Source organism: Streptomyces sp. NBC_00223 (genome assembly GCF_036199905.1).
In the GTDB taxonomy this organism is placed as follows: Bacteria; Actinomycetota; Actinomycetes; order Streptomycetales; family Streptomycetaceae; genus Actinacidiphila.
Genome location: NZ_CP108109.1, coordinates 114,430 through 171,103, shown reverse-complemented (window position 1 = coordinate 171,103; position 56,674 = coordinate 114,430). Strand labels below are relative to the sequence as shown.

The following is a 56,674-nucleotide window of genomic DNA, read 5'->3' as shown; positions in this document are numbered from 1 at the left end:
CGCCGGCGCCGACCGGGCCGTCCTGGAGGTGCAGGGCCGGGATGCCGAGGCGGGAGTTGCCGTCCACGCAGCCGACGTAGCCGCAGGAGGCTCCGCCGTGCAGCATGGTCAGCTTCTCGGCCTGGGTCATGGCGGCGAGCAGTTCGTCGGCGCGCTGGTCGGGGGTCTGCGCGGCGTTCGCCCACGGCTGGGCGGCGGCGGGCTGGGCGGCCTGCGCGGCGGCGGCCCGGGCGGCGGCCGGTGGGGCGGCCATCGCGGGTGACTGGCTGGCGGAGAAAGCGCTTGCACCTGTGACGAGCATGAGGGCTGCCGCGTAGGGCAGCGCTTTTCGTTTCCACGGACGCATGGGGGGACTCCAGTCGGCGGATCGACGACAAGGCGGGCTGCGATGCGGCCTTGTTGAAGTGAGCGCAACAGGCCCCGGAGTGACGATGGACGGCCCGCGACGGTCTGTCAAGACTCGCAGAGAGCGCTCTCCCGCAGCGCTGCCAACGATTTCTGGACGCGCTCGTGGCTGCCTGCGGCACGTTTTGGGGTAGTCGGCGCGGGTCGCGGGAGTAACCGCTGTCATCGTGGCCAGCGCCGAAAGAAGCGGCGCTCCGCCCCGCGCGGGGCGGACACGGGGTGGCCGGAATCGGCGAGGCCGCGTCGCGTCGCTGACGCGACGGTGAGGCGGCCCGGCGCCGGCCGGTGGTGCGCCGCGAACACCCGGGCATGCCCGAGCCAGCGCGGGCCCCAGGCGCGGGACCGCTGAGCCTGAGCCCTGGAGCGGGCTGCGCGCGCTACGGCTGAGCCACGCGGAGGAGGCCGGGCCCGGCCCGGCCTCCCGCAGCGGTCAGCGGCGGGTCAGGCGTCGGCCGGCCGACCGCGGTCGGGGCGGCTTGCGCCGCGCGTGCCCCCGGGGGTGCCTGCGCGGGCGGGAGCGCGTGGTCGGGTCGGCCTGGCGGCCGGGCGCTGAAGCCGCGGAGGTCAGCGGCGGGTCGGGCGTCGGCCGGCTGCCCGCGATCGGGGCGGCTTGCGCCGCGCGGTGCCCCCGGGGGTGCCTGCGCGGTCGGGACCGCGTGCTCAGGTCGGCCTGGCGGCACCGGCGCTGAATCCGTAGAGGTCAGCGGCGGGTCAGGCGTCGGGCGGCCGACCGCGATCTGGGCGGCCCGCGCTGGCCCCGCGCCAGCCCGGCCCGCGTCGCGTCGCTGACGCGACGGTGAGGCGGCCCGGCGCCGGCCGGTGGCGCGCCCCCGGGGCGCCTGCGTGTCCCGCCGCGGGGGCGGGGCTTCGTGGGCGGGGGCGCGCTGCAAGCGGCTACGTGCCGTCGCCGTGGGGGCCGTCGTGGGACTCGCCCTCGCCGCCCGGGGAGGAGAAGTCCGGGCTGGAGAAGCCGGGGCTGGAGAAACCCCCGTCCTCCGCCTCGTAGTCCGGGCCCTCGAAGGGCGGGACCACGAAGTCCGGCGGCGTGTAGTCGTCGGGGCCGGAGAAATCGGGACTCGAGAAGTCGGGGCTGGAGAACCCGGGGCTGGAGAAGTCCGGCCCGTCCTCGTCCCGGTCGTGCCCCGGTCGCTCGTCGCTCATTAGAGGACCATCCCTTCTGCAGCCCTCTTCGGTAGGGTTGTGACCTCTCGGTCCCGGCGGGTGCATGGCCATCGTCGCGAGCCGTTCGACGGCCAGCGTGAGTTCTGCCAGCCCTGCCGGGCCGAGGCCGTCTGATCGGCTTCAGGGACACGCCCCGCAGAGGGCCGATTAATGAGCTCCCGGCAGACGACCTCACCACCGGGCAGGTGCTCCGTCAGCAGTACAGGAGTACGACGCACGTGTTCATCGGATGGGACTGGGCGAGCGAAACCCATGACGTGACGGTCATGGACGAGTCCGGCAAACGCATCGACCGGTGGGAACTGGCCCACACCGAGGAGGGCTTCGCCAAGACCCTGGCACGGCTGCGTCAGCACGGCGCCCCGCAGAATCTGCCGGTCGCGATCGAGACCACCCGCGGCCTGGCCGTCGACCGGCTGCTGGCCGCGGGCCACCCGATCGTGCCGGTGCACCCGAACGCCTTCCACGCCATGCGAGCGCGCTGGGGTGCTTCCAAGGCCAAGACCGACGCGGGCGACAGCATGAAACTCGCCGACTACCTGCGCACCGACGGCCACCTGCTGCCCCGCCTGGAACCCACCGAGCAGGCCACCCTCGACCTCCAGGCCCTCACCCGGACCCGTGCCGACCACATCGAGGCCAAGGTCGCCGCTGTCAACCAGCTCGCCGCGCTGCTGGACGAGCACTGGCCCGGCGGCAAGGCCGTCTTCGCCGAGCTGGACAGCGACATTGCCATCGCGTTCCTGGAGCGATACCCCACCCCGGCCGCAGCGGCCAACCTCACTGCCGGACGACTCGAAGCCTGGTGCAAGCGCCACCACTACTCCGGCCGCAAGCCCGGCACGGTGCTGATCGAACGGCTGCGTTCGGCCCCGAAGGCGGCCTCCCGCCTCAGCGAAGCCGTCGTCAGGCAGCTCGTGCGCGTCCAGGCCCAGCTCGTGCAGGGCATACGCATGACCATCCGTGCCCTGGACAAGGCCATCGCCGAGGCGGTCGAAACCCACCCCTACGCGCCGCTGTTCGCCACCATGCCGCGCATCGGCAAAGTCAACCTCGGCCAGATCATCGGCGAGATCGGCCCGATCCTCGAACGCGCCCAGACCTGCGAGCAGCTCATCGCCGAGGCCGGTGTCGTCCCCGTCACCCGTGCCTCGGGCAAGTCCCGCACGGTCGCCTTCCGCTTCGCGACCAACCGCAGAGCCCGCGTCGCACTCACGACCTTCGCCGACAACAGCCGGCATGGCAGCCAGTGGGCCGCCAAGATCTACACCGACGCCCGGAACCGCAAGAAGCGACACCCCCACGCCGTCCGCATCCTCGCCCGATCCTGGCTCCGGGTGATATGGGCCTGCTGGCGCACCGGCACCTGCTACGACCCCGCCACCCACCAAGCCAACTACAAGATCAACACGGCCACCGACACGCCCCTGGCGGCATAGAGGTTGACTCAGGAAACTCATGCCGTCTCCTCCGTACGCCGGTCGGCCGCCCGGAATGAACCCGGGCCCGCCACGGTTGTCGTGCGTGCGAGGAAAGACTACGAGCAGGTACGAGCAGAAAGGTGCCCCCTATGAAGGTCCGCAATTCGCTTCGCTCGCTCAAGAAGCTCCCGGGCGCCCAGGTCGTGCGCCGCCGCGGCAGGGTCTACGTGATCAACCGCAAGGACCCGCGCGCCAAGGCCCGCCAGGGCTGACCCCCGGGCCCCGGCGCGCACCCATCCCGGGCCCCGGCCCGCCTCCACCCCGGGCCCGGCGCCCCGCGCCCGCCCGGCCCCCACGCCCCACCCACCCCGTCCGTCCGGTTCCGCTCCGGACGGACGGCGCGCGCATGCCCCGGCGTATGCGAAAGTGTTCCCTGCCCACGAGCCTCGAAGGCTCGTGGAACCGGACGGACGTGCGGAACGTCCCCTACCGGTGGTGGTCTGGCGACGGGTCAGGGGGCCCGGCGGAACGGGCGCTCGGGGAGGCGTGCAATGAGTGCGGAGATCTACTTCAGCAACAACTACCGGGATCTGTGCGAGCGGCAGGGCACAGGTGCGGGATTCCAGTTCGAGTTCTCCTGCAACCGCTGTGCGGACACCTGGCGTTCGAAGTTCGAGGCGTACACCAGCGGGCGGATGGCGAGCTGGGTCGGCAAGGGCGCCAACGCGGCCTGGAGCGTGCTCGGACGCGCCACCAGCGGCGTGACCAGCGCGGCGGACGGCCTGGCGGGCGCGGGATACGGCAACGCGCGCGACGCCGCCTTCCAGCGCGCGATCACCAACGCGGAGGGCCACTTCAACCGCTGCCCGCGCTGTACGAACTATGTGTGCCAGCGCTGCTGGAACGCGGACCAGGGCATATGCCTGACCTGTGCCCCCGACACCGCCGCCGAAGCGCTCGCCGCCCAGCAGCGCGGTCTGAACGACATGGTCGCCGAGCGCGCGTACAGCGTCGGTCAGCAGGCGGGCGAGCAGTTCGACGTGAACACCCCCCGCCAGCTGGTCTGCCCGCAGTGCCGCACCGAGACCCACGGCACGGCCTTCTGTCCGGGCTGTGGCCATCAGCTCGCCCAGCAGGACACCTGCGGCTCCTGCCACGCGGACCTGCCCGCGGGTGCGGTCTTCTGCCCGGGGTGCGGCACCCGCCGCTGATCCCGCCCGGACGGGTGTCTCGTACCCGAGCCCGCGCGCTCACACGGCACCCGACTTCCGTCTGCCGAGGCACCGTACCGGCATGTGACGCCGGTACGGTGCCCTGCAGCCCCCTTCCCGCCACCGGGTCGCGCGCCGGGTGTTCGGCGTACGACGCCCGGTGACCGGGGTCTTCACGCGGTGCGGCGGCCGGAGGGCCGCTCGGGTCACCGCGCCTCGACGCGGCCCCTCGCCGTGAGCGGACCCGCGCGGCCGGGAGCACCGCCGACGGCGGCGGCGCGGGCCGGGCCGAGCGGGGTTCTCACTCGCACAGCGGGGGTCCTCTTCCGTGTCACGGGACGGCTCTGCGACCGGCCGTTGATCTTGCGCAGGGCCCACTATGCCCGCTGAACCGCATGGGGTCCAGACCAACTCTCGTGAAAGTTGGGGCTCCTGGGAATGTGGCGCTCCGTCAGGAACCCGTCGTACCGGCGGCGCCGCCCGTACCGCCCGTGCCGCGGCGCTTGTGGCCGTCGACCAGGTTGAGCTGTTCGCGGGTGACCGGCGGGTGTTCGCTGATCGGGCCCGGTGAGCGCATTCCGGCCAGGTGGATGTCCATGTGCCGCTGCCACGCCTCGGGCGCGACCTTGCCGCTGGTCTCCACCACCCCGCGCAGCCCCCAGGCGAGGGTCATGACGTCGCCGAGCGTGATGCCGGCCTTGATCCGGCCGGACTCCTGGGCCTGGACGAGCAGTTCGGCGGTCAGGTCCCGCAACTGCTCGACGCACGCGGCCTTGGACTGGCCCATCAGCTTGTCCGCGTAGCCGCGGTGCTCGCTGAGCACCCGGCCGACGACCCGCAGAAAGGCTTCAAGTCCCGTACCGCCGGGGAGGGTCAGCGCCCGGCGGGCCTCGATCACCAGCTCGGCCAGCATCTCGCCGGCGATCTCGTCGACCAGGGCCTCCTTGTTGGGGAAGCGCCGGTAGACCGTGCCGACCCCCACGCCCGCGCGCGACGCGATCAGCTCCATGCTCGCGTCGGTGCCGTACTCCGAGAGCACCTCGCGGGCGGCCTCCATCACCAGTTGGTGGTTGCGTACGGCGTCGCGCCGCAACGGCCGGTGCTGTGTGTCGCGCGCTGTCATCGTCACTCCCGGTCGGTGCGGCCGTTCGGCCCTCGTACGGTCGTCCGCGGGCGGTCGGCCCGTGCCCGGCCCGGCCGGGCGCGCGCCCGAAGGCGCGTCACCCGGAGGCCAGGCGGCGGCGGTTCGGGCGCCGGGCCGGGGCGAGGTGCCCGGCGCCCGGTGCGGTCACTCGGACTTGTCCCCGACGACCGTACCGCCCGCCACCACGGCGAGCTGCGCGTGCGCGGGCTCGTCGTCCGAGGCCGCGACCACGCTGGTGTGCCGGGTGGCCGGGATCAGGGCCGCGGCGAGCGCGGCGATGAGCAGCGCGCCGCCCAGCATCGCGAAGCCGTTGGTGTAGCCGGACTCGCGGGGCAGCCCGTCGGCGGCCGGGCTCGCGGTGACCACACTGGCCATCAGCGCGGCGCCGATCGAGCCGCCGATCGTACGGATATTGGCGTTCATACCGCTGGCCACGCCGGTCTGCTCCGGCGGCACCGCGCTCACGATGAGGGTCGACATGGCCGCGAAGGCCAGCCCGAAGCCGACGCCCATGACGGCGGTGGCCAGATACAGCTCCCAGGTCTGGGTGTGCGCGAAGGCCAGCAGCGCCGTGGAGGCGGTGCCGATCAGCGCGCCGAGCAGGACGACGGTCTTGCCGCCGACCCGGGCCGCGAAGCGGCTCGCGCCCATGCCCACCAGGAACATCGTGACGCTCATCGGCAGCAGGATCAGCCCGGAGCCGGTGATGCTCAGACCGAAGCCGTAGCCGGTGGACTTGGGCGTCTGGACGAACTCCGGCAGGAAGGCGAAGACCGCGTACATGCCGACACCGAAGAGCAGCGCCACCAGGTTGTTGGTCCACACCGCGGGACGGCGCATCATCGTCATGTCGATCAGCGGCGTCGCGGACCTGCGCTCGACCTCGACCCAGCCGACGGCCAGCACGGCCGCCGTCGCGATCAGGCCGATGACCTTGCCCGAGCCCCAGCCCCACACCGGGGCCTGGCTGAGCGCGACCAGCAGCGCCACCAGCCAGGCGGACAGCAGTACCGCGGGCAGCCAGCTGATCCGGCCCGGGGTGCGGACCGGCGAGTTGGGGATGAAGAAGTGGGCGGCCACGGCGGCGGCGATGGTGAGGATCATCGGCAGCCAGAAGAGCCAGTGGTAGTCCAGCGCGTTGACGATCGGGCCGGCCAGCACGATGCCCAGACCGCCGCCGACCGCGCTCAGCGAGGCGATCGCCCCGACGGCGCCGGACAGCTTCTCGCGCGGGAACTCGTCCCTGATGATGCCGAAGGCCAGCGGCAGCACGCCGCCGCCGATGCCCTGGATGACCCGGGCGATGATCATGACCTGGACGTTGGTGGCCAGCGCGGCCAGCAGCGAACCCGCGGCGAGGGCGCCGAGCGTCGCCACGAAGACGCGCTCCTTGCCGATCATGTCGCCGACGCGGCCCATGATCGGCGTGAATATGGACGCGGAGAGCAGATACGCCGTCAGCACCCAGGTGACGGTGTTCTGGTTGGTGTGCAGATCGGCCTGGATCGTCGGCAGTACGGGGGTGACCAGGGACTGGAGCAACGCGTAGGCGGACACGCTCGCCGCCAGCACCGCGAACGTGACCTGGTGGTGTGTGCGCCGGGTCTCGGACGCCATCGGACTCCTTCTCAACACTGATTCTCGAACGGCTGCTTCCCGGGGGAGTGTTCACCTGTCGGAAACGAACCGGAACGACCATTCCGTTACCGGTCAAGAATACGGCATCAGGAATGGCGATTCCGTTTCATTGGAGTGAGAGGTGGAGCACAAGGGACGCGACTGGAAGCTGAACCGGTTCGCAGGGGCGCCCGGCGGAACACCGCCCCCGGCGGAACCTGTCCGGCGCAGCCGCGAGCGCCGGGCCCCGTGTACGGGAGCCCGGCGCTCGGAGATGTCCGGTGTGGTCCGGTGTGGTCCGGTGTGGTCCGGTGTGGTCCGGTCAGCAGCCGCTGTCGGAGATCACGTAGTAGTTGGAGCCCGTCTCCTTGAGGGTGTGGGTGACGAACAGGTTCCACAGGCCCATGTTCTGGTTGGAGCCGTTGGCGTAGGTGTAACCGCCGCTCTGGTAGGCGCGGCCCGCCGTGACCTGGGCGTAGTTGCTGGCCGTGAAGCACTGCCCGCTGCCGCCGGTACCGCCGGTGCCTCCCGTGCCGCCCCCGGTACTGCCGCCGGTGCCGCCTCCCGTGCCGCCCCCGGTGCCGCTGCCGGCGGTGGTCGTGGCGGTCACCGCCGCGGAGGCGGGTCCCTCCTTGCCGGCGGAGTCGACGGCGGTGACGGTGTAGGTGTACGCGGTGCCCGCCGTCAGGCCGGTGTCGGTGTACGCGGCCGCGGTGGGGGAGCCGGTCTTGGCGCCGTTGCGGTAGACGTTGTAGGACGCGGCGCCACTGACGGCGGTCCAGCTCAGCGCCGCGGTGGTGTCGGTGGTGCCGGTGACCTTGAGCCCGGCGGGCGCGGGCAGCGTCACCGTACCCCCGCCGTCACCCGGGTGCGAGCCGTCCAGGCCCCAGAAGCGGGCGGTGTAGTAGCTGGAGCAGATCGTTTTGATGTAGTACGCGCCGGTCGCGCCGCACTGCTCGGTGGCCGAACCCGGGTCCACGGCGAGGCCGTGCGCCATGCCGGAGATCTGGTACAGCTCGACCGCCGGCTTGCCCGCGGAGTCGTTGTAGACGCTCAGCGTGGTGCCGCCGGGCAGCGACTGCGTGCTGGACGCGGTCTGGCCGATGCCCCACACATTCGTCCACTGGTCGCGCAGTTCGGTGGCGTTGACCGGGTAGACCGTGTAGTCCGAGGCACCCTGCCAGATCGCCACCCGCGGCCAGGGACCGCTGTAGCCGGGGTTGGACGCCCGGACCTTGTCACCCCACTGGGCGGGGGTCAGATTCATGCTGCCGTACTGGCACTGCGAGGCCGCGGCCTGGGTGGTGGCGCACTGCGCGGGCAGCCCGGAGTCCACCGATCCGCCCGCGAACACGTCCGGGTAGTCGGCGAGCAGATCCGCCGTCATGCCGCCGCCCGCCGAGAGCCCGGTGACGTACACCCGCCGGCTGTCGGCCCCGTACTGCGAGACCGCCTTGCTCACCATCGACACCACGGAGGCCGCCTCGCCCTTGCCGCGGGTGTCCTTGGACGAGTCGAACCAGCTGAAGCAGCTCAGCGAGTTGTTGGACGAGCCGGTCTGCGGCAGGACGAGCGCGAAGCCCCACAGGTCGGCGTACTTCTGCCAGCCGGAGTTGGCGAAGTAGTCGCTCGCGGTCTGCGTGCAGCCGTGCATGGCCACGACCACCGGGGCGCCGGCGGGCAGATTCGCCGGGGCGTACGCGTACATCGTGAGGTTGCCCGGGTTGGAGCCGAAGGACGTGACCTGGGTGAGGCCGGCCGCGGTCGCCGGGGTGGAGAAGGCGAGCGCGCCGAGACACGCGGCGACGAGGGTCAGGACGGACAGTACGGCCGTGTACGCGGCACGCAGCGGCCGGCGGGGGCGGGCGGCGGGAACCGGGGACCGGGGTGCGGGGGATTGGGGTGCGGGGGACAGGGACGAAGGGTGCATGGTGACTCCTGGGGGGATCCGTGTGGCGTTCGGACGGTAGAACCGCCGACGTGACCGCAGACACGTGACGGACCGCCACGTCCGCGCGCCGGAAGTGGCGGCCGCGGCCATTGCGGGCCCGGGCCCCGCGTGAAGCCCCCCCCGACGCCACCGGCCGCGCCCGGGTGCGACCGCCCCCACCGCCACGACATGGCTGCGGACGCCACCACCGGAGGGGGAAGTATGGTCACCGGCCACGTGTGCGCGCCCTCGCAACGTTCCTAGCGTGGCGGCCATGGAGAGCACTCACAGCCCCGGCCCCGGCACTCCCGCCGAGGCCCCGGCAGACGCCGCCCCGCCCGCCGCGCCCGGCACGCGTTTTCTGACCGGGCGGACCGCCCTGGTCACCGGCGCCGCCAGCGGCATCGGACGGGCCTGCGCCCTGGCCTTCGCGGAGGCCGGTGCCACCGTGTACGTGGTGGACCGGGCCGCGGCGGCCGCCGAGCGGGTGGCCGAGGAGGTCGGCGGCACCGCCCATGTCGCCGACCTGTCCGACCCCGCGGCCGTGGACGCGCTGCCCGACGACGCCGACATCGTCGTCAACAACGCGGGCCTGCAACACGTCGCCCCCCTGCACGAGTTCCCGCCGGAGCGGTTCGCCCTCATCCAGCGGGTGATGGTCGAGGCGCCCTTCCGCATCCTGCGCCGCACCCTGCCGCACATGTACGAGGGCGGCTGGGGCCGGGTGGTCAACATCTCCTCCGTGCACGGTCTGCGGGCCAGCCCCTACAAGTCCGCGTACGTCGTCGCCAAGCACGCGCTCGAAGGACTCAGCAAGGTCGTCGCCCTCGAAGGCGCCGAACACGGCGTGACCAGCAACTGCATCAACCCCGGCTATGTCCGCACCCCGCTGGTGGAGGACCAGATCGCCGCCCAGGCGCTCGCCCACGGCATCCCCGAGGAGGAGGTGGTCAGGCGGGTGATGCTGGAGCGGACCGCCATCAAGCGGCTGATCGAACCGGCCGAAGTGGCCGCCGCCGCCCTGTGGTTCTGCTCCTCGCACACCGGCTACATCACCGGCGCCTCCTTGCCCCTGGACGGCGGCTGGACCGCGCACTAGCCGCCAAAGATCCCGCGGCCCTCTCGCGCCCGGCCCGCGGGACCCGGGGCCGTACCCCGGAAACCCGCACCGCGACAGCGGACGCGGCCGGGGCGAGTCGGTAGAGTCGGCGGCCACGGAGGCCGCCGCCTCGCCCACCTGACCAGGCACGACCCCGACGACCCCGCCGTGCGGGGGCCGGCCGCCGGCCGCCGCACGCACCCGTTTCCGACACCCCGCACGGTGGCCACCATGTCAGCAAGCCCCGCCTCCATCGCCCCCTACATGCGCCGGCTCCTCGAACTCATCGCCGAGGACGCCCCCGCCGAGGAGTACGGAGCCCTCGCGGCGCGGGCCCGTACCGAGGGAGCGGGCACCGCGGAGCTGTCCGAACTGGAACAGGCCACCGGGACCGCGCTGCGCATCCGCCGGGTACTGCGCAGGCACCGCCGCCGCGAGACCGAGCTGACCGCGCTCTTCGACACCGCGAGCGACCTGGCCGCGCTGCGCGACCTGGACGCCGTGCTCCAGTCCATCGTCCGCCGCGCCCGTATGCTGCTCGGCACCGACACCGCCTACCTCACCCTGCGCGACGAGGAGGCCGGCGACACCTATATGCGGGTCACCGACGGGGCCTTCTCACCGCTCTTCCAGACCCTGCGGCTCAGCTACGGCGACGGGCTCGGCGGCCTGGTCGCGCAGACCTCCCGCCCGTACGCGACCCCCGACTACCGCACCGACCAGCGCTTCCGGCACACCGGGTCGATCGACGAGGGGGTGCTCGACGAGGGCCTGATCGGCATCCTCGGGGTGCCGCTGCTGCTGGGCGGGCGCGGCGGCCCCGGCGACAGCGGCGGCCATGTCATCGGCGTGCTCTTCGCCGCCGACCGCACCCCCCGCCCGTTCTCGCCCGACGAGGTCGCGCTGCTGTGCTCGCTGGCCGCGCACGCCGCCATCGCCATCGACACCGCGAGGGCGATCACCGACCTGGCCGAGGCCGGCGCCGTCATCCGCGAGCACGCCGCCGCCATGCAGCGCGCCGAGGAGGCCCACGACCGCCTCACCGACCTGGTGCTGCGCGGCGGCGACCTGTCCGAGGTGGCCGCGGCCGTCGCGGGCCTGCTCGACGGCGCCATCGCCATCCACGACCCCGAGGGCCGTACGCTCGCCGCCGTCGGCCGCCGGGGCGAGGAGTTCACCGGGCCCGCCCCCGAACCCGCCTCACTGGTCAAGCACGCCGCCGACTCGCACGCCGCGGCCCGCGCGGTCTTCCGCGACAGCCGGTGGACCTGCGCGGTGCTGGCCGGGCAGGAACTGCTGGGCAGCCTCGTGCTCTACGGGCGCGGCCGGCTGGACGACTCCGACCGTCGGCTGTTCGAACGCGCCGGGGTGGTCACCGCGCTGCTGCTCCTGCTCAGCCGCTCGGTCGCCGAGACCGAGAACCGGGTGCGCGGCGAGCTGATCACCGACCTGCTCACGGACCCCGACCGCGACCCGGCCGGACTGGTGGTACGCGGCCGCCGGCTCGGGGTGGACCTGACCCGGCCCTGTCTGCTGCTGGTCGCCGAGACCGCCGCCGACTTCCACGACAAGCTCGCCGGGGCCGCCGGGCAGTATCTCTTCGGCAGCGACGGCATCAGCGCCGAGCAGTCGGGCACGGTCGTGCTGCTGGTCCCGGACCGGGGCGCCCGGCCGGGCGAGGCCGCACGGGCCGCCGTGGCCCAGCTGACGCCGCTGGTCGGCGCGCCGGTCTCGGTGGCCGCCGGAGGACCGGCGTGCGGGCCGCGGGCCCTGGCGGACGCCCACGAGGAGGCGCTGCGCTGTCTGCGGGCCCTCCAGTCGCTCGGCCGGACCGGCGACGGCGCGAGCGCGGTCGAACTCGGCTTCCTCGGCGTGCTGCTGGGCAGCGACCGGGACGTCGACACCTTCGTACGCGCGACCCTCGGCCCGCTGCTGGAGTACGACGCCCGGCGCGGCACCGAACTGGTCCGCACCCTGGGCGCCTACTTCGCCTGCGGCGGCACCCTGACCCGTACCAAGGACGAACTCCATCTGCACGTCAACACCGTGGTGCAGCGGCTCGACCGGATACAGGCGCTGCTCGGCGCGGGCTGGAACGACCCGGAGCGCGCGCTGGAACTCCAGCTCGCGCTCCGGCTGCACCTGCTCTCCGACACCCGCGGCCGGCCGGCCTGAGGACGGACTGTCCTCGGCCGGGCCGCCGCGGGCTCCCGGCGGCTACTGCAGGCCGGCGTCCTTGCACGCCTGGGCGAACTCGCCGGTGCAGATCTGGTCCAGGGTGTACAGACCGTCCTTGAGCACGGTGTCCTTGACATTGGCCTTCGTCACCGACTGGGCGGTCAGCAGCTTGGACGGCACGTCCTGGCCGGAGCCGCTGGTGGACGAGCCGTCGGCGACCGACTTGACGTCCTTGCCGTTGAGCAGGGCGACCGCGATCTCGGCGGCGGCCTCGGCCTCCGGCTTGTACGCCTTGTAGACCGTGGAGGACTGAACGCCCGTCAGAATCCGCTGGACCGCGGCGAGGTCGGCGTCCTGGCCGGTCAGCGGGACATTGATGCCCGCGCCCTTGAGCGCGGTGGCGATACCGCCCGCCATGGTGTCGTTGGCGGAGTAGACGCCGGCGATGTTCTTCGCGCCGAGCTGGGTGATCGCCGCGGTCACCTTCTGGTTGGCGACGGTGTCCTTCCACAGCCCCGACTGCTCGTAGGCGATGTCGACCTTGCCGTCGAGGATCTTGTGGGCGCCGGCCTTGAACATGGCGGCGTTCGGGTCGGCCGGGTCGCCGTCGATCATGACGATCTTGGACTGCGGGGTGGCCTTGTCGCCCATCGCGTCCAGCAGCGCCTGGCCCTGGAGCTCGCCGACCTTCTCGTTGTCGTAGGAGACATACGCCGAGACCGGGCCCTGCGCGAGACGGTCGTAGGCGATGACCTTGATGCCCTTGTCGACCGCGGCCTGGACCGAGGACTGGATGCCCACCGAGTCCTGCGCGTCGAGGATGAGCACCTTCACACCCTTGGCGATCATGGTGCTGACCTGCTGGGCCTGCTTCGCCGGGTCGGCGCCCGCGTTGTCGTACTCCAGCTTGCAGTCCGCACAGAGCTCGTGGATCTTCGCATCGATCAGCGGCCTGTCGAACCGCTCGTACCGCGCGGTCACGGTGTCCGGCAGCAGCAGTCCGATGGACTGGCCCTTCTTGCCGTCCGACGCCTTGTCCTTGTCCTTGTCCCCGGCCTTGCCGCACGCGGCCATGGTGAGCGCCATCGAGACGACGGCTGTTCCTACGAGCACCCGACGTGTCATCGCGTTCATGAAACCTTGCCTCCCCGGACAGGGCCGCAACAGCGCGGCCCAGGTGTCGGCGAGTCAACTCGGCCGACACCCGGCCCGTCAATAAGTTCAACATCGGAGATTTTTGCGCGACTAACAGGGGTGAAACGGGCATTGATATGCCATATGACCGCCGAAGAGTATCGAAGATCATCGGAAAACGGGGTAAAACTCAGGGTGACACGGCGTCGGATCGCCGGGCCGCCCGCAGGCGTTCGGGGAGCCGTACGACACCGCCGGGCAGTACGTACACCACGACCACGAACAGCGTGCCGAGCAGGACGAGCGGCTGCGACAGCGGGACCCGCAGCACCGACGGCAGCCCGGCCACCGAGCCCGAGCCCGCCAGGTCGCCCAGCCGCTGATCGGCCCAGGTGTAGAGCACCCCGCCGACCAGCGGGCCCCAGCGCGAACCGGAGCCGCCCAGCACGACCATCACCAGCAGCGACAGGGTGAAGTCGGAGGTCGTGGTCTGCGGGGTCGCGCCGCCGGTCAGCAGCAGGTGCACGATGCCGCCGACCGCCGCCAGCGCGCCGGCCAGGACGAAGGCGGTCAGCTTGAAGCCGTACGGCCGCAGGCCCAGCACCTCCACCCGGCGCTCGTTCTCCTTGATGCCCTCCCAGACCCGGCCGGTGGGGGAGCGGACCGCCCACTGCACCACGAGCACGGTCACCACGAGATAGGCCAGCGCGATCCAGTACAGATTGACGGTGTTGCCGATGCCGGCCAGCGACCCGGGCAGTTTGTCCGCCGGGATCGCCCGGCCCTCCTCGCCGCCGGTCACCCCGCCGGGGTCGCGCTCCACCAGGATCGACCCGGCCTGCGCGAACGCCAGCGTCACCATCGAGAAGGCGATCCCGCTGACCCGCAGCGCCACCGAGCCGAGCAGCGCGGCCAGCGCGATCCCGGCCAGCAGCCCCAGCACCGCCGAGGCGGCGAACGGCAGTCCGGCCTCGATCATCAGGATGTTCGTGGCGTAGCTGCCCGCCGCGAAGTACAGCGCGTGCCCGAAGGAGAGCAGCCCGGTCCGGCCGAGCAGCAGGTCGTACCCCGTGGCGAGCGCGCCGAACACCAGGCACAGGGCGAGCAGTTGGAGATTGCCCGCGCTGCCGATCGGGCCGTCCAGCAGTCCCGGCAGCGGCAGCGAGCTGTACGGCGCCGCGAGCAGCGCCACCAGGGCGGCCAGCGGCCACCAGCGGGCGATACGGCGGGCCTCCGAGGGCGGCGGCGCGCTCTTGCGGGCCGTGCCGCGGATCGGTGTGGCGGTGGTCATGCGAGCCTCCCGGTGAGGCCGCTCGGCCGGAGCAGCAGCAGTGCGGCGAGCAGGACGACGACGGCGAGGTCGCCGAGTCCCGAAGTGGTGTAGTAGTTGGCGAACTGCTGGACCAGGCCGACCCCGACGGCCGCCAGCGCGGCGCCCGCGACCGAGCCCATGCCGCCCATGACGACCACGACGAAGGCGAAGATCAGCAGCGAGGTGCCCTGCGCGGGGTCGACCGAGCCGTAGTACAGCCCGCCCAGCGCCCCGCCGAGCGCGGCCGCGGCCCCGCCGATCGCGAAGACCAGGGTGAACGCCTTGCGCACGTCGATGCCCAGCGCGGTGACCATCGCCCGGTCCTCGACCCCGGCCCGTACCACCAGGCCGTGCCGGGTGCGGGCGAGGAAGAGCCGCAGCGCCACCAGCACCACGGCGGCGGCGCCGATCAGCACCAGCCGGTTGACCGGGATGCGCGCGCCCAGCAGCCCGAAGGTGCCGGACAGCGCGGCCGGCCCGGGGAACTGCCGGGCGTCGGAGCCCCAGATCGCCGAGAGCAGCGCGGGCACCGCGAGACCCACCCCGACGGTGGCGAGCACCTGCTCGCGCGGCCGCTCGTACAGCGGCCGGATCAGGGCCAGTTCGAGCACCATCGCGGCCACCGTGCCCACCGCGGTGCCGAAGACCACCGCGAGCACGAAGCCGAGGCCGCCCGGGCCCGCGCCCGGCAGATGGCCGGAGGCCGCCCACCAGGTGGCGTAGGCGCCGACCGACAGCAGGGCGCCGTGGGCGAAGTTGAGGACGTCCATCAGACCGAAGATGAGGGACAGCCCGGAGGCCACCAGGAAGTACAGGGCGCCCAGGCCCAGTCCGGTGACGGCGAGCAGCACGACCGTGGACATCAGGCGCCCGCCTCTCGGTCGGCCTGGACGCCGGGGTGCGCCGCGGGCGCGGCGTCCGCTGAACGGGGTGGCACGGTCGGTCCTTTCGTGAACGGGGTCTCGCGGCGCCCGACGCCCAGCAGCCTGCGGGTGGCCTCGGCGTCGGCGAGCAGGTCGGCCGCGGGCCCGCGGTGCGCGGTGCGGCCGTCGGCCAGCACGACGCAGTGCTCGGCGAGCCGCCGTACCATCGCGAGGTTCTGCTCGACCAGCAGCACGGGCACGGCCTGCGCGGCGCGCTCCAGCACCTGGGCGACCTCGGTGACGACCTTGGGGGCCAGGCCCTTGGTGGGCTCGTCGGCGATGATCAGCCGGTTGCCGCCCAGCAGGGTGCGGCCGATGGCCACCATCTGCTGCTGCCCGCCGGACAGGGTGCCCGCGGGCTGCCGGGCCCTGGCCTTGAGTTCGGGGAACAGTTCGTGCACCAGCGCGTACGCGGGCTCGCCCGCGCCCGGCCGTTCGGCCAGCCGCAGATTCTCCGCCACCGTCAGCGCGGCGAACACCCCGCGGTCCTCGGGCGCGTAGCCGATCCCGCGCCGGACCAGGGTGTGGGTGGCCAGCCGTACGGTCTCCTCGCCCGCGAACCGCACGCTTCCGGTGCGCGGCACCAGGCCGAGCACCCCGCGTACGGTCGTGGTCTTGCCCGCGCCGTTGCGGCCGAGCAGCGCGGTGACACCGGAGGGCGCCACGTCGAGGTCCACGCCGTGCAGGATGTGCCGGCCGCCGATGACGACGGCCAGGTCCCGGACCGCGAGCAGCGGTTCGGCCGCCGCGGGGCTCACAGCGCCTCCCCGAGGTACGCCTGCTGCACGGTGGCGTCGGAGGTGACGGCCTGCGGGGTGTCCAGGGCCAGCAGCGTGCCGTGGTGCATCACGGCCAGCCGGTCGGCCAGGCCCAGCAGGACGTCCATGTGGTGTTCGACCATGAGTACGGTGCGGCCCTCGTCGCGGTGCAGGGAGCGGATGAGTTCGGTCAGTGCGGGCACCTCCTCGGCGCTGACCCCGGCCATCGGCTCGTCGAGGAGCATCAGCCGGGGCTCGCCGACGAGCAGCACCGCCAGTTCGAGCTTGCGTTTCTCGCCGTGCGACAGCGCGCCGGCGGTGGCGTCCGCGCGCCCGGCCAGGCCGGTGCGCTCCAGCACCCGCTCGACCTGGCCGGAGAAGGAGCGGGCCCGCCGCCAGATCCGGTACGACCCGCCGGCCGCGGCCTGGGCCGCGAGCCGGACATGGTCGGCCACGGTCATCGCGGGCCACAGGCTTGAGGTCTGGAACGTGCGCCCGAGGCCGCGCCGGGCCCGGGCGGGCACGTCCTCGGCCGTGATGTCGGTGCCGTCGAGCGCGATCGACCCCCGGCTCGCCGGTACGAGGCCGCTGATCAGATTGAACAGGGAGGTCTTGCCGGCGCCGTTGGGACCGATGAAGGCCAGGAACTCGCCCTCGCGCACGTCGAAGGAGACATCCTCGACGATGGTCGCGCCGCCGACCGACCACCCCAGGTCACGCAGCCGGAGTACGGGGGTCACCGGTCAGCCCGCCATCGACTTCTGCGGCGGGACGGCGGAGGCCATCGGCAGCCGGTTGATCAGCTCCGGCTCGGCGGCCGTACCGGTCCCGTTCAGCTTGGCGGTGAACATCGGCTGGAGCAGCGCGTGGTCGGTGGCCCTGATCTGCTCGTCGCCCTTGGGGCCCTCGAACGACCAGCCGGCCAGGGCGTCGGCCATCGCGGTCGCGTCGGTGGGGCTGCCCGCCTCGATGGCGTGCACGATCATCTGCGCGGCGGTGAAGCCGTCCGGGCTGAACAGGTCGGGGGTGCCGCCGGCCTTCTTGATGCCGTCGAGCATCGCGGTCTCCACCGAGGTGTGCGCGGCGCCGGGGAAGTAGTGCGCCAGGAAGTTGATCTTCGACCCGGCGGTGCCGAACAGCGGGTAGGAGGCGGTGCCCGCCAGGCCCGTGACGACCTTCGTCGAGGTCACCACGCCCTGCTGGTCAAGCGCCGTCCACAGCGCGGGGGCGCTCGCCCCGGCCCAGGCCACGAAGACCAGGTCCGGCTTCTTCGCCTTGACCTGCTGGGCGAACGGCGTCAGGTCACCGGCGCTCGGCGGCGCGAGCACCGAGTCCACCTTCGCGCCCTGCCCGCCCAGCACCTCCTTGACCGCGGCCACGTTCGCCTGCCCGAAGGCCGAGTTCTGGGTCAGCACCGTGACCTTCTTGCCCTTGGAGTCGCCCAGCAGCGACCCCGCGGTGAGGATGTCCTGGTACGACTGCCGCCCGGAGCGGAAGGTGTACGCGTTCAGACCGGTCAGCGCGTCGGTCGCGGCGGGCCCCGCGATGTAGAGGACATGGTTCTGCGCGGCCAGGGGCGCGAGTTGCAGCGCCACACCGGAGTCCGTGGTGCCCGCGATGATCGACGTGCCCTTGCCGATCAGGGTCTTGGCCTCGGCGACCGCCTTCGCCGGGTCGCCCGTGTCGTCCTGCTCGATGACCTCGATCCGGTGCCCGGCCGCCTTGCCGGTGTTGTGGGTGGCGTAGGCGAGCCCGGCGTTGAAGCCGTCCAGGTACTGCTTGCCGTAGGCGGCCAGCGGGCCGCTGCGGGAGTAGACCAGACCGACCTTCACGGCTGCGGACTTGGCCTTGTCGCCGCCCGAGGGCGCACTGCCCGCGGTACCGGCCTTGCTGCACCCGGCCAGCATGACGCCGGCGGTCAGCAGCGCGAGCGCGGTGAGGGATCTGCTTCTTGACATGCTCGGTGTACTGCTGCTGTGGCGCATGGTGAACGGCTCCCGAAGAGGTGGACGATTGGGCAAACCGTAGAAGCGCCCCGCCCAACCTGACATGTGGGCGGCACACGCACTCCTGCGGGGAGCCATGTCGGCGGCGGACATGGCGGGGCTCATGCCCGCTTCGAAAAGGTGGCAGGACCGGGCCCCGCCGTGCGCCGGGCCCCGCGCCCGGCCGGTGAGTCGGGCCCCTCTCCCACACACGACCCCTTCGGGGAAGGCGGACGCATGGACAAGGTGGTGGCCTCGGCCGACCGCGCGGTGGCGGACATCGCGGACGGCGCGACGCTCGCCGTGGGCGGGTTCGGCCTGTGCGGCATCCCGTCGGCACTGATCGACGCGCTGGTACGGTCCGGCGCCGGCGATCTGCGCGTGGTGTCGAACAACTGCGGGGTCGACGACTGGGGACTCGGCCTGCTGCTGGGCGCGGGTCGGATCACGCGGATGACGTCCTCCTACGTCGGCGAGAACAAGGAGTTCGCCCGCCGCTATCTGTCGGGCGAGCTTGAGGTGGAGCTGACCCCGCAGGGTACCCTCGCCGAGCGACTTCGGGCAGGTGGGGCGGGCATTCCCGCGTTCTGGACCCCGGCCGGCGTCGGTACCCAGGTCGAGGAGGGCGGGCTGCCGTGGCGGTACGCGCCCGACGGCTCGGTCGCGGTGGCCTCACCGCCCAAGGAGGTAAGGGACTTCGGCGGCGTACGGCATCTCATGGAGGAGGCCATCACCGCGGACTTCGCGCTGGTGCGGGCCGCGGTCGCCGACCGGCACGGCAACTGCGCCTTCCACGCCGCCGCCCGCAACTTCAACCCGCTGTGCGCGACGGCCGGCCGGATCACCCTGGTCGAGGCCGAACGCATCGTGGAACCGGGCGAGTTGCCGCCCGACGCGGTGCATCTGCCCGGGGTGTACGTCGACCGGGTGGTGGCCGCGGGCCCGTACGACAAGCGCGTCGAGCGCCGTACGGTCCGGGCCGCCGCCGTACCCACTGTGCCCACTGCCCTTGCCGCTTCCGTCCCCGACTCCCAGGAGAAGTGACCGTGGCCCTCGACCGCGACCAGCTCGCCGCCCGCGCCGCCCGTGAACTGCGCGACGGCCAGTACGTCAACCTCGGCATCGGACTGCCGACGCTGATCCCCGGCCATCTGCCCGAGGGCGTCCATGTCGTCCTCCAGTCGGAGAACGGCGTCCTCGGCGTCGGCCCCTACCCGCTCGCGGGCGACGAGCACCCCGACCTGATCAACGCGGGCAAGGAGACGGTGACCGTCCTGCCCGGGGCCGCGTACTTCGACTCCGCGTTCTCCTTCGGCATGGTCAGGGCCGGCCGGATCGATGTGTCCGTGCTCGGCGCCATGCAGGTCTCGGCCGCCGGTGACCTGGCCAACTGGATGATCCCCGGCAAGATGGTCAAGGGCATGGGCGGCGCCATGGACCTCGTGCACGGCGCCCGGCGGATCGTCGTGGTGATGGAGCACACCGCCCGCGACGGCTCCCCGAAGATCGTCGAGGAGCTGACGCTGCCCGCCACCGGTCGCCGCGTGGTGGACCGGATCGTCACCGACCTCGCCGTCGTCGACGTCACCCCCGACGGGCTGCGGCTGGTCGAACTCGCCCCGGGCGTCGGCCTGGAGGAGGTACGGGCCGCCACCGGCGCGGCGCTGCTCGTGCCCGAGGGCGCCGGGCAGCGCTGAGCCGTGGAGTCCCCCCGGCCCGCAGTTTCAGCCCCGGGCCGGGGTACGGCGTACTGCGTCGGCCAGATGCGCGGCGACGGTACGGGCGCCGGACGCGCCCAGCAGCACCGAGTAGTGGTTGACGTCCGGGACGAAGTGCAGTGCGACGCCTTCCCGGTCGAGACCGCTCGCGGCGATCACCTCGGGCGCGTACAGGCCGACGGGCTCGTTCCCCAGCCCCCGTTCGACCCACAACAGCCGGGTGGGGACGGTCAGTTCGTGGATCGCGGCGAAGACCGCGGGGCGGCGCAGCTCGTCCTCGGCGTCCTCGCGGACCGCCGCCGCGCGGCACGCGGAGCGCAGCAGCGGCTCGTCGCCGACGAGGTCGCGGTCCAGATACGCCTCGACCACCGGTCCGCCCAGCTCGGCGAAGGCCGGGTGGTCGGCCCAGAACGCGTGGTAGGCGGCCCGGTCGGGGAACTCCATCTCCAGCTTGCGCATCGCCGGGCCGATCACCGCGTGCAGCAGCGCGTCGAGGTCGGTGTCCGCAGGGACCGGGAAGCCCAGCCCGCCGTCGACCAGGACGAGCGCGCTCCAGCGGCCGGGATCGCGGCGGGCCGCGACACAGCCGACGAAGCCGCCCATCGAGTGCCCGGCGAGCACCGCCCGCTCCAGGCCGAAGCGGTCGAGCACCGCCAGCAGGTCGTCGGCGTGCCGTTCCATGCCGCACACGCCCGCGACATCGCGGCTCAGTCCGCGGCCGCGCAGATCGGGTGCGATCAGCTCCACGTCGCCCAGTGCCTCGGCGACCTCGGCCCAGGCCAGCCCGTTGCTCGCGATGCCGTGCGCGGCGACCACCGTGCCCGCGCCCGGGGCGCCCGGCCAGCGGCGTACCGCCAGCCGGCCTCCGTCGACCTCGACGCCCACGTCCTCGTAGTCCCGCATGTGCCGCTCCCCGCGCCGCTCGGCCGCAGTACCGTACGGCGGCCTGAGCAGGATAGACACCGCGCGGACGCCCGGTCATGGAGGCGTCCCCCACAGCCGGGCGTGCGGGTATGTGCGCCGCCCACCCGGCCGGGCGGCGCCGGGCGCGCCTACGGTCGCGCACCCGGCGTCCCCTCGTGCGTACCCTCGCTCAGCGGTGCCCGTCGGAGCGCTTGCGGTGCAGCGTGAAGCGCTCGAACACCGACAGCTCGCCGTCGGGCTTGTTCACGTTGTAGTACGTGACGTGGATGCGCGTCGTGTCGCCGGGGCCGCGGCCCGGGTCGACGGTGAACGCGGCGAAGCCGTAGGGGTGTTCGGTGTCGCGGACGCCCGCCCAGACCGCCTTCTCGGTGACATAGGTGGCGGTGCGCTTGCCGCCCGCGCCTGCCGTGGCCGAGACCGCGGTGATCACCTTGCCGGTGCCGTCCTTGAAGAACGACTGGTTCGTGGTGCCCGACACCCCGCCGCCGCCGAGCACCATGTGCACGGTGCCCAGGCCCGTGTCGATGTCGTCGGTGGCCCGGGAGACCGGGTGGGGGGTGAGCGTCTCGCTGCCGGAGACGACCCCGCGCACGGCCAGCGAGCGCTCGTAGTTGTGCTCGTGGCCGCACACCACCAGATCCACTCCGTAACGGTCGAAGAGCGGGCCGTACGTCTGCCGCAGACCGAGGTCCGAGCCGTTGGCGTCGGTGGAGCTGATCATCACCTGGTGCATGGCCACGACCACCCAGTCGATGTCGCGGTCGGCCCGCGCCGCCTTCAACTCCCGTTCCAGGAAGGCGAGCTGGCGTCCGCCGGAGTAGCCGTGCACATAGACGTCGCCGCCGTCCTGGAGGCAGTTGTCGTCGTTCTGCAGCACGATCACCCGCACCGAGCCCGCGGTGAACGCGTACCACAGGCCCGCGAGTTCGGCGTCGCTCTCGGTCGACGGGAGCTGGAAGTACGTCTGGTAGGCGCCGAGTCCGATCGGGCCGTTGCCGCTCTCGATCTCGTGGTTGCCCGCGGCGGGCATCCAGGGGCGGAAGCGGGCCGAACGGTTGTTGTTGGTGAAGAAGTTGTTCCAGGTGCGCACCCGGTCGACATCCAGGTTGGCGTAGCACAGGTCGCCGTTGAGCAGGTGGAAGAGCGGCGCGACCTGCTCGACGCCGGTCACGATGTCCTGGGTGGCCGGGGTGGAGTTGGCGTCCAGGCCCACCGCGCCCGCCGCCGTCCAGGTCACCTGCGGCGCCGACTGGTCGCCGAAGCTGGTGAAGGTCAGCGGCTGCCGTCCGCGCGGCGCGGTCCTGAAGGTGCCGCTGTCGGGTGTGGCGCCGTCGTGCTGGACCAGGTAGAGGTACTCCTTGCCGGGGGAGAGCCGGGTGAGCGGCGCGTGGTGGACATGGACCGTACGGCCGGACTTGCCGTCGGTGTACGTACGGGTGCGCGCCTGCACACTGGAGCCGAGCCCGTGGCCGAGCGTGCCGTACAGCACCCGGGGGTGCTTGACCGGGCCGTCGGTGATCCAGGACACCACCATCTGGGTGGCCGGGTCCTTGCCGAAGGTCAGGTGCAGGCCCTGCACCGGGGGCGCGCCGGCCGTGTCGGGGGAGGGGTGGAAGGCGGGGGCTCCGGCCGGGGACGACGCCGAGGCGGGCGCGGCGGTCAGCAGCGGCGCCGTGACGGCGGCGGCGCCGGCCGTACCGAGCAGGCCGACGGCGGTACGGCGGTCCATGCCGCCGCTCGCGGATGCCTGCGGCAGGTCGGTGCGGGTGCCGGTCCTCGGGTCGGTGTCCGGGTCCAACTGTGCGGCCATCGTCGCTCCTTGGTACAAGGGCTGGGAACGCGTGCAGACTCCCGCCCGAGGGCGACGGCCGGTTGAACACGGCCTTGCCGCAGGCCGTCGGAACGCCCTGTGACGGCCCGACCCCGCGCCGGACACGGCCGCCGGCGCCGGTTCCGCTCAGCCCGCCGTGGCCGTGGGGGCGCTCCGGGCGGCGGCCAGCAGGACTTCCTGGAGGACCCGCGCGGCCCTCGGCGGCGCCACGTCGCTGCGGTGGGCCAGCGCGACCGTGCGCCGCAGCCCCGGGCGGGCCAGCGGGGTGACCCGCAGCTCGTGCCCGGCCCGGGCCGCGACCATCCCCGGCACCACCCCGATGCCCAGGCCCGCGCGGACGAAGCCCAGCACCGCGTCCATCTCCCCGCCCTCGACGGTGAAGTACGGCTCGAAGCCCGCCGCCCGGCACGCCCCCAGGGTGAGGTCCCGCAGGTCGTACCCGTGCCGGAACATCACCATCGGCCGCCCTTCGAGATCGGCGATCCGCACCGGCGAGCGCGGCGGCTCGGACCCGATCGACGACACCACGACCAGGTCCTCCTGGAACAGCTCGACCGTGGTCAGCGCGGGCGACGGGCTCGGCAACGGCAGGACGACCAGCGCGAGATCGAGCGTGCCCCGCGCCAACTTCCGTACCAGGTCGTGCGATCCGCCCTCCTCGATCAGCAACTGCACGCCCGGGTGCCGGTCGTGGTAGATCCGCAGCACATCGGGCAGCAGGCCGGTGCACAGGCTCGGCGTCGCGCCGAGCCTGACCCGGCCGCGGCGCAGCTGCGCCAGTTCCAGCACCTCGTGCCGGGCGGTCTCCGCGTCCGCCAGGATGCGCCGGGCCAGCGGCAGCAGCGCCTCCCCTGCGGCGGTGAGCGTGATGTTGCCGCGGGCCCGGCTGAAGAGCGCCGCGCCGAGTTCGTTCTCCAGCGCCCGGATCTGCTGGGAGAGCGACGGCTGCGAGACATGGACCGCTTCCGCCGCCCGGGTGAAGTGCCGGGCGTCGGCGACGGCCACGAAGTACGCCAGCTGCTGGAACTGCATGCCTTACACCTTAAAGACGCCGTCCCGGCTCGCACGATAGGCAGGGCCTATGGAGTCCAGCCTGATCATGTCTTGGACCACTGGTCGTCCGGGGCCTTAGCGTCGTGTCCATGGCACTGGCAACGCGGACGGACCGACGGCCGTCCCTGGCCCGGACCGTGTGGGACTCCTCCGTCGGCAAGAAGACGATCATGGCGGTGAGCGGCCTTTTCATGCTGCTCTACCTGGTCGCCCACATGCTCGGCAACCTCAAGATCTTCTTCGGCCCCGACGACTTCAACGGCTACGCGCACTGGCTGCGCACCCTCGGCGAGCCGGCCCTGCACTACGAGTGGGCGCTGTGGATCATCCGGGTGCTGCTCGCCGCCGCCGCCGTGGCGCACGGCGTGTGCGCCTACCAGCTCAGCCGCCGCGACCTGCGGGCCCGCCCGGTCGGCTACGCGCACCGCAGGGCCCGCAGCAGCTACGCCACCCGGACCATGCGCTGGGGCGGGGTGATCCTCGGCCTGTTCATCGTCTGGCACCTGCTCGACCTCACCACGCTCACCGTCAACCGCAACGCGCAGCCCGGCCACCCGTACCAGAACGTCGAGGCGACCTTCCACACCTGGTACGGCGACGTGATCTACATCGTCGCCATGCTCGCGCTGGGCCTGCACATCAGGCACGGCTTCTGGAGCGCCGCCCAGACCCTCGGCGCGGGCAGCCGCGGCCGCGACCGCGTACTCAAGACCACCGCCAACGTCCTCGCGCTGGCACTGACGGCCGGTTTCATCGCCGTGCCGGTGAGTGTCATGTGCGGAATCGTCAACTGAGCGAGCCGACATGAGCGATTACCCGCAGTACGTGACCGGAGCGCCGCTGGCCGACACCCGCGCGCCCGGCGGACCGATCGCCGAGCGCTGGGACACCCGCCGCTTCACCGCGAAACTCGTCAACCCCGCCAACCGCCGCAAGCACACCGTGATCGTCGTCGGCACCGGCCTGGCCGGCGGCTCGGCCGGCGCCACACTGGCCGAACAGGGCTACCGCGTCGTCCAGTTCTGCTACCAGGACTCGCCGCGCCGGGCGCACTCCATCGCCGCCCAGGGCGGCATCAACGCGGCCAAGAACTACCGCAACGACGGCGACTCCGTGCACCGGCTGTTCTACGACACCGTCAAGGGCGGCGACTTCCGCTCCCGCGAGTCCAACGTCCACCGACTGGCGCAGATCTCGGTCGAGATCATCGACCAGTGCGTCGCCCAGGGCGTGCCCTTCGCCCGTGAGTACGGCGGCCTGCTCGACACCCGCTCCTTCGGCGGCGTCCAGGTCTCCCGTACGTTCTACGCGCGCGGCCAGACCGGGCAGCAGCTCCTGCTCGGCGCCTACCAGGCACTGTCCCGGCAGATCGCCGCCGGGAACGTCGAGATGCGTCCGCGCACCGAGATGCTCGACCTGATCGTCGTCGACGGGCGGGCCCGCGGCATCGTCGCCCGCGACCTGGTCACCGGCGAGATCAGCAGCCACGTCGCGGACGCCGTGGTGCTGGCGACCGGCGGCTACGGCAACGTCTTCTACCTGTCGACCAACGCCATGAACTCCAACGCCACCGCGATCTGGCGGGCCCACCGCCGCGGCGCGTACTTCGCCAACCCCTGCTTCACCCAGATCCACCCCACCTGCATCCCGCGGACCGGCGAGCACCAGTCCAAACTCACCCTGATGAGCGAGTCGCTGCGCAACGACGGCCGGATCTGGGTCCCCAGGGCCAAGGGCGACACCCGTGGCCCCGCCGACATCCCCGAGGCCGAGCGCGACTACTACCTGGAGCGGATCTACCCCTCCTTCGGCAACCTCGTCCCCCGCGACATCGCCTCGCGCGCCGCGAAGAACGTCTGCGACGAGGGCCGCGGCGTCGGACCCGGCGGCCAGGGCGTCTATCTGGACTTCGCCGACGCTATCGCCCGCCTCGGCCGAGGCGCCGTCGAGGAGCGCTACGGCAACCTCTTCGAGATGTACGAGCGGATCACCGCCGAGAACCCGTACGAGGTCCCGATGCGGATCTACCCGGCCGTGCACTACACGATGGGCGGCCTGTGGGTGGACTACGACCTCCAGACCACCCTCCCGGGGCTGTTCGCGATCGGCGAGGCCAACTTCTCCGACCACGGCGCGAACCGGCTCGGCGCGTCCGCCCTCATGCAGGGGCTGGCCGACGGCTACTTCGTGCTGCCCGCCACCCTCAACGACTACCTCGCCCGCCACCCCCGCGGCGACGAGGTGGACCCCGCGCACCCGGCCGTGGCCGAGGCCGTCACCGCGACCCGCGAGCGGCTGCGGCGGCTGGTCGGCGTCGACGGCGACCGTACCGCCGACTCCTTCCACCGCGAGATCGGCGAACTGATGTGGGAGCACTGCGGCATGGCCAGGAACGAGGAGGGGCTGCGCAAGGCGCTGGCCCGGATCCCCGAGATCCGCGAGGAGTTCTGGCGCCGGATCAAGGTGCCCGGCATCGAGGCCGAGTTCAACCAGTCGCTGGAGCGGGCCAACCGCGTCGTGGACTACCTCGAACTCGCCGAGCTGGTCTGCCTCGACGCGCTGCACCGCGCGGAGTCCTGCGGCGGCCACTTCCGCGAGGAGTCGCAGAGCGCCGACGGCGAGGCCGCGCGGCGCGACGAGGAGTTCGCGTACGCCGCCGCCTGGGAGTTCACCGGCACCGGCGCCGCGCCCGTGCTGCACAAGGAAGACCTCGTCTTCGAGTACGTCCACCCCACCCAGCGGAGCTACGCATGAGGCTCACCCTGCGCATCTGGCGCCAGAAGGACACGGCCGCGCCCGGCGCCATGACGGCCTACGACGTGGACGGCGTCTCGCCCGACATGTCCTTCCTGGAAGTCCTCGACACCCTCAACGAACGGCTCACCCTGGACGGCGAGGACCCGGTCGCCTTCGACCACGACTGCCGCGAGGGCATCTGCGGGGCGTGCGGCGTGGTCATCAACGGCGAGGCGCACGGCCCCGAGCGCACGACCGCCTGCCAGCTGCACATGCGGTCCTTCCGCGACGGCGACACCGTCGACGTCGAGCCCTGGCGGGCGGGCGCCTTCCCCGTGGTGCGCGACCTCGTGGTCGACCGGTCGGCCTTCGACCGGATCATCCAGGCCGGCGGCTACGTCAGCGTCCCCACCGGCTCCGCGCCCGAGGCGCACGCCACGCCCGTGCCCAAGGGCGACGCGGACCGGGCCTTCGAGCACGCCGAGTGCATCGGCTGCGGGGCGTGCGTGGCCGCCTGCCCCAACGGCTCGGCGATGCTCTTCACCTCCGCGAAGATCAACCACCTCGGCGCCCTTCCGCAGGGCGCGCCCGAGCGCGAGACACGGGTGCTTGACATGGTGGCCCGGATGGACGAGGAGGGCTTCGGCGGCTGCACGCTGGCGGGCGAGTGCGCGACCGCCTGCCCGAAGGGGATCCCGCTGATGTCCATCACCGCGATGAACCGCGAATGGCTCCGCGCCCACCGCAAGTCCCCCCGCCGCGCCTGACCCCCCGCCGCGCCTGGCACCGCTGCACCGCGAGGAGTACCTGCTCCAGGTCCGGCGCGGGCTGTCAGGACTCGGCTGAGGGGCGGGCAGGACCGGGCGGGAGGGGTGTGCCGCGCTTGACCCGGCGGGACGGATCTGCCTACGGTCGAAGGAGGATTGGACAGATCGGTCTACTGAGGGAGATCCCATGGAACGCACCGTCAAGATCCCGGGTCCCGATCACCCCATCACCGTCAAGCCGACGGCGTCCCGGGTCGTGGTACGGGCCGGCGGCCAGGTCGTCGCTGACACCACCCGCGCGCTGACCCTGCGCGAGGCAGACTACCCGGCCGTCCAGTACATCCCGCGGGCGGACGTCACCGAGGCCGCGCTGCGGCCGACCGACACCACGACGCACTGCCCGTACAAGGGCGACGCCTCGTACTTCTCCCTCGCCACGGCCGACGGCGACGTCGCCGACGCGGTGTGGACGTACGAGGCACCGCACGACGCGGTCGCCGAGATCGCCGGGCATGTGGCGTTCTACCCGCAGCACGTCGAACTCACCGTCGAGGACGCGGAGAAGGCCGCGCACTGAGGGCGGACGGCACAGAGCGGATGACGGCGGGCGGCTCCCTGACGACGGGGGGCCGCCCGCCGGTGGCTGCCCGCGGGCCGCTGACCCCGGCCGCCCGACGATGACGTTCAGCGCGCGGCCTGGCCGTGGTGCCGCTGGTAGTGGCGGGCGACCCGGGCCCGGTTGCCGCAGCCGGGGGAGCACCACTCGCGCCGGGGGTGGGTGCGCAGGAAGTACAGCACACAGCCGGGCGCGTGGCAGGCGCGCAGCTCGACCCGGTCCGGCCCGGCGAAGAGCCGGGCGGCCTGCTCGGCGATCGTGGAGAGCGCGGTGGCGGCCGGGTCGTGCGCGGACCGGGTGGCGCGGGCCGGGGTGCCGCCCTCGGGCCAGGCCAGATACGACCAGCCGGGGGCGTACGCGCAGGCCCGGTTGACGGCCTCGATCGCGGTGGCGAAGTCGGGTGTGTCCGTGCAGGCGCTCGGCCGGTCGTCCTCGGTGGAGACGGCGGCCAGCCGCCGCAGCGCGTCCCGCAGCAGTCTGAACTCCTCGACCAGGCCCGCCACTTCGCGCTCCGCCGCGCCCTCCTCGCCGCCGAGGGGCGGACCGCCGGCGAAGGTGTCCTCGGCGAACCGCGGGGCCACCGCGCGCAGCCAGACCGCGAGGTCGCTCCCGTCGACCAGCGCGTCATGGCGGCCTTTGTGATCCGCCCAGATGGTGTTCATCAGCTCGATGGGCAGCGGCTCGCCCAGCAGCGGCGCCGCGGTCTGCGGCGGCTGCCCGGTGGCGTACGGCTCCCTGGTGTCCATTCCGGCCACTGTAACTCTCCGCCTAATGGGTGCGCAAAGTGCGAGCCATTTGACACGGGGGCGGCGTCCCGTCATGGTTACTAATGAGAAGAACGGCCTCCACTCATTAGGAAGGCTCTTTTCGGGATTCCCGGGTTCCTGGGGTTCCCGGGGCTGGAGGTCCGCCACCGTCGTGCGAAAGGGTCACCGCCATGTCCAGACTTCCGCAGATCGACCCCGCCACCGCCACCGGCAAGGCCGCCGATGTGCTCACCGACGTACAGCGGACACTGGGACTCACCCCGAACATCACCAAGGCGATGGCCAACAGCCCGACGGTGCTCAAGGCGTACCTCCAGCTGCGCGGCACGCTGGCCGGCGGGGCGCTGCCCGCCGGGGTGCGCGAACGGCTCGCGGTGGCCACCGCCGAGGCCAACGGCTGCGCGTACTGCCTGTCCGCGCACCTCCACATGGGGGCGGAGATCGCCGGGATAGACGAGGAGGAACTGCGGCTGGCCCGGGAGGGCCGCTCGGCCGACCCGTACACCGCGGCGCTGCTCGCGCTGTCCGCCGAGGTCGCCGCGCACCGCGGCGCGGTGGACGACTCCGTGCTCGCGCGGGCGCGCGCGGCGGGGGTGACCGACGCCGAGATCGCCGAGGTCGTGGCCCACCTCGCGCTCAACGTCTTCACCAACTACTTCAACAACCTGGCCGACCCCGACAACGACTGGCCGGTCGTCGTCACCCCGCACACGCACGCGCCCGCCCACTGAGGCTGCGCGGCCAGCCCGCACGGCGGCGGGCGCCCGCCCGGGGGAGCGGCGCCGGGGTGCCGAGCCGGCTCAGCGCCGGGGCGCCGGGCCGGTCGAGCCGCGCAGCACCAGATGCGTGGCCAGTTCCACATGGAGGGTGTCCACGGTGTGCCGGTCGAGCAGCCGCATCAGCAGCGAGACCGCCATCCGCCCCATCTCCTCCAGCGGCTGACGGACCGTGGTGAGCCGGGGGACCGTACTGCGGCTGAGATCGATGTCGTCGAAGCCGGTGATCGACAGGTCCTCCGGCACCCGCAACTCCCGTTCGTACGCCGCCCGCAGCGCCCCGACCGCCGCCTTGTCGTTGAACGCGACCAGCGCGGTCGGGCGTTCGGGCAGGTCCAGCAGGTGGCAGGCGGCGTCGTAACCCCAGTCGGCGGTCGGCTCGATGCTGCGCAGCAGCTCGGGGGAGGGCAGCACCCCGGCGTCGGCGAGCGCGGAGGTGTGCCCGGCCAGCCGGGACTGGCTGGCCAGCCAGTCGCTCGGGCCGCCGATGACGCCGATCCGGCGGTGGCCGAGCTCCACCAGATGCGCGCTGACATTGCGGGCCCCGGTGAGATTGGCCGCCGACACCGAGGCGATGTCGCGGGGGAGCGGGGTGCGCGGATCGACCACCACGAACGGGAAGTCCCGCTCCCGCAGCGACTCCAGCTCCTTCTCCGGCTCCGGCGGCACGATCAGCACCGCGCCCGCGATCCCCGGGTCGTTGGGCAGCCCGGCCAGCACCTGGATGTCACGGGCCGAGTCGCCCGCGCTGAGCACCAGCCGCCGGCCGTGCAGATCCAGTGTCTCCGCGATCGAGGAGACGATCACCCCGAAGTAGTCGGTCAGCACATACGGGCATCGCACATAGATCGCCCCGCCCGCCGTGCCGCGTCTGGCCGGCGCCGGGGCGCCCAGCCGGGCCACCGCCCGGCGGACCAACTCCTGCGTCTCGGGGGCGACATGGGCGTGCCCGTTCATCACGCGCGACACGGTGGCGATCGACACGCCCGCTTCGGCCGCGATGGCCCGGACGGTGGCCCGCGTGCCCTGACGCCTAGGCACGTGTTACAGCGTTTCGTTTCATTACGGCAGCCTAGCGCCCGCCCACGCCGTACGCACCAGTCCCCGCAGCGGATTTCAACCCGCCGTAGGGTCGGCCGACCGGTCGGCATTCGCTCAGCCGTTGCGGCAGGTGTTTCAGAACGTTACACGACCGGGCCCGCGTACGGTCCCGCAGCGGTGCGGGACCCACCGCGGCCCTCGCAGGACCCACCCCCCGCGCCGGGCCCACGGCGCCGGGCGTCAGCGCTCGCCGGGCTTCTCCTTCGGTGCGGGCGCCGCGGGGCGCGTCTGCCAGTGTCGTACGGCGTACAGCGCGCCGCCCGCAGCCAGGCCCCAGAAGGCGCCGCTGACGCCGAAGAACGTCACCCCCGACACCGTGACCACCAGCGTCACCACCGCGGCCTCGCGCTGACCGGCGTCCGCGACCGCCGCGGTGAGCGCGTTGCCCAGCGCGCCCAGCAGCGCCAGGCCCGCCACCGCCTCGATCACATTGGGCGGCGAGGCGTTGACGAAGGCCACGGCGGCGGCCGCGCCGAGCCCCAGCAGGATGTACACCCCGCCGGCCACCGCGGCCGCCCGGTAGCGCTTGGTGCGGTCCGGCCCGGCCTCCTCGCCCGCGCACAGCGCGGCCGTGATCGCCGCCAGGTTGACGGCGTGTCCGCCCAGCGGCGCCGACAGCAGCGAGAACACGCCCGTCCAGCCGAACAGCGGGCCCGGCTCCGGGCGGTAGCCGTTGGCGCCGAGCACCGCGATGCCCGGGATGTTCTGCGAGGCCATCGTCACCACGTACAGCGGCAGCGCGATGCCGATCGCCGCCGCGGCCGTGAAGTGCGGGGTGACCAGCACCGGGTGCGGCCACATCGGGCCCAGCGAGTCCGCGGGGATGTGCGTGGTGAGCGCGATCAGCGCGATGGCGACGACGACCGCGGCGGGCACCGCGTACAGCTTCCGTACGCTGGCGACCACGGCCCAGGTCAGGACGACCGCGAGGCCGATGCCCGGGTTGGACTTCACCGCGGCGGCGGGGGCCAGGCACAGCGGGAGCAGGATGCCGGCGAGCATCGCGTTGGCCAGCGGCGCGGGAATCGCGGACACCCACCGGCCGAGCGGCTTCCACAGCCCGGAGACCACGATCAGCACGGCGGTGAGCAGGAAGGCGCCGACGGCCACCGGGAAGCCGCCGTGCGGCGCCGCCGACCCGGCCAGCAGCGCGGCCCCGGGCGTGGACCAGGCGACGCTGATCGGCAGCCGCGAGCGCAGACTGAGGAAGATCGCGCACATGCCCATCGCGACCGACAGCGCCATCAGCCCGGACGCGGCCTCGGCCGGCGAGGCGCCGACCCGGGCGAGGCCCTGGAGCACGACCGCGAAGGAACTGGCGAAGCCCACGAAGGCGGCGACGCACCCGGCGGTCGCCGCCCGTATCAGATCACTGCGCGCGGAGGGCGGGGCCGGTATCGCGCTGCGCTCGGACGTACGGGGGCCGGTCACCGGACCGGCTCGCACGGGTGGGTGTGCGCGACCGGAAACGACTGCATGGCGAATCCCCCCTCAGGAAACCGCGGTCCGCCGACCCTGTCGTCGTACGGTCCCGCCCTGCATCAGCGCACACCCGTCCGCGGCCGATCCGACCGCGTACCCGTCCGACGTCGGCACGGTTGCGAGCCCGTCCCGCGCGGAACGGGCTCGCGGCCGTGCCCGGACGGTTCACTCCAGGCTCTTCCGCACCGACGCGATCAGCCGGGTGGCGCGGGCGTCACCGTAGCCGATCATCCGATTGGCGACATAGCCGAAGCCGACACCGAACTCGTCGTCGCCGAAGCCGAACTGACCGCCCGCGCCGTCGTTGCCGAAACTGCGGGCCCCGAGCAGGGGGCGGAAGGAGGAGTCGAGCAGGAAGCCCGACCCCCAGCGCTGGCCCGCGTCCATGCCCGACCAGGACGGGCCGGAGGACTGTTCCCGTACGGCGTCGGTCACGGCGGCGGGCGAGAGCAGCCGCGGCGAGCCGTCGATCCCGGTGACGGCGGCGGCGTAGAGCCCGGCCAGGCCGCTCGCCGAGGAGACCGCGCCCGCGCCGGGGATCTCGGCGGCCAGCAGCGCGGGGTCGTTCCAGCCGTGCGGCTCGTCCAGCCCGGGGAAGGCGAACGCGCCGTTCATCGTCACCATGCGCATGATCAGCGACTCGGCGTCGGGCAGCTTCGGCCGGCCCCCGGCCTCGACCAGCCGGGCCAGCCGGCCGGTCTCTTCCGGCGGCAGGCCGATCCAGGTGTCCAGGCCCAGTCCGTCACCGAAGGCCGCGCGGAAGTACGCGCCCGGGGTGAGGCCGGTGATCCGCCGGATCACCTCGCCGAGCAGGAAGCCGAAGACATGCGCGTGGTACTCGTACGCGGCGCCCGGCTCCCACAGCGGTTCCTGCGCCTCGATCGCGCGCACCACCGGGGTCCACTCGACGATCTCCTCGAAGCCCAGCACGGCATCCAGGACCGGCAGTCCGGCGCGGTGCCCGAGCACCATGCGCGCGGTGATCTCCTCCTTGCCGTGCCCGGCGAACTCCGGCCAGTAGCGGCCGACCGGGGCATCCAGGTCCCACTGCCCCCGCTCCGCCAGCAGTTGGGCGCAGAGACCGATCACGCCCTTGGCGCAGGAGAACACCGGCACGACCGTGTCCTGCCGCCACGGCCGGCCGTCGCGCTCGTCCGCGACCCCGCCCCACAGCTCCACGACCTTGCGTCCGCCCACGAACACGGTGACGGCGGCGCCGAGTTCACCGCTCTCCGCGAAGTTCCGGGCGAAGGTGTCCGCGACGGCACCGAACCCTTCGTCGGCCCACCCGTTGTGCTCCACCGTGCCTCTTCCCCTGCCCGTGCCCATACGCGGGGGCACCCCCGTCACCGGTCGTCGACCGGCACACGGTACGCGGCCACGGGGAGCGGCCTCCACCGAATTTGCGCGGCCGGGGGCGGGTCCGGCCCCCCGGCCGCGCGCCGCCCCCGGGTCAGGTCCGGGGGAGGTGGTGCAGCGCGCCGAAGGCCGTGACGACCGGGTCCGCCCCGACGCCCGCCCCCTCGACGCCGAAGAGCCCGGCGATCACCGCCTCCGTCACGGCGACGGCGGCCACGCTCTCCCGGTTGGAGACCCCGCGTTCCGCGACCCGGTAGCGGCCGCCCTCGGTGACCTCCATCGCCTGGCCCCACAGCGCCCCCGACGTGGCCCGGTGGGCCCGCCGCAGCACACCCGCCGCGAGGTCGGGCCGCCCCAGCCGGCACAGCCCGTACGCCGTGGCACCCGGCCAGGCCGCGAACGCGCCGGCCGCGCCGTGGTCGGGCCGGTCGGACAGGGGCGCGATCGGGTCGAGCGGATCGAGCGCCCGCATCCAGTCGCCGTCGATCAGCCGCTCGTCGGCGAACCGCACCATCGCCGCGCGCTGCTCCTGCGACAGATCCCCGGCCATGTCGGCGGCGACCAGGGCGAAGTCCAGGCAGTGGCCGATGACCTCGTCGCCCTCGGGGTGCGCGATCCGCCAGCGGCCGTCGCCCGCGTACTGCCCGAGCACCGCCCGCGCCAGCCGGTCGCCGTCCGCCTCGGCGGCCGCCGCCTCCGCCGGGTCCTCGCCGAGCGAGCGCAGCAGCCCGGCCAGCGAGCGCAGCATGCCCACGTAACCGGCGTTCAGCGACACCACCGCGTCACGGTAGTTGGGCACGCACTCCAGCAACTCCCAGGCGTCCCGGCCGAAGTCGACCAGCACCCCGTCGCCGAAGGCCGCCCGCAGCCGCCGCGGCCGGTACGCCATCGCCCGCAGATGGTCCAGCACACCGCGCCCGCCCGTGATTTCGTCGAGCAGGGACCTGTCGCCGGTCACCGCCAGATACGCCGTGACCGTACGGAACAGCGCGTGGTCGTTGGCCGCGTAGTGGTTGCCGACCGGCAGCCGGTTCCAGGTGTCGAAGGAGTGGCAGTGCTCGTACGGCTGGCCGAGCGCCGCCAGGATCCAGGCCCGCAGCCCGCGCGGCTCCAGCATCGCCGCCGAGCGCGCGAACTCCGACTGGTCCCAGAAGAAGGTCGTCGTCGGCCCGAGCCGCGGCCCGCCGGTCAGGAACACCGGACCGGTCCGCGACACCCGGGTGTTGCGCATGTACACCGCGAGCAGGGCGCCGAGATAGTACGTACGGGCCAGGTCGGCGTCCGGGGTGACCAGCGTCGGCAGATGGCCGGAGAACTCCGGGTTGCCCGGGGTGAAGGCGTGCCGCCAGGTCGTCCGCCAGCACTGCGCGACCTGTGCGAAGGCCGCCTCGAAGGACCCCGCGGCCGCGTCGGCGGCCGCCCGCGCCCCGGCCGCCGCGTCGCCGATGTCGAGCACGAAGCCCAGCGTCCGCGACTCGCCCGGCCCGAGTTCGAGGTCCCAGCGGGCCACCCCCCGGGACCCCTCGGCGGTCAGCGCGTCGGGCGCGCCGGCGAAGGCGTAGACGGAACGCGCCGGGCTGTCCGCGTCCGTCACGAGCAGCCGGCCGTCCTCGACCGAGGCCGTCCACCGCTGCCCGCCCCACCAGGGCGCGGTACGGGCGACGGTCCCGCCGTCCACCGCCAGGGTCGCGCCGCCGCCGTCCACCCGGACGGCCACCCGGTGCCAGCCGCCGGTGGGCAGCGGGTCCGGCGCGACCACGTACTCGCCGCCGATCCGCAGCGACAGCCGCCCGCCGGTGAAGGCGACCTGCGCGGAGTCGGGATGGTTGCCGTGGGTGGCGACCACTCCGTCGACCCCGGCCCGGTCGACCCGCACCTCGAATCCGAGGGTGTCCCCGGCCGCCAGCGCCACCGGGCCGATCCGCAGATCGGTGCCCGCCCGTACGGTGTGGGCCGCCGCCGGTTCGCCGACCGGCTCGGCCGAGCCGTCGGCCCGGGTCACGCCCACCGCCCGGACCAGGCAGGGCGCGCCCGGCTCGCGTATCCGGCCCGAGTCCGGCGTGGAGTGGTCGGGCAGCTCGGACTCCAGCAGCATCGGCGCCGAGTCCTCGTCACGCTGGATACCGGGGATGCGCGGGGAGCCGAGCCGTATCCAGCGCTCACCGGGCGGCAGCAGCTGGACCTGCGCGGGAGACTCGGCGAGCACCTCGGCGCGCAGCCGTTCGGTGGCGTAGAAGTCGTGGTGGTGGCCGGAGTTCCACGGGGTGCCGTAGAGCCAGCCCCAGTCCACCTCGGAGTGCGCGAACATCGCGAGCAGTTCCTGCTCGGCGGTCGCGGTGACCGGATCGGCCGAGTCGTTGCGCAGCGTGATCCGCCACAGCAGACGGCTGCGCTCGTACCCCATCCGCACCTCGGCGCGCACCGACAGCGGGCCGCGGGACGCCGTACGCTCCACGCCCCACGGCGACCAGCGCAGCCGCTCGGCGGCGAGGGGTACGCCGTCGATCCGCAGCACGCCGGTGTGGTAACCGCCGCTGTACGGCGGGAAGGCCAGCCAGGACAACGATGTCAGATCCTGGTTGACGTGCCCCTGGCCCCACTGGTTGCGCAGGGACGGCAGATGGGCGACTTCCGAGGCCGGCAGCCAGTCGCCCGCCAGCTCGTCGAGTACGGGCACACCGGGCGCCCGCTCCGCGCGGGCGGCCGGGTCCGGGACGGACGGATCCGGGGCGGCCGGGGCCGCCGCGTCGCCGGGGCGCGCCCGCAGCGCGCCGCTCACTTGGCCGATCCCGCGGTCAGGCCCGCGATGAACTGCTTCTGCATCGCGAGATAGCCGACCACCGGGATGATCCCGGCGAGGAACATGATGCCGAACAACTGGCCGTAATCCATCTGGAACTGCCCCACGGAGAGATAGAGACCGGTGGTGATGGTCTGGCCCTGCAACGGGCCGAGGATGAACTGCGGGTTGAGGAAGTCGTTCCAGATCCACAGCGAGAGGAAGATGGCCACGGTGGCGGTGGCCGGCCGGACCAGCGGCATGATGATCGTCCACCAGATCCGCAGCCCGCCCGCGCCGTCCAGCCGGGCCGCCTCGACGATCTCGTCCGGCACCGCCCGCATGAAGCCGACGTAGACGAAGACCGCGAAGGAGAAGTAGCCGCCGCCCAGGTTGGACAGGATCAGCCCGGGATAGGAGTGGTCGAGGTGCAGGAAGGTGAGGATACGGATGGTCGGCAGCAGCACCACCTGCGGCGGGATCATCAGACCGGCGGCCAGCATCGCCAGCACCGCGGCCCGCGCGCGGGTGCGGCGGCGCGAGATGTAGAAGCTGAACGCCGAGCCGAGCGGGACCAGCAGCACCACCGAACAGACCACGACGATCAGCGAGTTGCGCAGGCCCAGCTGGAGCAGATGGTCGGGACGGCTGAGCGCGGTGGACAAATTGCCCAGCGTCGGGTGGACGGGAGGCGCCGCCGGATCGGCGACGATGTCGGCCTCCTTCTTGAACGCGTTGACGATCGTCAGATAGATCGGGCTGACGAAGACCAGCACCAGGACGACCGCCAGGGTCAGCCGGGCCGGGCTCAGCAGCCGCCGTCCGCGCGCGGCCGGCCGGACCGGCCGGCCCGGGGAGCGCGCGGACCGCGCCGAGGCCGGGCGGTGGGCCGCGGGCCGGGCGGCGCTCCGGGACGAGGTGTGCTGGACGGTCACAGGTCGACCTCCCTGCGGCGCAGGACGCTGGTGACGGACAGGGCGATGACCGCGGACAGCGCCAGCAGGAACATCGCGATGGACGAGGCGTAGCCGAACCGGTCGTTGGTGAAGGCCATCTTCACGATGTACTGCGCCGTGGACTGCGTGGCGTTGGCCGGTCCGCCGGAGGTGAGCACCTGGATGACGTCGTACAGCTTGAGCACGGTGATCAGCGAGATGGTCACGCTGATGGTGGTCGCGGGGGCCACCATCCGCAGGGTGATCATCCGGAACTGCTGACGGGAGTTGGCGCCGTCGATGGCGCCCGCGTCGTACAGCTCCCGGGGGATGTTCTGCAGCGCGGCGAGATACACCACCGTGGTGAAGCCCGAGAGCACCCAGGCGACCACGACGCCCACCGAGAGCTGGGCCAGATGCGGCTTGCCCAGCCAGTCGACCGGCTGGGCGGCCAGATGGGTGCGCGCCAGCAGGTCGTTGAGCAGACCGTCCTCGGTGAAGATCGTCTTCCAGACGAAGCCGACGATCACCCCCGAGATCACCTGCGGGAGGAAGGCGATCGTGCGCAGCACCCGGTAGCTGAGTTCGGTGCGGTCGAGCAGCATCGCGAAGGCGAGGCCGACCACGTTGGCCACCACCGTCACCCCGAGGGCCAGCGCGAGGGTGAAGCCGACGCTGGACCGCAGCTGGTCGTCGTGCAGCATCTCCGAGTAGTTGGCGAAGCCGACCCAGTTGCTGCCCGACTTCAGCGGGTTCTCGTCGGTGAAGCTGCTGCGCAGGCTCATGAAGACCGGCACAACGATGAAGACCAGGTAGAGCAGCAGGCCGAGTGCGGCGATCAGCCGCAGCCCCAGATCCTGCGAGGTGTCGCGAAACCAGTGCGAGAGCGGCTTCACTGTCCCTCTCCCTTCTTGCCGGACGCCTGCTCGGGTCGGACCGTCGTACGGTGCCGGGCCGTTGAACGGTGCTGGACCGTCGAACAGTGCCGTTCCGTCGTACGGTGCCGTCCCCGGCGGGGCCGGGCGGTGGTGGTCACGGGTCGGTGCGGGGTCACTTGGTCGCGGTGTCCCATGACTTGTCGAGCTTGGCCATCTGGCCCTTGACGTCCTTGGAGTTGAACAGCGCCTGCGCCGCGGCGTAGAAATCGTTGTTGAGCGAGCCGGGCAGCGCGTCGTCGTTGGTGGCCCAGCCGATGGCGCTCACCTTGGTGTCGGTCTTGGTGACGTAGGAGTACGAGTCGGTGAAGGCCGGGCTGACCGTGACGTCGTAGTCCTTGAGCGTCTTGTCCTTGAGCATCGGGAAGGCGCCGTCGCCCTCGATCAGCGCCTTGAGGTTCTGCGGGTCGAGCGACCACGCCTTGCCGAAGGCGGTCGCCGCGGCCACGTCCTTGGCCCGGGTGCTGATCGCCATCGAGCCGCCCACCGCGAAGGGCACCACGACCGAGCCGTCGTCGGTCGGCCACGGGAAGACGCCGATGGTGTCCCACTGGTCCTTGGGGATCGAGCCGAGGTACCAGCTGCCCATCGGGTACATGGCAGCCTTCCCCGCGTTGAAGTTCTTGATCGAGTCGGCGTAGCTGACGTTGAGCGCGCCCTGCTCGAAGTAGTCCTTCTCCACCAGCGTGCGCATCTTCTGCGCGGCGGCGACCACGTCGGCGTCGGAGAACTTGACCTGGCCGGCGTAACGCTGCTGGACCCACTGCGGGTTCTTGCCCAGGACGTCCGCGCTGAGGGCGCCGGTCAGCGGCATGGCCGCCGCGAAGGGGTCGTTGCCGCCCAGCTCCAGCGGGGTGATCCCGGCGGACTTGAGCTTCGCCGACACGTCGAGGAACTGCGACCACGTGGTCGGGGGCCGCACCCCCGCCTTGGTGAAGAGCGACTTGTTGTAGAAGACCAGCGGGATGATCTGCGAGTTGGTCGGCGGGATGTAGACCTTGCCCTTGATCGCGTTGCCCTGCGGCAGCAGGAAGTTCTGGTCGATCCACGCCTGGTCGTACGGCTGGAGGAGGCCGGCCTCGGTGTACTGCGAGGGCGTGATCGACTGGAGCAGGTCGGGGAACTGGCCCGACGCCTGGAGCTGCTTGGCGTACGAGTCGCGGTCGGTGCTCGGCGCCACGACCTGCTTGATCGTCACACCGGGCGCCTCCTTCTCGGCGCGGGCGATGGACGCCTTCCAGAACGCCGGGGTCAGCGAGGGGGTGTTGAAGGTCAGATAGGTCAGGGTCTTGCCGCCGGAGGAACCGCCGTCCGACGCCGAGTTGGAGTTCGAGCACGCGGCGAGCAGGAGCACGCCCGCCGCCGCGACCGCGGCGGCACTTCTTCTGAGCATGGCCGTACCTTTCGAGGGAGGGTGTCGGAGACACACGTGTCAGGGCCGGGACGTTGGCGCTTGAGTCTCGTCGGCGAGATAACGTTGTCTCGCCGAGTACAGTAAGGTTCCGCGACAGCAAGTCAAGCCCTCCGGCGATCACGGACAGATCTCGGGGAACCGGGGGCGGGTCGTGACCGATCGAGCGAAGGGAAGCGAAGTGCCTGGTCCTGGTGCCGTCGGCAAGCGCGGATTGTCCCGCCCGCGCCGCCCCACGATGGTCGATGTCGCCCGCGAGGCGGGCGTGGCGCTGCGCACCGTCTCCCGCGTGGTCAACGGCGACACGACGGTCGGCGGCGAGCTGGCGGAACGGGTCCGGCAGGCCGTCGCCCGGCTCGACTACCAACCCGACGAACGCGCCCGCCAGTTGCGCAGCGGCCGTACCGGCACGATCGGCGCCGCCGTACGGCACATCGCCGACGCCCACCCCGTACTGCGCGCGGTGGACGAGGCCGCGCGCGGCGCCGGGCTGACCGTCGTGGCGATGTCCACCGAGGACGACGAGGTGCGCGAGCGGGAGGCGGTGATGTCGATGTGCCGGCGGCGGATGGACGGCGTCATCATCGAACCGATCGCCGACGGCCACCAGTACCTCCAGCCCGAGATCGACTCGGGGCTCCCGGTGGTCGCCTTCGACCGCCCGGCCACGGGCGTCCAGGTGGACACCGTGCTCTCGGACAACCGCGGCGGCGTTGAACTCGCCTTCGCCCACCTGGCCGCGCAGGGCCACCGGCGGATCGGCTACATCGGCGACGACGAGCGGATCTACACCGGACGGGAGCGGGCGGCCGCCTTCCGCGACTGTCTGCGCGGCGTCGGCGCGCCGCAGGAGGGCCTGGTGCACCCCGGGCCCATCGTGGCCGAACGGATCAGCGCGGCGCTGGAGAGCCTGCGCGGCGGGCCCGACCCGGCCACGGCGATCGTGACCGGCAACTTCTCCACGACCGTGGCCGTGATCCGCGCGCTGGGCCCGGACTTCGGCGCGACGGCGCTGGTCGGCTTCGACGATTTCGGCCTCGCGGACCTGCTCAGGCCGGGACTGACGGTGGTCGCGCAGGGCGACGTGGAGATAGGCCGTACGGCCATCGACCTCTTCCGCGCCCGCCTGGCCGACCCGTCCCGCCCGGTCCGTACGGTCACGGTGCCGACGACGCTGATCGCCCGGGGGTCGGGCGAGATCGCGCCGTGAGGCGGGGGAGCGGGGGCGGGGCGGGGGTCTACGGGGGTGGGGGCGCGTGTCCGTGTGCGTGGCCCGGCGGCCCGGCGGCGGGCGCCGAACTTACGCCGCAGGGCAGCGAGCGAGTACCCCTCCTGGCCGAACATCCGCACGTGGGGCGCGGTTTGCGACTTCGCCGAACGGAGTCGCAAAACTGGGGCTTCACCCGCGAACGACGAAGGCCCCCACCGGACACCTTGGGGGCGTGGATCCGGTGGGGGCCTCGGGTTCCCCCGGCCTCGTTGCGGGCCGGGCTCGATCTGTCAGCGGCCGTCTGAAGGCGAGGGCGGGATGATGAATCCCCGCATGGGGATCGGGTCTCCCTCCGGCGACTCATCACGGGCGGTCCGCGCCGGCTTCATCGCTTCGACGACTTCCGCGTACCGGGGGTCGATCCACTCCATGGCCTGCCTCCTGTCGTGACCGTCAGGCTACCGCCGGACGGCCGCTGCGGCTGTCTTCTGCGGCGGCGCGGGCTGGGGCTTCTGCGGGCGGATGATCTCGATGGGGCTGCAATCCCCCGGCTTCGGCGTGTGCACGCCCGCCTCCGTGACGATGATCCGTCCATTGGACGGGGCCGCCCACACGTCCATGTCGGGCTCGTGTCCGGCCGCATGGAGCAGGCCGATGGTGCGGTCCATGACCTCGTCATCGTGCCGGGTCGGGTCGGGCGGCTCGGGGTAGTGGTGGATGAACGTTCCGAGGCGATCGCAGAGCCGGCCGTACACCGCGGTGTGGAGGATCAGGGCGTGCCATCCCTCGTCGACGACGCGGGACGGTGCGATGACCGTGGTGGGGTTGGCCGCGGCGATGGCGACGAACGCGAGCGCCTCGGTGACGATGCGGCCGGCGGTCGCCGGGTCCATGCCGGGGTTGTTGCCCTGCACGGTGGCGACGACATCGGCGAACTGGCGGGGCGGCAGCAGAGACCGGGCGTCGAATACAGGCGCGGGCGTGGTGAGCAAGATGCCTCCTGTGTCAGATGGGTTATGCACTTGGTCCGCGGGTGGGCAGAGGTCCCCGTCTACAGCGAGCGGCGCACGCAGTCTCGCGGGTCGGTGTGCAGCAGCACGTCGGGAGCGGCGCCGGTCGCCTGATTGATCGCGTAGGTCCGCCCGGCCCCGGGCGGGATGGGCTGCTGGCAGGTCTGGCAGGTGCCCTCGGTGGCCGGCTCGGGCTCGATGCCGCCGGCGTCCTTGGGTAGGGGTACCCGCACGCCGCGCGCTGCGGATTCCGCCAGCGCGATCCAGCGGCGCGTCAGGCCCACGCCGGTCGCACAGTCGGTGCCGCGGGCGCACATCGGGCAGTGTCGGGTGTGCTGCTGCATGGCAGCCAGCGCCGGCGTGTCGGTCATCCCTGTGCCCGGCGGGCGGTGGTGATGGCGGTGGCCGTGACCCGGGCGGTTGCGGCGCCGACGACACACACGGCGCCGGTCTCCCGGCACTGGGCGCACCGGGCGAGGTGGGTGCGCATCGCGTCGAGGGGGATCGGGTCGCCGTCCTGCGGCGGCTGGTATGCGGCGTCGGGGGCGCCCACGATCCGTGGTGCGAGGTGGATATCATCGGCCATGTCGACCCCTTCGCGGTCGTCCACGCCCCGGGCCCTGGCCGGCCGCGGGGCATTCTGCTGCCCGCCCCGCGGAGCATCGGCGCGCAGGACGGGCGCAGTTCGACGGTACGTAGCTGTTGTGCGCGAGCGTGAGCGCTGTGCACCGATGTGCATACGAAGTACCCGCCAGGGTGGATGGCCGATAGGCGCTCTTGACCCACCCTCGGCGCGCCCGGGATGGTGGCGCACATCGGCGCACCGACGTCACGAGGAGGGCCGTCATGGCCTTACTGTTCATCGGCATCGACCCCAACACCGGGCACAACGGGTCTCCCACTGTCTGGGTAGACCTCGACGCCCAAGACCTCGTCGTGCAGAGCTACATCGCCGACGAGCCCACCCGCCAGGAGTGCGTCGCGAACACCGCCCCGGGCCACGCGAAGGGAATCCCCGGCCACGAGACGGTCATCCGGATCCCGGCCCACATGATCCCGATCCTGAGAAAGGCGTGCGAGTGCGACACGAGGTCGCTCCAGCTGAGTGGATGAGTGAGAGGAGGAGGTAACCGCCCCGGACCGGTGTCCAAGGTCCGTCCCCACGTTCGCATGCGTCGCTGGCAACGGCGGGGTGTGAAGCCGAGCGGAAAAGTCCAAGAGCAGCCTGGCCATCGGGCAGCCACAGGCGAAGGGGAAGGCTGGACGGGCGAATGTGAGTGAACCCTTGATGACGCCTCGTTACTTCCAAGTCGCGCGGATGGCAGAGCAGTTGGCGGCTATAGAACCCGAGCACGGAAGAGTGCTGTGCGATCCCGCTTCTTCGCATGAGCGGGAGTGGACACCGCAGGTTCCGGGGTAAAGAGGGCGCCCACCCCAGCCGCATCTCACTGGAGCGGAACGTGGAAACCCTGTTGGAGTCCGTGAGGTTCACGGTAAGCCGGAGGCAACGAAGGCTCAACTCTCCAGCAGGACAGGATGATCCGAGAAGCGAATGCCGACAGGGCGAAAGTCCAGGGGAAACCGGGGCGGACAAGCCTCCCCGCATAACCCGTCGGATACGGGCATGTGCCCGGCCCGAAAGGGAGCCCACGCGGATCAGGTGAGCCTGTGAAGATCAGCTATCTGGAAACCAGAACTGAGGGGCAAGTTAGATGCCGAGTTCAGGAACGAGGACAGGAGCAACTGTCCGGCCTGCTCTGGCGAACGGACCCGAAGACCACACGCAGGCATGGAACAGCATCGACTGGGCCAAGGCCGAAGCGTCGGTACGGCGACTGCGGCAGCGCATCTTCACAGCTACGCGCGAAGGGCACTTGAAGAGAGTCCGAAACTTGCAGAAACTCATGCTGCGATCCCACTCCAACGTGCAGGTAAGCGTGAAGAGGGTGGCCCAGTTGAGTTCCGGACGCCGGACGGCCGGCATCGATGGTGAAACCGCCCTGACTCCGAAGGAGCGAGGACGGATGGTGGCCGAGCTGGCAGCCAAACCCACCATCGACCATGCTCGCCCCGTACGGCGCGTGTACATTCCCAAAGCGAACGGAAAGCGACGCCCGCTGGGAATCCCAGTCATGTGCGACCGTGCCCGCCAGGCCATGGTCAAGAATGCGCTGGAACCCGAGTGGGAAGCTCGTTTCGAGGCTCGGAGTTTCGGCTTCCGCCCCGGACGAGGGTGCCACGACGCGATCACGAACATCTTCAGCACGGTGGCCCAGAGACGGGCACGGCGGCTGTGGGTTCTCGACGCTGACCTGGCATCGGCATTTGACCGGATCGACCATGAGCACCTGATGACGAACCTTGGCCACTTCCCTGGTAGGGGAATGATCCGTGGATGGCTCAAGTCAGGGATCATGGAGAACATGCGGTTCGCGCCTACTGAGGAGGGAACTCCGCAGGGTGGCGTGGTGAGCCCGTTGTTGTTGAACATCGCTCTTCACGGGATGAGTGCAGCCGCCGGTTGCCTCGAAGGTGCCACGTTGTGGCAGCGGAGGGATGCGCCGGTGCTTGTGCGGTACGCCGACGACTTCGCCGTGTTCTGTCACAGCGAGAGTCAGGCGTATCGGGTCAAGGATGACTTGGCCGGGTGGCTGGAGCCGAGAGGGCTGTCCTTCAACGAGGAAAAGACGCGCGTTGTCCACCTCGAAGAGGGATTTGACTTTCTCGGGTTCAACGTTCGCCGCTACAACGGGAAACTGCTCACGAAGCCGAGCAAGTCCGCTGTCAAGGGGTTCCGGAAAAGGCTCCGCGACGAGATGTTGGCCCACCGAGGGTCTAACGTGATGGCCGTGGTGAAGCGGCTCAACCCGATTCTTCGGGGATGGGCCACCTACTACCGGTCGGGTGTGTCCAAGAAGACGTTCCGCGATCTGGACGACTACTTGTGGAAGCTGACCTTCAAATGGGCCAGACACACGCACCCGAGGAAGTCGAAGACCTGGTGTACCGAAAGGTACTACGGTCAGTTCAACTCGTATCGCCAGAGCAAATGGGTATTTGGTGACCGGGAAACCGGCATGTACCTCTACAAGCTCAGGTGGACCAAGATTGAACGGCACGTCGGCCTCAAGGCGGGGTATTCGCCTGATGATCCGACGCTCGCCGAGTACTGGGCGAATCGCACGCGCAAAAGGATGCCAGCAACCGCGGACAGGACGTCTGTCACGCTGGCAGCTCGCCAAAAGGGGATCTGCCCCCTGTGCAAACAGGCGCTGATCTCCGGTGCCGAATACGAGCCTGACAGCCCGCGGGAGTGGGCGGCCTGGTTCTCGGCATCCATGAAGATGCTTCACAAGCATCACTTCGTGTATAGGCGGCACGGCGGCTCGGACGAGAAGACAAACCTCCGCCTCGTACACGCTGAATGTCATCGCCAGCATCACGCTGGCGACAACAGGAGGGCCGGGCAGGCATGAACGCGCGCAACAGCTCTGGGGGCTCGCTTGAGCCGGATGCGGTGAACAGCCGCACGTCCGGTTCTGAGGGGGCCGGGGCGTGGCAACACGCTCCGGCTACCCGACTGCTGCCGAGCGAAGTGGACTTCAAGGGCCTGCTGGAAGCGGCCCGGGCCTCGGCCGTGCACCTGGAGATGCGTGACCAGTACGCCGTCGGCGACGAGCGCGCGGACTTCGAGCAGTGGCGTGCCACCGGCCGGCGCGACGTCGACCCCGCCTCGGACTACTGGGCGCCGTGGGTGGACCTGATCTCGCGGACTCGCGCCCGCGGTGTCACCGTGCGCCGGGCCCGCATCGTCAGCGAACCCGCCACCGAGTACATCCGCTACGAGCACGCCGGCACGGACGTCAACGTGGCCGCCGGCGAACAGGTGCGGTGGCTCCCCCGGCACCAGGCCGCGACGCTGCTGGTACCCGGCACAGACCTGTGGATCTTCGACAACGAGACCGTGCTGTTCAACCACTTCACCGGCGACGGCAACTGGGCCGACCCCGACATGGAACTGGTGACCGACCCGACCGTCGTCCAGCAGTGCGCGACCGCCTTCGAGCGCATCTGGGAGCGCGCCGTCCCGCACGACCAGTACACGATCCGCTGAACCGAGAGCACCGGTAGACCAGACCATGTCCGCATCGCCGTCATCGTCCGCCCAGGCCGCCCGAGAGGATGTCGCACGACGCCTCCGCGGCCTTCGCCGAACCGCCGGCCTGACGGTCACCGAACTGGCCAACCGGTGTTCCTGGCACCACGCCAAGACCTCCCGCATAGAGAACGCGCTCACGCCGCCGTCACCGACCGACATCCGGCTGTGGTGCCGCGCAACCGGCGCCGAGGATCAGGTGGCCGACCTGATCGCAGCGTCGCTGCACGCCGAGTCGCTGTACACCGAGTGGAAGCGGCAGGCCCGCGACGGGCTGCGCAAGCTACAGGACAGCTACCGGTCGCTGTACGCGTCCACCGAGACGTTCCGGGTCTACTCGACCACGCTCGTCCCCGGGTTCCTACAGACCGAGGGCTACGCCCAGGCCCTCCTGTCGGCGAACGCCCGCTTCCTCGGCCTGCCGGACGACGGGGCCGACGCGGCGGCCGCCCGCGTCGAGCGGTCCCAGATCATCCACCGGCCCGGGCACCGGTTCGTACTCCTCATCGAGGAAGCGGTCCTGCGCTACCAGCTGGGCGACGCGGAAGCGATGGCCGCACAGCTCGGACACTTGCTGACGGCCGGTGCGCTCCCGGCGGTATCGTTGGGCATCATCCCGATGGCGACGCGAGACCGCCCCCTATGGGCGGCGGAGACATTCAGCATCTTCGACCGCGACCTCGCCTGCGTGGAGCTGATCTCAGCGCAGGTGAACATCACCCAGCCGAGCGAGATCAGCCTGTACCTGCGGGCGTTCGAGCAGTTGCAGTCGCTCGCCGTGTACGGGGCCGCCGCGCGGGCGCTGGTGGTCCGGGCAATCGACGCCCTGAGCTAAGGCCCCCGTCGCGCTGTTGACGGGGGCCACCCGATCGCAGCAAGCAGAATGGGTTATCGGATACCGTACGCGCCGGGTCCGACACCCGGGCATGACGAAAGCCCCCGCCCGCCTCCTTCGCCGTCCAACGCACGCGCCTCGGACGTGGCAGCTCGTCACAGGTCCGGATCCGGTCGTCTACTCACAGCCCTCGACCGAGAATAGGAGTACCAGCCGCAGCCGGCTGAACGCCTGCGCCCCCGCCCGGCCACGTGCCCGGGCGGGGTGTGGCGCCACCCCAGGACTGAGGCAATGGCTGCGTGAGCGGAGGTGCCGGCACCGAGTGTCGATAACCGGACCAGGCGACACCCCCTGCCTCTGACCAGAGGCCTTCGGACGGCCACCTACCGCTCACCACTGACTGGCACGCCCTGGCCAGGACCCTTAACCCGCTGGTTGTGGGTTCGAGTTCCACACGGCCTACGGGTCCGATCCCTCTCCGGGGTCGCTGACCTGCGAGTTCCGTGTCCCGGTCGCTTCCGAGCGGCCGGGGTACAGCCGTGTCGGGGGCCGGGCCTTACGCGGGTGCGTCGGTGCCGTTTCGCGCCCAGTCGTCGCGGGCGTCGAGGAGCGTGGGGCGGACTTCGTGGTCCAGTACGTCCGCCTGGGCCCTGAGGGCTGCGGCCAGTTCGGTGACGCCGTCGGGGTCGAGGGCGGCAATGCGGAGGTGGGGGTGTAGGGGTCGCAGTCGATGCTGCCGCAGAAGACGGGCACCTTCTCGTTTGTGGAGCCGAAGGCACCGGGGGAGGACCGTACCCGGAGCAGTTGGCCGGAGGTGTCGCGGTGATGGTTGATGTCGCCGAGGACCGCGCCGAGTCGGTCCAGCGGGACGCCGCTTTCGCTGGGGTCGTCCTCCGCCCACGTCGGCAAGTGGCCGGTGACGCTGAGCCCTTCGTCGGTGGTGATGGTCCAGGTCCGCCCGGCGTCGATCGGCGCGGGCGGCGGGCTCACGGAGGGGGAGATACGGGCGCTGTGGGCGATCGTTCGGGAAGCGAGCACGGGGGGTCTCCTTGTGCGGGCCGGGGTGTGTTCAGGCGGTCGGGTTGTCGAGGTCGATGACGGTGAAGTCCCGCAGGGTGGTGATCGTTTGGTAGGCGCGGACCCAGGTGATGCGGGGGTCGCGGAGGTCGAAGCGGTTGGCTTCGGCGGCCACCGGTACGGGCCGGGCGGGGTGGTAGAGGACTCCGTTGACGCCGCTGGCGGCGAAGTCCCGTACGCGCAGGGCGGTGACGTTGGTCCGCAGGTGCGGGCAGGCGTGCACTGAGCGGTGGGCGCAGGGGCGGCACACGGGCGGGTGGGAGGTGTACTCGGCGCCGTGGCTCAGTTCGCCGGGCGCGGCGTCGACGAGCCAGAGCACCCCGTCGCGGTTGCGGTCGGCCGGGCCGCCGCAGATCTGGCAGCGCAGTCCGGCCATGGCGATCCGCTGCCGCAGGCTGTGCACCTTGCCGAACTCCGGCGTGCCCCTGCCGGGCTGCGACGGCGTACGGCTCCACAGCACACCCCCGCCGTCCCGGTCCAGGGACCGTTCATCGGCGTACCCGATCCCACGCCCGCCCTTCCGCATCACCACCGGCATGGGCGCGTCCCGCTCCCCACTCCACCGCGCGATGTACGGGACGTGCGCGGGCGTGAACGGCCGGGAGGCTCCGGGTACGCGAAGGGTCTTCGTACGCGTCTTTGCTGGCGCGCCGCTGGTGGGCTGCGTGTTCATGGCTTACGGCCTTCTCGTACGGGTGCGGTGGGCGGGGAAAATTGCCGAGTCGACAGCTGGCTTAAGCCAGTTGAGCATCGCAGGGTGTCGCTGTCAAGGAACTGGCTCAAGCCAGCTGATACGCTCGTCACGTGCCCGCATCCCAGACGCCTCCCGCTCAGCCCCCGAGCAGACGAATCGCCGACGCCCTCCGTACCGCTATCGAACGCGGGGACCTCGCGGCCGGCGACAAACTCCCCTCCGAGCGATCCCTCGCCGAGCAGTACGGCGCGGCCCGCAACACCGCCCGCGAGGCGATCCGCATCCTCGCCGAACAGGGCTTGGTCACCGCCGAGCACGGGCGTGGCGTCTTCGTCCGCACACCGCAGCGTCTGTTCCGCTTCGGCAGTGACCGCTACTCGCTCAAGAACAGGGAGACCGGCCTCACGCCCTTCCGGCTGGAGGCCGAGCGCCAGGGGAAGACGGCCCGGATCGACGTCCTTGGCATCACGCGGGAGATGCCGCCGGGCGATGTGGCCGAACGCCTCGGCGTCGCCCCCGACACCGCGAGCGTCGTGCACCGGGAGAACCACTACTTCGCGGACGACGAGCCGGTCCAGATCGTCTCCACCTATCTGCGGTGGGACGAAGCCCAGGGCACACTCCTCATGGAGCCGAGGTCCGGGCCCCACGGGATCTACGGGCGGCTCGAAGAACTGGGCCACGTCATGACCCGCGTGCGCGACGAGATCACCGCACGTATGCCTACGCCGCACGAAGCCGCACTGCTCGGGCTTCCGCCGGGCGTGCCCGTGCTCGAAGTGCTTCACACCAGCCTTGACCAGAACGCGGAACCCTTCGAGGTGTCCCGTTACGTCCATCGGGCCGACAGGACCGGGCTGCTGTACGAACTTCCCGTCGAGCAGGCCGAATTCTGACACCGGAGGCATGATGAGCAGCGCCGTGATCCGACCGATCGAGGACGGGGACGTGGCGGGCGCCGTCGCGGCGCTCGTGGACGTGTACGCGACGGACGGGTACCCGGTGGAAGGTGTGGCCCGGCCCGAGGCGTGGATCAGGTCGCCGGGCGTTGTCCAGGCGTGGGTCGCCGAGGCGGACGGGGTTGTCGTGGGGCACATCGCCGTCATGCGTCCCGATGGTGGCGAAGGTGCCGTGGCCCTCTGGCGGGAGCGCAGCGGCGAGGACGAGTCACCGATCGGCGTCGTGGCGCGGCTCTTCGTCGTACGCAGCGCCCGTGGGCACGCCCTGGGGGAGGGTCTGCTGCGGGAGGCCATGTCCTACGCGCGGGCGCGGTCCTGGCGGCTGGTGCTGGACGTGTTGCAGAAGGACGTAGCCGCCATCCGCCTGTACGAACGCCTGGGCTGGCAGGCCCTGGGCGAGGTGTGGCACGGCTACGGTGACGGGCACGGGCTGCCCGCGCGCTGTTACGTCTGGCCGGCCGAGTAGCCGCGAGGCCCCGCCCCCGCCGACCCCAACTGCGGAAGGGAAGCCCGTTGAGCGTCCTCGCCGTCACCGTTCAGCAGCGCTGGGCACCCCCTGACCTGTGGGTTCGGTGCCCCGACCGTCCCCGACCGTCCCCGGACGGCCGGGGCGCAGCCGTGGGTCGCGTACGACGGTTCACGGGCCGTCGTACGCAACTCGCTGGTAATGAGCGAGGGCAGCCCGGTCCGGTGCCCTTCATGACCGATTGCCGCCCCTTCACTGTCCGACGTGAGCGGCCCGGTCGGCGAGGAGGAGGGCCAGCGGACCGGCGGGCAGCAGTAAGCGGCCCGAGGCCACAGCTTCCAGTGCCTCGTTCATCGGCCACCAGCGTCGCGGCGTACGGCACGTTCGTCACGGCAGTGGGTTCGAGGCCCACGTGGCATACGGGTCCGGGCATCGTGAAGGCCCCCGGCGGCACCCTCGCCGGCGGCCTGCCCGCGTCTCGCAGCGCGGATCTCGTACCCACGTCCTGCACGTCGCAGCGATGAGTTCGGGCGGCTGGATCAGTCAACCAGTGGTATCGAGACAATCGGAGGTGTTGGGCGTGCGAAAGATCGTCGTGTACGAGTTGTTGTCCCTCGACGGGGTTGCCGAGGACCCGGACAGTTTCTTCACGGACTGGGACGAAGCGATGGGCGCCAACCTTGCCGCTGTGATCGCGACACAGGACGCGGTCATTCTCGGCCGCCGCAGCTACGCCGAGTGGGCGCAGTTCTGGCCGAGCAGCCGGATCCAGCCATTCGCGACATTCATCAACGGGGTCACGAAGTACGTCGCGACATCCGCGCCCCTTGACCGGGATTGGGCCAATGCGACGGTGCTCGACGGCGGGCTGGTCGAATGCGTTCGAGATCTCACGCAGCAGCGCGGAGGCGACATCGGCGTCCACGCGAGTATCTCGGTCGCGCAGGCACTGCTCGCCGCCGACGTCGTCGACGAACTCAGGCTCGTGATCGCGCCCAGGATCGCCGGCCGCGGACGACGACTCCTCGACGGCCTGCCGTCGATTCAGCTCGAATCGATCCGGAGCGAGATCTCACCGACCGGCTATCTGCTCGTCGGCTACCGCGTTGTTCATCAGAGCGCGGAAGACAGCGGTTTGGGGTCCGTAGGCGTGGTGTCGTGACATGAGGAAGGGCCTTCGGTACGAGCGCTGGTGAGTATGCCGTCGACGGAGGTGAAGGCGACGGACGGGAAGGGGCACCGGGCGGCCCCAGGCGCCATCACCCGGTCAGGGGCGGGTCCGTGGAGACGACGTCAGACCCCGCCTCTACGATGGATCGATGGCATCGATCAAGCAGTTCCAAGTCACCTTCGACTGCGCGGAACCCGAGCGCGTTGCCCGCTTCTGGTGCGAGGCGTTGGGGTACGTCGTACCGCCGCCGCCGGAGGGGTTTGCCTCTTGGGGCGAATTCGATCGCGCGCTGCCGCCCGAGCGTCAGGGTTCGGCGTTCGCCTGCGTCGACCCCACGGGTGTGGGCCCGCGCCTGTTCTTCCAGCGCGTTCCTGAGGGCAAGGTCGTCAAGAATCGGCTGCACCTTGATGTGCGGGTGGGCACCGGACTCGTGGGTGAAGAGCGTGTGGCCGCACTTGAGGCCGAGTGCGCACGACTCGTCGCGCTCGGCGCGGTACGCGGGCGACTGCTGCTTGCCGACGGATTCAACGAGTCGTGCCTCGGGATGCAGGACATCGAGGGCAACGAGTTCTGCCTCGACTGAGCGGCCGCGAACGTGGCACCTCCGTGAGGCCGACGGGCGCGGTTCCGGTCCGTTCTTGGTCGGCCGACGGGTCGTGTCGCCGTACGGCGGCGGCAGCCCATGCGTGGACACCTCCCGTGCCCTCCACCGGTGGGCCGGAGTTGTTCAGGCCGGACACCGTTGGCCGCCGTACAGCAGCGCGCGATACGGCGCGGCGTGCCCGTGCAACGTACGGGGACTCGGCGCGGTGATCACGGAGCCCGCCGGGCTCGACGGCCGGGTCATCTGCAAGGCGCCACCGTCACCATGCTCACAACCGCACCCCTCATGCCACCCGACCCCCCGCTGAACGGTGCTGACAGAACCGCAACAGTCTGGAGTGACAGCGACGTCCGGGCGGTCGGCTCGTGGCATGCTGAATCGGCAGATCACAACAAGCGGCCGGGGGGCAGCAGATGACGGGCCAGCACATCGAGGTTTTCCTGCGATTCACCGATCCCGACGGGATCGCGGCTGCCGATGAGGCCGTCGGTTTCCTCATTGAGGAAATCGAGCATCTCGGCGTCATGTCGCTTGCCCACCCGCAGGATTCGGCTGCGCCTGCTGGTGCGAGGTCCTCGGGGGTGGAGGTCTACAGCTCCCTGATCCTCGGTCTTGCCGGAGCACCGGCCGTACGGTCGCTCATCCTGCTGACCCAGGACTGGCTCACCCGCCGGAACTCCGGAACGGTCGACATCTCGGTGGGGTCGCACCGGATCACGCTGACCGGCGGGACGGACAAGGCACGGAGGGAAGCGGTCACCGCCTTCCTCACCCACCTCTCCGACGACGCGACGGGACAGGGCGATGAATAAGAAGGCCCTGATCATCGCCAACCAGCGCCACGACGACCAGCGGTTCTCCGAACTGCCCGCCGCGACCGCCGATGCGGAGGCGCTGGGCGCGGTGCTGAGAGATCCCGAGATCGGCGGGTTCCAGGTTGCCGCGGTCGTGGACCAGACCGAGCGGACATGGCGCACGGAGATCTTCGAGTTCTTCGACAAGGCGGGTCCTGACGACCTCCTGCTGCTGCATCTCTCCTGCCACGGCCGGAAGGACCGCAACAACGTTCTGCACTTCGTCGCCCGCGACACCGAGCTGGACCGTATCGAGGCGACGGCGGTCGACGCCCAGTACATCGCGGCCCGGATGGAGCGCAGCCGCAGCCGAAGGATCGTTGTCCTCCTCGACTGCTGCTACAGCGGGGCGTTCATCAAGGGAGTACGCAGTCGCGGAGAGCAGGACGTGGACGTCAGGGGTGTGTTCGGCGGGACAGGCCGAGTCGTCATCACCTCCTCCACATCACTCCAGTACAGCTTCGAGCCGACCTCGGAGTCCCTGAGCCGGAATCCCCAGAGCCCCTCCTACTTCACCGCGACCGTTGTGGAAGGGCTGACCACCGGACGTGCGGACCTCGACCTCGACGGGCACATCAGCGTCGACGACCTGTTCGGATACCTGGCGGACCGGCTTCCCGCCGTGACGGCGGGACAGAACCCCACCCTCAGCGTCGTCACCCTCGAAAGCGGTCTCCTGCTCGCTCGCAATCCGAACGCCGCCGCCATGGCGGCGGAGCGGGCCGCCGCAGAGCCGGGGAACCTGGTGGCCGAGGCCCACGCACAGGCCCTGGACGAGGCCCGGGCAGAGATGGAGAAGCAGAAGGAGATCTGGGCGACACAATTGGCCAGTGCCGAGCGGGCCGCCAAGTCCGGCAAGAACTCGCTCGCCGTCGTGCTGGAGTTCTTCCGGCTCTTCGTCTACCGTGCCTCTGTCATGTCCGCTGTGGCCCTCGTTCTGTGGGTGTCGTCCACAACGACGGAGGACCTCGGCTTGCCCAGTCGGCCAGGGCAGACCGTTCTGGCGCTGGCGGTCTGCGCGCTTGTCTACCCGGCGCTGGCGTTCTGGACGGTGATGGTCGTCCACACCCTTGTGAGTTTCGCCTACGTCGCCGGGTTCGCCGTGTGGGACGAAGCGGTCGACGACTGGAACAGCACGGCCAAGAGAACCGGCTACTGGCTTGCCCTGATCGCGATCGCAGCGGCGGCGCTTGTTTTGGCAGTTGTCTCGTTCTACTGGATCATACCCGCCGGGCTGCACGTGACCGCCTGGATCTCCGGTCTCACCGGAGCCCCACTGACCGTCAGGTGGGGCTGGGGCGGCGGAATGGCGGCATTCCTGGCCACCCTCGCGTGGCTGCTCGTTTACCACAACCTGATCCCCAACAGGGTGCCCGATGTCGAGGACACGGTCGAAATGGAACCGGGCCGCCGCATGGCGACGCGCAGGGTGAAGAACGCCAGGTTCGCTTTCTTCAACCTCTCCCGGATGACCGGCCGGGAAGCCGTGATCGGGCGGACGCAGTTCCGGCCGGAGGACGGGATCTAGCGCCAACTCCGTGCGGGCGGGGCGAAACCGGGAGCTGCGCGGGTTCGGTGGCGTCTGCCCGAGGCTCTGGGCGAGGTGCGGTACGGAGGCGTACGGAGCCGCGAACCGCCTGCACGGCCGGCCTGCCGGTCGATGTCATCTGGCCGCAGGGCGCCGCGCGGGTCGGCGGCTGAAACCTTGGTCCCAGGGACGGGCTCGCCCCTTCGTGGCGGGCGGAGACGGCCGAGGTCCCGCCCAGGTGCGCGGAGCGCCGGGGCGGGACGGTCGGGTCGTGCGGGTGATGCCGGGTGGTCAGGTGGCGGAGCAGGTGATGTTGGTGGGCGCAGCCGAGGAGCTGCCCGTGGCGGTGTAGCCGAAGGTGGTCGTGCCGTTGGCCGCGAGAGCGCCGTTGTAGTCGGCGTTGCGGACCGTGACGGAACCGCTGGTGCCGGTGTTCACGCCGTTCCAGAGGCTGCTGATGGTCTGGCCGGAGGCCAGGGTCAGGCCGACGTTCCAGCTCTTGAGCGCGCTGGTGCCGTTGTTGCGGACCGACACCTCGCCCTGGAGGCCGCCCTGCCAGACGCTGATGGACTGATAGGTGGCGGTGCAGGTGCCGTTCGTACCGGTTCCGCCGGTGGTGCCGCCGGTGTTGCTTCCGCCTGTGGTCGGGCCGCCTGTGGTGCCTGCCGTGGGGCCGGCCGACGTCCCGCTGGTGGTGCCGCTGGTCGTACCGGACGTGGTGCCGGCGGTGGTGCCGCCGTTCGTGGTTCCGCCCGTCGTCGTACCGCCGGTGGTGGTGCCCCCGGTGGTGGTGCCGCCGGTGGTGCCGTCGCCGTCATTGGTCAGGGTCGGGGTCTGCCAGTCCCGCCACGAGGCCAGGTTGCCGGACTTGCTGGGGGCGATCCTGAACACGCCGGAGCCGTTGCCCGTGCCCAGCAGGAACTTCTGGATGTTCTGCTGGAGCGGGGTCTTCCACTCGGGCCGGATCGCGCAGTGCGTGCCGTCCTGGACGTCGGACCAGTAGGTGATGTTGCTGCCCACCCCCAGCGCCTTGTAGATCTCGGCGCCGCCCTGGGCGGCCACGCTGCCCGACTTGGCGGCCAGCCAGTCCACGGACGGGTTCTCCATGAGGAACAGGCCGCGCGGCGCGACCATGCCCACGATCTCGTGGGTGTCGACGGGGAGACCGTTCGGGTTGTTCTGGTAGGAGCTGAACGCGTCGCCCAGCCACGGCTGTTCCGTGAAGGTGCTGCTCAGGGGCTGGGCGCCGTTCTCCCCGGGAATCCCGCGGAGGATCGGCACACCGCCGCTGCCCGACTCGATCGGCATGGTCAGCGCGATGCGCTGGTCGAACGCGCCGGCCACGATCGTGCCCTTGCCGAACCGAGAGCATCCCGTGACGGCGGTCGCGTCGGGCCGGAGGATGTTGCCTCCGGACTGCTGGATGACGTCGATGATCCGGCTCACGCCCCAGGACCATGCCATCAGCAGGCCCGTGGTGCTCTGGGCACCGTAGATGCTGTAGAAGGCGCCCTGCTTGTTGTTCCGCGCAGTGCCCTCCTTGCCCACCGTGTACGGGTCGTAGCTGATGATCGCGGCGCCGGCGGCCTTGATGGTGGCCGTGTCCGCGCCGAGCCCGCCCAGGACGATGACGGCCGGGAAGGGGCCGTTGCCGCTCGGCAGGCTCACGCTCGCCGAGAAGCTGGAGCTCTTGCCCTGGTCGGACACGTTCACCGTGATGTTGGTGGACGAGACCGTGCCCGTGACGCTCCCGGGCTTCCCGGGCTTCGGCCCGTAGACGGTCTGCTGCGCCAGCTTGCTGATCTCCTCCCGGCGGCAGCGCCAGTCGGACGTGGTGGAGATCCGCGTGCCGCTCAGCTTCTTGAAGGGGTCGGGAAGCAGGGAGTTGGACGGCGACGAGCCCGTGGACACGGCGCAGTCGGCGCCGTCGTCCTCGACCGCGGACGTCCCGGCCAGGGCGGCGGCGGGCGCGGCCGCCGCCGTGGCGGCGCCTTGTCTGTCGGCGGCACCCGCCTGTGGGACGAGGGATGGGCCGGCCAGGCCGGTCACGGCGACCAGGACCGCTGCGGCCCACAATCGGGGCCGGTGTCGGTAGCGGGGAATGCGCATGGGGGGACCTCCAAGGAAGGCGCGCGGTTGACGGGAACGGACCCTGCCCGGTCGGCACGGAGCCATGTTCGCGGGGGAGTTGCCGGTCGGGGGGTCACGGATCCGGCCTGGCGGAGAGGCCGCCGCGAGGGGGTGACCGGGAAGAGACAGGGGAGTCCCGGTGCGGGTGGTGAGGGTCGCGGAGGCGCCGGAACCAGGCTTGGGAGCGCTCCCAGATTAGGAATGGGTCTGGGTCAGGACAAGGCATGGGACGCGAATCCTGTGAGGTTGGCCGTTTCTGAAACTGCTTTCGGCGTGGGGGTGCTCACCAAAGCCGGGCGGATGGACAGAAATCGGCCACACCATTGCCCACCTGCGGTTTTGCGCAATAGAAACGCCAGCCAATTTCCGGTACACATCCGAAAGTTTCGGACTGTCCGCGCCCCGATCGGGCTGCTCCCGGGGGACACGAGGTGCGCTCCCGCGCCCGGCGGTGGGGGGTCCCTGGGAGCCCGCCCGAGCGCCCGGCGACG

The 56,674-nt window shown here is 71.5% G+C and carries 53 protein-coding genes (1 of these 53 cut by a window edge); 23 read left to right on the top strand and 30 right to left on the bottom strand.

Annotation, left to right across the window (positions count from 1 at the left end):
• Together OHA30_RS00750 and OHA30_RS00745 are read right to left on the bottom strand one after the other, a co-directional pair.
• Positions 1-253 carry the beginning of a glycoside hydrolase family 3 C-terminal domain-containing protein gene (locus OHA30_RS00750; protein ID WP_328911801.1) on the bottom strand. The gene continues 2,675 nt to the left of window position 1, outside the view, so 253 of the gene's 2,928 nt are visible here — the first part of the coding sequence; the start codon lies at positions 251-253; the stop codon falls past the left edge of the window.
• Between the two features lie 1,046 nt (positions 254-1,299).
• Positions 1,300-1,566: a hypothetical protein gene (locus tag OHA30_RS00745; protein ID WP_328911800.1), complete on the bottom strand. Its 267-nt coding sequence runs from the start codon at positions 1,564-1,566 to the stop codon at positions 1,300-1,302.
• Positions 1,567-1,805: 239 nt separating this feature from the next.
• Between OHA30_RS00745 and OHA30_RS00740 the strand changes: the two genes are divergently transcribed.
• From OHA30_RS00740 to OHA30_RS00730, 3 genes are all read left to right on the top strand, one after another.
• A complete protein-coding gene (locus tag OHA30_RS00740; protein ID WP_328911799.1) occupies positions 1,806-3,026 on the top strand; it encodes an IS110 family transposase in 1,221 nt (406 codons plus the stop codon).
• A gap of 131 nt (positions 3,027-3,157) precedes the next feature.
• Positions 3,158-3,280 (top strand): type B 50S ribosomal protein L36, encoded by a 123-nt coding sequence (gene ykgO / locus OHA30_RS00735; RefSeq protein ID WP_328911798.1) that lies wholly within the window; start codon positions 3,158-3,160, stop codon positions 3,278-3,280.
• A gap of 279 nt (positions 3,281-3,559) precedes the next feature.
• Complete coding sequence (locus OHA30_RS00730; RefSeq protein WP_328911797.1) at positions 3,560-4,219, top strand: zinc ribbon domain-containing protein; 660 nt, start codon at positions 3,560-3,562, stop codon at positions 4,217-4,219.
• A 451-nt stretch (positions 4,220-4,670) separates the two neighbouring features.
• Here OHA30_RS00730 and OHA30_RS00725 read toward each other — a convergent pair whose 3' ends face one another.
• The 3 genes from OHA30_RS00725 to OHA30_RS00715 all read right to left on the bottom strand — a co-directional run bounded on the left by OHA30_RS00725 (position 4,671) and on the right by OHA30_RS00715 (position 8,910).
• The gene (locus OHA30_RS00725; protein WP_328911796.1) at positions 4,671-5,342 is read right to left on the bottom strand and encodes a TetR/AcrR family transcriptional regulator; all 672 of its coding nucleotides are present in this window, start codon (positions 5,340-5,342) and stop codon (positions 4,671-4,673) included.
• A gap of 165 nt (positions 5,343-5,507) precedes the next feature.
• A complete protein-coding gene (locus tag OHA30_RS00720; protein ID WP_328911795.1) occupies positions 5,508-6,980 on the bottom strand; it encodes an MFS transporter in 1,473 nt (490 codons plus the stop codon).
• Positions 6,981-7,302: 322 nt separating this feature from the next.
• Entirely contained in the window at positions 7,303-8,910 is a 1,608-nt protein-coding gene (locus OHA30_RS00715; protein ID WP_328911794.1) for an extracellular catalytic domain type 1 short-chain-length polyhydroxyalkanoate depolymerase, read from the bottom strand.
• Between the two features lie 274 nt (positions 8,911-9,184).
• On the opposite strand from OHA30_RS00715, the gene OHA30_RS00710 reads away from it, so the two are divergent.
• A complete protein-coding gene (locus OHA30_RS00710) occupies positions 9,185-10,009 on the top strand; it encodes a 3-hydroxybutyrate dehydrogenase (protein WP_328911793.1) in 825 nt (274 codons plus the stop codon).
• A gap of 231 nt (positions 10,010-10,240) precedes the next feature.
• Positions 10,241-12,184 carry a helix-turn-helix domain-containing protein gene (locus tag OHA30_RS00705; RefSeq protein WP_328911792.1) on the top strand — a complete coding sequence of 648 codons (1,944 nt, stop codon included), beginning with the start codon at positions 10,241-10,243 and terminating at the stop codon, positions 12,182-12,184.
• A 42-nt stretch (positions 12,185-12,226) separates the two neighbouring features.
• On the opposite strand, the gene OHA30_RS00700 is transcribed toward OHA30_RS00705, so the two are convergent.
• From OHA30_RS00700 to OHA30_RS00675, 6 genes are all read right to left on the bottom strand, one after another.
• A complete protein-coding gene (locus OHA30_RS00700; RefSeq protein WP_328911791.1) occupies positions 12,227-13,321 on the bottom strand; it encodes a sugar ABC transporter substrate-binding protein in 1,095 nt (364 codons plus the stop codon).
• 190 nt (positions 13,322-13,511) lie between these two features.
• The gene (locus OHA30_RS00695) at positions 13,512-14,612 is read right to left on the bottom strand and encodes a branched-chain amino acid ABC transporter permease (protein ID WP_328911790.1); all 1,101 of its coding nucleotides are present in this window, start codon (positions 14,610-14,612) and stop codon (positions 13,512-13,514) included.
• The gene (locus OHA30_RS00690; RefSeq protein ID WP_328911789.1) at positions 14,609-15,496 is read right to left on the bottom strand and encodes a branched-chain amino acid ABC transporter permease; all 888 of its coding nucleotides are present in this window, start codon (positions 15,494-15,496) and stop codon (positions 14,609-14,611) included. The genes OHA30_RS00695 and OHA30_RS00690 overlap by 4 nt, the downstream gene beginning before the upstream one ends.
• Positions 15,496-16,314, bottom strand: a complete 819-nt coding sequence (locus tag OHA30_RS00685) for an ABC transporter ATP-binding protein (RefSeq protein ID WP_328911788.1) — start codon at positions 16,312-16,314, stop codon at positions 15,496-15,498. The genes OHA30_RS00690 and OHA30_RS00685 overlap by 1 nt, the downstream gene beginning before the upstream one ends.
• Positions 16,311-17,054, bottom strand: a complete 744-nt coding sequence (locus tag OHA30_RS00680; protein WP_328911787.1) for an ABC transporter ATP-binding protein — start codon at positions 17,052-17,054, stop codon at positions 16,311-16,313. Before OHA30_RS00680 ends, OHA30_RS00685 begins: the two co-directional genes overlap by 4 nt.
• 3 nt (positions 17,055-17,057) lie before the next feature.
• The gene (locus OHA30_RS00675) at positions 17,058-18,299 is read right to left on the bottom strand and encodes a substrate-binding domain-containing protein (RefSeq protein WP_405786000.1); all 1,242 of its coding nucleotides are present in this window, start codon (positions 18,297-18,299) and stop codon (positions 17,058-17,060) included.
• A gap of 237 nt (positions 18,300-18,536) precedes the next feature.
• Here OHA30_RS00675 and OHA30_RS00670 point away from each other — a divergent pair, with 237 nt between their 5' ends.
• The gene (locus OHA30_RS00670) at positions 18,537-19,343 is read left to right on the top strand and encodes a CoA transferase subunit A (protein WP_328911785.1); all 807 of its coding nucleotides are present in this window, start codon (positions 18,537-18,539) and stop codon (positions 19,341-19,343) included.
• Positions 19,344-19,345: 2 nt separating this feature from the next.
• Positions 19,346-19,996, top strand: coding sequence for a CoA transferase subunit B (locus tag OHA30_RS00665; protein ID WP_328911784.1), 651 nt, complete (start codon positions 19,346-19,348; stop codon positions 19,994-19,996).
• A gap of 27 nt (positions 19,997-20,023) precedes the next feature.
• On the opposite strand, the gene OHA30_RS00660 is transcribed toward OHA30_RS00665, so the two are convergent.
• From OHA30_RS00660 to OHA30_RS00650, 3 genes are all read right to left on the bottom strand, one after another.
• Complete coding sequence (locus OHA30_RS00660; RefSeq protein WP_328911783.1) at positions 20,024-20,920, bottom strand: alpha/beta hydrolase; 897 nt, start codon at positions 20,918-20,920, stop codon at positions 20,024-20,026.
• A gap of 190 nt (positions 20,921-21,110) precedes the next feature.
• Positions 21,111-22,751, bottom strand: a complete 1,641-nt coding sequence (locus OHA30_RS00655) for a purple acid phosphatase family protein (RefSeq protein WP_328911782.1) — start codon at positions 22,749-22,751, stop codon at positions 21,111-21,113.
• A gap of 147 nt (positions 22,752-22,898) precedes the next feature.
• Entirely contained in the window at positions 22,899-23,804 is a 906-nt protein-coding gene (locus OHA30_RS00650; RefSeq protein ID WP_328911781.1) for a LysR family transcriptional regulator, read from the bottom strand.
• 110 nt (positions 23,805-23,914) lie between these two features.
• Between OHA30_RS00650 and OHA30_RS00645 the strand changes: the two genes are divergently transcribed.
• The 4 genes from OHA30_RS00645 to OHA30_RS00630 all read left to right on the top strand — a co-directional run bounded on the left by OHA30_RS00645 (position 23,915) and on the right by OHA30_RS00630 (position 27,905).
• Positions 23,915-24,619, top strand: a complete 705-nt coding sequence (locus OHA30_RS00645; RefSeq protein WP_328911780.1) for a succinate dehydrogenase — start codon at positions 23,915-23,917, stop codon at positions 24,617-24,619.
• Between the two features lie 10 nt (positions 24,620-24,629).
• Positions 24,630-26,579, top strand: coding sequence for a fumarate reductase/succinate dehydrogenase flavoprotein subunit (locus OHA30_RS00640; RefSeq protein ID WP_328911779.1), 1,950 nt, complete (start codon positions 24,630-24,632; stop codon positions 26,577-26,579).
• The gene (locus OHA30_RS00635) at positions 26,576-27,328 is read left to right on the top strand and encodes a succinate dehydrogenase/fumarate reductase iron-sulfur subunit (RefSeq protein WP_328911778.1); all 753 of its coding nucleotides are present in this window, start codon (positions 26,576-26,578) and stop codon (positions 27,326-27,328) included. The genes OHA30_RS00640 and OHA30_RS00635 overlap by 4 nt, the downstream gene beginning before the upstream one ends.
• A 187-nt stretch (positions 27,329-27,515) precedes the next feature.
• The gene (locus OHA30_RS00630; protein WP_328911777.1) at positions 27,516-27,905 is read left to right on the top strand and encodes a DUF427 domain-containing protein; all 390 of its coding nucleotides are present in this window, start codon (positions 27,516-27,518) and stop codon (positions 27,903-27,905) included.
• Positions 27,906-28,012: 107 nt separating this feature from the next.
• Here OHA30_RS00630 and OHA30_RS00625 read toward each other — a convergent pair whose 3' ends face one another.
• Positions 28,013-28,690 (bottom strand): CGNR zinc finger domain-containing protein, encoded by a 678-nt coding sequence (locus OHA30_RS00625; RefSeq protein ID WP_328911776.1) that lies wholly within the window; start codon positions 28,688-28,690, stop codon positions 28,013-28,015.
• A 191-nt stretch (positions 28,691-28,881) separates the two neighbouring features.
• Between OHA30_RS00625 and OHA30_RS00620 the strand changes: the two genes are divergently transcribed.
• Positions 28,882-29,442 carry a carboxymuconolactone decarboxylase family protein gene (locus OHA30_RS00620; protein ID WP_328911775.1) on the top strand — a complete coding sequence of 187 codons (561 nt, stop codon included), beginning with the start codon at positions 28,882-28,884 and terminating at the stop codon, positions 29,440-29,442.
• 69 nt (positions 29,443-29,511) lie between these two features.
• Here OHA30_RS00620 and OHA30_RS00615 read toward each other — a convergent pair whose 3' ends face one another.
• From OHA30_RS00615 to OHA30_RS00585, 7 genes are all read right to left on the bottom strand, one after another.
• Positions 29,512-30,528, bottom strand: coding sequence for a LacI family DNA-binding transcriptional regulator (locus OHA30_RS00615; RefSeq protein ID WP_328911774.1), 1,017 nt, complete (start codon positions 30,526-30,528; stop codon positions 29,512-29,514).
• Between the two features lie 240 nt (positions 30,529-30,768).
• The gene (locus OHA30_RS00610) at positions 30,769-32,034 is read right to left on the bottom strand and encodes a benzoate/H(+) symporter BenE family transporter (RefSeq protein WP_328911773.1); all 1,266 of its coding nucleotides are present in this window, start codon (positions 32,032-32,034) and stop codon (positions 30,769-30,771) included.
• Positions 32,035-32,235: 201 nt separating this feature from the next.
• The gene (locus OHA30_RS00605; protein WP_328911772.1) at positions 32,236-33,372 is read right to left on the bottom strand and encodes a serine hydrolase domain-containing protein; all 1,137 of its coding nucleotides are present in this window, start codon (positions 33,370-33,372) and stop codon (positions 32,236-32,238) included.
• A 151-nt stretch (positions 33,373-33,523) separates the two neighbouring features.
• Positions 33,524-36,208 carry a laminin G domain-containing protein gene (locus OHA30_RS00600; protein ID WP_328911771.1) on the bottom strand — a complete coding sequence of 895 codons (2,685 nt, stop codon included), beginning with the start codon at positions 36,206-36,208 and terminating at the stop codon, positions 33,524-33,526.
• Entirely contained in the window at positions 36,205-37,143 is a 939-nt protein-coding gene (locus tag OHA30_RS00595) for a carbohydrate ABC transporter permease (RefSeq protein WP_328911770.1), read from the bottom strand. Before OHA30_RS00595 ends, OHA30_RS00600 begins: the two co-directional genes overlap by 4 nt.
• A complete protein-coding gene (locus OHA30_RS00590) occupies positions 37,140-38,039 on the bottom strand; it encodes a carbohydrate ABC transporter permease (protein WP_328911769.1) in 900 nt (299 codons plus the stop codon). Before OHA30_RS00590 ends, OHA30_RS00595 begins: the two co-directional genes overlap by 4 nt.
• Positions 38,040-38,193: 154 nt before the next feature.
• Positions 38,194-39,471 carry an extracellular solute-binding protein gene (locus tag OHA30_RS00585; RefSeq protein WP_328911768.1) on the bottom strand — a complete coding sequence of 426 codons (1,278 nt, stop codon included), beginning with the start codon at positions 39,469-39,471 and terminating at the stop codon, positions 38,194-38,196.
• Positions 39,472-39,670: 199 nt separating this feature from the next.
• Here OHA30_RS00585 and OHA30_RS00580 point away from each other — a divergent pair, with 199 nt between their 5' ends.
• The gene (locus OHA30_RS00580) at positions 39,671-40,699 is read left to right on the top strand and encodes a LacI family DNA-binding transcriptional regulator (RefSeq protein ID WP_328911767.1); all 1,029 of its coding nucleotides are present in this window, start codon (positions 39,671-39,673) and stop codon (positions 40,697-40,699) included.
• 290 nt (positions 40,700-40,989) lie between these two features.
• On the opposite strand, the gene OHA30_RS00575 is transcribed toward OHA30_RS00580, so the two are convergent.
• The 4 genes from OHA30_RS00575 to OHA30_RS00560 are packed head-to-tail and all read right to left on the bottom strand — an operon-like array spanning position 40,990 to position 42,295.
• A complete protein-coding gene (locus tag OHA30_RS00575) occupies positions 40,990-41,130 on the bottom strand; it encodes a hypothetical protein (RefSeq protein WP_328911766.1) in 141 nt (46 codons plus the stop codon).
• 27 nt (positions 41,131-41,157) lie between these two features.
• Positions 41,158-41,691: a hypothetical protein gene (locus OHA30_RS00570; protein ID WP_328911765.1), complete on the bottom strand. Its 534-nt coding sequence runs from the start codon at positions 41,689-41,691 to the stop codon at positions 41,158-41,160.
• Positions 41,692-41,750: 59 nt separating this feature from the next.
• Entirely contained in the window at positions 41,751-42,080 is a 330-nt protein-coding gene (locus OHA30_RS00565; protein ID WP_328911764.1) for a hypothetical protein, read from the bottom strand.
• A complete protein-coding gene (locus tag OHA30_RS00560; RefSeq protein ID WP_328911763.1) occupies positions 42,077-42,295 on the bottom strand; it encodes a hypothetical protein in 219 nt (72 codons plus the stop codon). Before OHA30_RS00560 ends, OHA30_RS00565 begins: the two co-directional genes overlap by 4 nt.
• Before the next feature lie 260 nt (positions 42,296-42,555).
• Between OHA30_RS00560 and OHA30_RS00555 the strand changes: the two genes are divergently transcribed.
• From OHA30_RS00555 to OHA30_RS00540, 4 genes are all read left to right on the top strand, one after another.
• A complete protein-coding gene (locus OHA30_RS00555; protein ID WP_328911762.1) occupies positions 42,556-42,822 on the top strand; it encodes a hypothetical protein in 267 nt (88 codons plus the stop codon).
• Positions 42,823-43,421: 599 nt separating this feature from the next.
• Positions 43,422-45,185, top strand: coding sequence for a group II intron reverse transcriptase/maturase (gene ltrA, locus OHA30_RS00550; protein ID WP_328911761.1), 1,764 nt, complete (start codon positions 43,422-43,424; stop codon positions 45,183-45,185).
• Positions 45,182-45,823, top strand: coding sequence for a DUF6879 family protein (locus OHA30_RS00545; RefSeq protein WP_328911760.1), 642 nt, complete (start codon positions 45,182-45,184; stop codon positions 45,821-45,823). The genes ltrA and OHA30_RS00545 overlap by 4 nt, the downstream gene beginning before the upstream one ends.
• Positions 45,824-45,848: 25 nt before the next feature.
• Complete coding sequence (locus OHA30_RS00540) at positions 45,849-46,700, top strand: helix-turn-helix domain-containing protein (RefSeq protein WP_328911759.1); 852 nt, start codon at positions 45,849-45,851, stop codon at positions 46,698-46,700.
• Between the two features lie 459 nt (positions 46,701-47,159).
• On the opposite strand, the gene OHA30_RS00535 is transcribed toward OHA30_RS00540, so the two are convergent.
• Both OHA30_RS00535 and OHA30_RS00530 read right to left on the bottom strand, forming a co-directional pair.
• Positions 47,160-47,738 carry a hypothetical protein gene (locus OHA30_RS00535; RefSeq protein WP_328911758.1) on the bottom strand — a complete coding sequence of 193 codons (579 nt, stop codon included), beginning with the start codon at positions 47,736-47,738 and terminating at the stop codon, positions 47,160-47,162.
• Between the two features lie 31 nt (positions 47,739-47,769).
• Complete coding sequence (locus OHA30_RS00530; RefSeq protein WP_328911757.1) at positions 47,770-48,450, bottom strand: hypothetical protein; 681 nt, start codon at positions 48,448-48,450, stop codon at positions 47,770-47,772.
• Positions 48,451-48,581: 131 nt separating this feature from the next.
• Between OHA30_RS00530 and OHA30_RS00525 the strand changes: the two genes are divergently transcribed.
• The 4 genes from OHA30_RS00525 to OHA30_RS00510 all read left to right on the top strand — a co-directional run bounded on the left by OHA30_RS00525 (position 48,582) and on the right by OHA30_RS00510 (position 51,650).
• The gene (locus tag OHA30_RS00525; protein ID WP_328911756.1) at positions 48,582-49,367 is read left to right on the top strand and encodes a GntR family transcriptional regulator; all 786 of its coding nucleotides are present in this window, start codon (positions 48,582-48,584) and stop codon (positions 49,365-49,367) included.
• A gap of 25 nt (positions 49,368-49,392) precedes the next feature.
• A complete protein-coding gene (locus OHA30_RS00520; RefSeq protein ID WP_328911755.1) occupies positions 49,393-49,896 on the top strand; it encodes a GNAT family N-acetyltransferase in 504 nt (167 codons plus the stop codon).
• Between the two features lie 580 nt (positions 49,897-50,476).
• Positions 50,477-51,058, top strand: coding sequence for a dihydrofolate reductase family protein (locus tag OHA30_RS00515; RefSeq protein WP_328911754.1), 582 nt, complete (start codon positions 50,477-50,479; stop codon positions 51,056-51,058).
• A gap of 157 nt (positions 51,059-51,215) precedes the next feature.
• Positions 51,216-51,650, top strand: a complete 435-nt coding sequence (locus tag OHA30_RS00510; RefSeq protein ID WP_328911753.1) for a VOC family protein — start codon at positions 51,216-51,218, stop codon at positions 51,648-51,650.
• A gap of 407 nt (positions 51,651-52,057) precedes the next feature.
• Here OHA30_RS00510 and OHA30_RS00505 read toward each other — a convergent pair whose 3' ends face one another.
• Positions 52,058-52,186, bottom strand: a complete 129-nt coding sequence (locus tag OHA30_RS00505) for a hypothetical protein (protein WP_328911752.1) — start codon at positions 52,184-52,186, stop codon at positions 52,058-52,060.
• A gap of 66 nt (positions 52,187-52,252) precedes the next feature.
• Here OHA30_RS00505 and OHA30_RS00500 point away from each other — a divergent pair, with 66 nt between their 5' ends.
• Both OHA30_RS00500 and OHA30_RS00495 read left to right on the top strand, forming a co-directional pair.
• Positions 52,253-52,483 carry a hypothetical protein gene (locus OHA30_RS00500; protein ID WP_328911751.1) on the top strand — a complete coding sequence of 77 codons (231 nt, stop codon included), beginning with the start codon at positions 52,253-52,255 and terminating at the stop codon, positions 52,481-52,483.
• Positions 52,476-54,053, top strand: coding sequence for a caspase family protein (locus tag OHA30_RS00495; protein WP_328911750.1), 1,578 nt, complete (start codon positions 52,476-52,478; stop codon positions 54,051-54,053). Before OHA30_RS00500 ends, OHA30_RS00495 begins: the two co-directional genes overlap by 8 nt.
• Positions 54,054-54,344: 291 nt before the next feature.
• Here the strand turns inward: OHA30_RS00495 and OHA30_RS00490 are convergent, their stop codons facing one another.
• A complete protein-coding gene (locus OHA30_RS00490; RefSeq protein ID WP_328911749.1) occupies positions 54,345-56,162 on the bottom strand; it encodes a glucuronyl esterase domain-containing protein in 1,818 nt (605 codons plus the stop codon).
• Positions 56,163-56,674 lie beyond the last annotated feature (512 nt).

Coding starts and splice junctions, on each gene's coding strand:
- OHA30_RS00745 (WP_328911800.1), bottom strand. CDS start 1,566: ATGAGCGACGAGCGACCGGGGCACGACCGGGACGAGGACGGGCCGGAC.
- ykgO (WP_328911798.1), top strand. CDS start 3,158: ATGAAGGTCCGCAATTCGCTTCGCTCGCTCAAGAAGCTCCCGGGCGCC.
- OHA30_RS00730 (WP_328911797.1), top strand. CDS start 3,560: ATGAGTGCGGAGATCTACTTCAGCAACAACTACCGGGATCTGTGCGAG.
- OHA30_RS00725 (WP_328911796.1), bottom strand. CDS start 5,342: ATGACAGCGCGCGACACACAGCACCGGCCGTTGCGGCGCGACGCCGTA.
- OHA30_RS00720 (WP_328911795.1), bottom strand. CDS start 6,980: ATGGCGTCCGAGACCCGGCGCACACACCACCAGGTCACGTTCGCGGTG.
- OHA30_RS00715 (WP_328911794.1), bottom strand. CDS start 8,910: ATGCACCCTTCGTCCCTGTCCCCCGCACCCCAATCCCCCGCACCCCGG.
- OHA30_RS00710 (WP_328911793.1), top strand. CDS start 9,185: ATGGAGAGCACTCACAGCCCCGGCCCCGGCACTCCCGCCGAGGCCCCG.
- OHA30_RS00705 (WP_328911792.1), top strand. CDS start 10,241: ATGTCAGCAAGCCCCGCCTCCATCGCCCCCTACATGCGCCGGCTCCTC.
- OHA30_RS00700 (WP_328911791.1), bottom strand. CDS start 13,321: ATGAACGCGATGACACGTCGGGTGCTCGTAGGAACAGCCGTCGTCTCG.
- OHA30_RS00695 (WP_328911790.1), bottom strand. CDS start 14,612: ATGACCACCGCCACACCGATCCGCGGCACGGCCCGCAAGAGCGCGCCG.
- OHA30_RS00690 (WP_328911789.1), bottom strand. CDS start 15,496: ATGTCCACGGTCGTGCTGCTCGCCGTCACCGGACTGGGCCTGGGCGCC.
- OHA30_RS00675 (WP_405786000.1), bottom strand. CDS start 18,299: ATGCGCCACAGCAGCAGTACACCGAGCATGTCAAGAAGCAGATCCCTC.
- OHA30_RS00670 (WP_328911785.1), top strand. CDS start 18,537: ATGGACAAGGTGGTGGCCTCGGCCGACCGCGCGGTGGCGGACATCGCG.
- OHA30_RS00660 (WP_328911783.1), bottom strand. CDS start 20,920: ATGCGGGACTACGAGGACGTGGGCGTCGAGGTCGACGGAGGCCGGCTG.
- OHA30_RS00655 (WP_328911782.1), bottom strand. CDS start 22,751: ATGGCCGCACAGTTGGACCCGGACACCGACCCGAGGACCGGCACCCGC.
- OHA30_RS00650 (WP_328911781.1), bottom strand. CDS start 23,804: ATGCAGTTCCAGCAGCTGGCGTACTTCGTGGCCGTCGCCGACGCCCGG.
- OHA30_RS00645 (WP_328911780.1), top strand. CDS start 23,915: ATGGCACTGGCAACGCGGACGGACCGACGGCCGTCCCTGGCCCGGACC.
- OHA30_RS00640 (WP_328911779.1), top strand. CDS start 24,630: ATGAGCGATTACCCGCAGTACGTGACCGGAGCGCCGCTGGCCGACACC.
- OHA30_RS00635 (WP_328911778.1), top strand. CDS start 26,576: ATGAGGCTCACCCTGCGCATCTGGCGCCAGAAGGACACGGCCGCGCCC.
- OHA30_RS00630 (WP_328911777.1), top strand. CDS start 27,516: ATGGAACGCACCGTCAAGATCCCGGGTCCCGATCACCCCATCACCGTC.
- OHA30_RS00625 (WP_328911776.1), bottom strand. CDS start 28,690: ATGGACACCAGGGAGCCGTACGCCACCGGGCAGCCGCCGCAGACCGCG.
- OHA30_RS00620 (WP_328911775.1), top strand. CDS start 28,882: ATGTCCAGACTTCCGCAGATCGACCCCGCCACCGCCACCGGCAAGGCC.
- OHA30_RS00585 (WP_328911768.1), bottom strand. CDS start 39,471: ATGCTCAGAAGAAGTGCCGCCGCGGTCGCGGCGGCGGGCGTGCTCCTG.
- OHA30_RS00575 (WP_328911766.1), bottom strand. CDS start 41,130: ATGGAGTGGATCGACCCCCGGTACGCGGAAGTCGTCGAAGCGATGAAG.
- OHA30_RS00565 (WP_328911764.1), bottom strand. CDS start 42,080: ATGACCGACACGCCGGCGCTGGCTGCCATGCAGCAGCACACCCGACAC.
- OHA30_RS00560 (WP_328911763.1), bottom strand. CDS start 42,295: ATGGCCGATGATATCCACCTCGCACCACGGATCGTGGGCGCCCCCGAC.
- OHA30_RS00555 (WP_328911762.1), top strand. CDS start 42,556: ATGGCCTTACTGTTCATCGGCATCGACCCCAACACCGGGCACAACGGG.
- ltrA (WP_328911761.1), top strand. CDS start 43,422: ATGCCGAGTTCAGGAACGAGGACAGGAGCAACTGTCCGGCCTGCTCTG.
- OHA30_RS00545 (WP_328911760.1), top strand. CDS start 45,182: ATGAACGCGCGCAACAGCTCTGGGGGCTCGCTTGAGCCGGATGCGGTG.
- OHA30_RS00540 (WP_328911759.1), top strand. CDS start 45,849: ATGTCCGCATCGCCGTCATCGTCCGCCCAGGCCGCCCGAGAGGATGTC.
- OHA30_RS00530 (WP_328911757.1), bottom strand. CDS start 48,450: ATGAACACGCAGCCCACCAGCGGCGCGCCAGCAAAGACGCGTACGAAG.
- OHA30_RS00510 (WP_328911753.1), top strand. CDS start 51,216: ATGGCATCGATCAAGCAGTTCCAAGTCACCTTCGACTGCGCGGAACCC.
- OHA30_RS00505 (WP_328911752.1), bottom strand. CDS start 52,186: ATGCTCGATTTCCTCAATGAGGAAACCGACGGCCTCATCGGCAGCCGC.
- OHA30_RS00495 (WP_328911750.1), top strand. CDS start 52,476: ATGAATAAGAAGGCCCTGATCATCGCCAACCAGCGCCACGACGACCAG.
- OHA30_RS00490 (WP_328911749.1), bottom strand. CDS start 56,162: ATGCGCATTCCCCGCTACCGACACCGGCCCCGATTGTGGGCCGCAGCG.